This window comes from Neoroseomonas soli, assembly GCF_018129065.1.
Taxonomy (GTDB): domain Bacteria; phylum Pseudomonadota; class Alphaproteobacteria; order Acetobacterales; family Acetobacteraceae; genus Neoroseomonas; species Neoroseomonas soli.
The window spans coordinates 1-54,135 of the sequence record NZ_JAAEDM010000024.1 but is presented as its reverse complement, the minus strand read 5'-3'; the positions used below and the strand labels follow the sequence as shown (position 1 = coordinate 54,135).

Annotated in this window: 50 protein-coding genes, 1 tRNA gene and 1 pseudogene; 26 read left to right on the top strand and 26 right to left on the bottom strand. The window is 67.8% G+C overall.

The annotated features are described in order from the left end of the window. The first annotated feature begins 190 nt into the window (after positions 1-190). Together GXW76_RS11210 and yddG are read left to right on the top strand one after the other, a co-directional pair. The gene (locus GXW76_RS11210; protein ID WP_211862108.1) at positions 191-1,210 is read left to right on the top strand and encodes a Hint domain-containing protein; all 1,020 of its coding nucleotides are present in this window, start codon (positions 191-193) and stop codon (positions 1,208-1,210) included. Positions 1,211-2,190: 980 nt separating this feature from the next. Beyond that, the gene (gene yddG, locus GXW76_RS11205) at positions 2,191-3,033 is read left to right on the top strand and encodes an aromatic amino acid exporter YddG (RefSeq protein WP_246514118.1); all 843 of its coding nucleotides are present in this window, start codon (positions 2,191-2,193) and stop codon (positions 3,031-3,033) included. 174 nt (positions 3,034-3,207) lie between these two features. Here the strand turns inward: yddG and GXW76_RS11200 are convergent, their stop codons facing one another. From GXW76_RS11200 to GXW76_RS11190, 3 genes are all read right to left on the bottom strand, one after another. Continuing rightward, entirely contained in the window at positions 3,208-3,891 is a 684-nt protein-coding gene (locus GXW76_RS11200; RefSeq protein ID WP_211862106.1) for an ABC transporter ATP-binding protein, read from the bottom strand. Positions 3,892-3,982: 91 nt separating this feature from the next. Further along, positions 3,983-5,227, bottom strand: coding sequence for an ABC transporter permease (locus tag GXW76_RS11195; RefSeq protein ID WP_211862105.1), 1,245 nt, complete (start codon positions 5,225-5,227; stop codon positions 3,983-3,985). 28 nt (positions 5,228-5,255) lie between these two features. Continuing rightward, a complete protein-coding gene (locus GXW76_RS11190; RefSeq protein WP_211862104.1) occupies positions 5,256-6,248 on the bottom strand; it encodes an efflux RND transporter periplasmic adaptor subunit in 993 nt (330 codons plus the stop codon). Positions 6,249-6,366: 118 nt separating this feature from the next. On the opposite strand from GXW76_RS11190, the gene GXW76_RS11185 reads away from it, so the two are divergent. Continuing rightward, positions 6,367-6,441 (top strand) — tRNA-Thr (locus GXW76_RS11185). A gap of 1,403 nt (positions 6,442-7,844) precedes the next feature. On the opposite strand, the gene GXW76_RS11180 is transcribed toward GXW76_RS11185, so the two are convergent. From GXW76_RS11180 to GXW76_RS11160, 5 genes are all read right to left on the bottom strand, one after another. Then, positions 7,845-10,409, bottom strand: coding sequence for an AAA family ATPase (locus GXW76_RS11180; RefSeq protein WP_211862103.1), 2,565 nt, complete (start codon positions 10,407-10,409; stop codon positions 7,845-7,847). Between the two features lie 138 nt (positions 10,410-10,547). Beyond that, positions 10,548-11,282, bottom strand: coding sequence for an FtsH/Yme1/Tma family ATP-dependent metallopeptidase (locus tag GXW76_RS11175; protein WP_211862102.1), 735 nt, complete (start codon positions 11,280-11,282; stop codon positions 10,548-10,550). Then, positions 11,279-11,491: a helix-turn-helix transcriptional regulator gene (locus GXW76_RS26260; protein WP_211862101.1), complete on the bottom strand. Its 213-nt coding sequence runs from the start codon at positions 11,489-11,491 to the stop codon at positions 11,279-11,281. The genes GXW76_RS11175 and GXW76_RS26260 overlap by 4 nt, the downstream gene beginning before the upstream one ends. Positions 11,492-11,564: 73 nt before the next feature. Next, entirely contained in the window at positions 11,565-11,888 is a 324-nt protein-coding gene (locus tag GXW76_RS11165) for a hypothetical protein (RefSeq protein WP_211862100.1), read from the bottom strand. A 79-nt stretch (positions 11,889-11,967) separates the two neighbouring features. After that, positions 11,968-13,134, bottom strand: coding sequence for a tyrosine-type recombinase/integrase (locus GXW76_RS11160; RefSeq protein WP_211862099.1), 1,167 nt, complete (start codon positions 13,132-13,134; stop codon positions 11,968-11,970). A gap of 348 nt (positions 13,135-13,482) precedes the next feature. On the opposite strand from GXW76_RS11160, the gene GXW76_RS11155 reads away from it, so the two are divergent. The 3 genes from GXW76_RS11155 (at position 13,483) to GXW76_RS11145 (ending at position 15,798) form a co-directional block, all read left to right on the top strand. Continuing rightward, positions 13,483-14,481: a DNA-methyltransferase gene (locus GXW76_RS11155; protein ID WP_211862098.1), complete on the top strand. Its 999-nt coding sequence runs from the start codon at positions 13,483-13,485 to the stop codon at positions 14,479-14,481. Between the two features lie 8 nt (positions 14,482-14,489). Then, positions 14,490-15,197 (top strand): hypothetical protein, encoded by a 708-nt coding sequence (locus GXW76_RS11150; RefSeq protein WP_211842579.1) that lies wholly within the window; start codon positions 14,490-14,492, stop codon positions 15,195-15,197. Between the two features lie 244 nt (positions 15,198-15,441). After that, positions 15,442-15,798, top strand: coding sequence for a hypothetical protein (locus tag GXW76_RS11145; RefSeq protein ID WP_211862097.1), 357 nt, complete (start codon positions 15,442-15,444; stop codon positions 15,796-15,798). Positions 15,799-15,871: 73 nt separating this feature from the next. Here the strand turns inward: GXW76_RS11145 and GXW76_RS11140 are convergent, their stop codons facing one another. The 7 genes from GXW76_RS11140 to GXW76_RS25695 all read right to left on the bottom strand — a co-directional run bounded on the left by GXW76_RS11140 (position 15,872) and on the right by GXW76_RS25695 (position 19,675). Continuing rightward, positions 15,872-16,099: a hypothetical protein gene (locus GXW76_RS11140; protein ID WP_211862096.1), complete on the bottom strand. Its 228-nt coding sequence runs from the start codon at positions 16,097-16,099 to the stop codon at positions 15,872-15,874. Positions 16,100-16,284: 185 nt separating this feature from the next. Further along, positions 16,285-16,803, bottom strand: coding sequence for a hypothetical protein (locus tag GXW76_RS11135; protein WP_211862095.1), 519 nt, complete (start codon positions 16,801-16,803; stop codon positions 16,285-16,287). Then, entirely contained in the window at positions 16,764-17,228 is a 465-nt protein-coding gene (locus tag GXW76_RS11130) for a hypothetical protein (RefSeq protein ID WP_211862094.1), read from the bottom strand. Before GXW76_RS11130 ends, GXW76_RS11135 begins: the two co-directional genes overlap by 40 nt. 143 nt (positions 17,229-17,371) lie before the next feature. Further along, positions 17,372-17,560: a hypothetical protein gene (locus GXW76_RS11125; protein ID WP_211862093.1), complete on the bottom strand. Its 189-nt coding sequence runs from the start codon at positions 17,558-17,560 to the stop codon at positions 17,372-17,374. Positions 17,561-17,625: 65 nt separating this feature from the next. After that, positions 17,626-18,324, bottom strand: coding sequence for a type I restriction endonuclease (locus GXW76_RS11120; RefSeq protein ID WP_272876056.1), 699 nt, complete (start codon positions 18,322-18,324; stop codon positions 17,626-17,628). A gap of 51 nt (positions 18,325-18,375) precedes the next feature. Then, positions 18,376-19,529, bottom strand: a protein-coding gene (locus GXW76_RS11115; protein WP_211862092.1) for an IS3 family transposase whose coding sequence is annotated in 2 segments (ribosomal slippage) — positions 18,376-19,262 and positions 19,262-19,529 — 1,155 coding nt in all. Because the reading frame shifts where the segments join, the coding sequence is not laid out codon by codon here. Between the two features lie 50 nt (positions 19,530-19,579). Next, on the bottom strand, positions 19,580-19,675 hold the full coding sequence (locus tag GXW76_RS25695) for a type I restriction-modification system subunit M N-terminal domain-containing protein (RefSeq protein WP_246514117.1): 96 nt from the start codon (positions 19,673-19,675) through the stop codon (positions 19,580-19,582). A 270-nt stretch (positions 19,676-19,945) separates the two neighbouring features. Here GXW76_RS25695 and GXW76_RS11110 point away from each other — a divergent pair, with 270 nt between their 5' ends. Both GXW76_RS11110 and GXW76_RS11105 read left to right on the top strand, forming a co-directional pair. Continuing rightward, positions 19,946-22,267, top strand: coding sequence for an AAA family ATPase (locus tag GXW76_RS11110; protein WP_211862091.1), 2,322 nt, complete (start codon positions 19,946-19,948; stop codon positions 22,265-22,267). Then, complete coding sequence (locus tag GXW76_RS11105) at positions 22,264-24,147, top strand: UvrD-helicase domain-containing protein (RefSeq protein WP_211862090.1); 1,884 nt, start codon at positions 22,264-22,266, stop codon at positions 24,145-24,147. Before GXW76_RS11110 ends, GXW76_RS11105 begins: the two co-directional genes overlap by 4 nt. Before the next feature lie 308 nt (positions 24,148-24,455). Here the strand turns inward: GXW76_RS11105 and GXW76_RS11100 are convergent, their stop codons facing one another. The 5 genes from GXW76_RS11100 to GXW76_RS11080 all read right to left on the bottom strand — a co-directional run bounded on the left by GXW76_RS11100 (position 24,456) and on the right by GXW76_RS11080 (position 29,752). Next, positions 24,456-24,965 carry a flavin reductase family protein gene (locus GXW76_RS11100; RefSeq protein WP_211862089.1) on the bottom strand — a complete coding sequence of 170 codons (510 nt, stop codon included), beginning with the start codon at positions 24,963-24,965 and terminating at the stop codon, positions 24,456-24,458. Beyond that, on the bottom strand, positions 24,962-25,693 hold the full coding sequence (locus GXW76_RS11095; RefSeq protein ID WP_211862088.1) for a 3,4-dihydroxy-2-butanone-4-phosphate synthase: 732 nt from the start codon (positions 25,691-25,693) through the stop codon (positions 24,962-24,964). Before GXW76_RS11095 ends, GXW76_RS11100 begins: the two co-directional genes overlap by 4 nt. Positions 25,694-25,799: 106 nt before the next feature. Continuing rightward, positions 25,800-26,963: an ABC transporter substrate-binding protein gene (locus GXW76_RS11090; protein ID WP_246514116.1), complete on the bottom strand. Its 1,164-nt coding sequence runs from the start codon at positions 26,961-26,963 to the stop codon at positions 25,800-25,802. 92 nt (positions 26,964-27,055) lie between these two features. Continuing rightward, entirely contained in the window at positions 27,056-28,471 is a 1,416-nt protein-coding gene (locus GXW76_RS11085; RefSeq protein ID WP_211862086.1) for an LLM class flavin-dependent oxidoreductase, read from the bottom strand. Between the two features lie 39 nt (positions 28,472-28,510). Continuing rightward, positions 28,511-29,752 carry an MFS transporter gene (locus GXW76_RS11080; protein ID WP_338150940.1) on the bottom strand — a complete coding sequence of 414 codons (1,242 nt, stop codon included), beginning with the start codon at positions 29,750-29,752 and terminating at the stop codon, positions 28,511-28,513. A 214-nt stretch (positions 29,753-29,966) separates the two neighbouring features. On the opposite strand from GXW76_RS11080, the gene GXW76_RS11075 reads away from it, so the two are divergent. The 11 genes and pseudogenes from GXW76_RS11075 to GXW76_RS25690 form a co-directional block, all read left to right on the top strand. Continuing rightward, positions 29,967-30,851 (top strand): LysR family transcriptional regulator, encoded by an 885-nt coding sequence (locus GXW76_RS11075; protein WP_211862084.1) that lies wholly within the window; start codon positions 29,967-29,969, stop codon positions 30,849-30,851. Positions 30,852-30,969: 118 nt separating this feature from the next. After that, positions 30,970-31,902: a LysR substrate-binding domain-containing protein gene (locus GXW76_RS11070; protein ID WP_211862083.1), complete on the top strand. Its 933-nt coding sequence runs from the start codon at positions 30,970-30,972 to the stop codon at positions 31,900-31,902. A 69-nt stretch (positions 31,903-31,971) separates the two neighbouring features. Continuing rightward, on the top strand, positions 31,972-33,303 hold the full coding sequence (locus tag GXW76_RS11065; RefSeq protein ID WP_211862082.1) for an NAD(P)/FAD-dependent oxidoreductase: 1,332 nt from the start codon (positions 31,972-31,974) through the stop codon (positions 33,301-33,303). Beyond that, complete coding sequence (locus tag GXW76_RS11060; RefSeq protein WP_211862081.1) at positions 33,303-34,439, top strand: M24 family metallopeptidase; 1,137 nt, start codon at positions 33,303-33,305, stop codon at positions 34,437-34,439. Before GXW76_RS11065 ends, GXW76_RS11060 begins: the two co-directional genes overlap by 1 nt. Before the next feature lie 14 nt (positions 34,440-34,453). Then, positions 34,454-34,831, top strand: coding sequence for a RidA family protein (locus GXW76_RS11055; protein ID WP_211862080.1), 378 nt, complete (start codon positions 34,454-34,456; stop codon positions 34,829-34,831). Continuing rightward, positions 34,831-36,075, top strand: a complete 1,245-nt coding sequence (locus tag GXW76_RS11050; protein WP_211862079.1) for an NAD(P)/FAD-dependent oxidoreductase — start codon at positions 34,831-34,833, stop codon at positions 36,073-36,075. The genes GXW76_RS11055 and GXW76_RS11050 overlap by 1 nt, the downstream gene beginning before the upstream one ends. A 44-nt stretch (positions 36,076-36,119) precedes the next feature. Then, entirely contained in the window at positions 36,120-37,178 is a 1,059-nt protein-coding gene (locus tag GXW76_RS11045) for an ABC transporter substrate-binding protein (protein WP_211862078.1), read from the top strand. Beyond that, positions 37,175-38,236: an ABC transporter ATP-binding protein gene (locus GXW76_RS11040; RefSeq protein ID WP_211862077.1), complete on the top strand. Its 1,062-nt coding sequence runs from the start codon at positions 37,175-37,177 to the stop codon at positions 38,234-38,236. The genes GXW76_RS11045 and GXW76_RS11040 overlap by 4 nt, the downstream gene beginning before the upstream one ends. Positions 38,237-38,239: 3 nt before the next feature. Continuing rightward, on the top strand, positions 38,240-39,082 hold the full coding sequence (locus GXW76_RS11035; RefSeq protein WP_211862076.1) for an ABC transporter permease: 843 nt from the start codon (positions 38,240-38,242) through the stop codon (positions 39,080-39,082). Then, the gene (locus tag GXW76_RS11030; RefSeq protein WP_211862075.1) at positions 39,082-39,888 is read left to right on the top strand and encodes an ABC transporter permease; all 807 of its coding nucleotides are present in this window, start codon (positions 39,082-39,084) and stop codon (positions 39,886-39,888) included. The genes GXW76_RS11035 and GXW76_RS11030 overlap by 1 nt, the downstream gene beginning before the upstream one ends. Positions 39,889-39,958: 70 nt before the next feature. Then, positions 39,959-40,291, top strand: a pseudogene (locus GXW76_RS25690) (transposase); the annotation flags it as partial. Between the two features lie 62 nt (positions 40,292-40,353). Here GXW76_RS25690 and GXW76_RS11020 read toward each other — a convergent pair. Together GXW76_RS11020 and GXW76_RS25985 are read right to left on the bottom strand one after the other, a co-directional pair. Continuing rightward, a complete protein-coding gene (locus tag GXW76_RS11020) occupies positions 40,354-40,635 on the bottom strand; it encodes a hypothetical protein (protein ID WP_211862073.1) in 282 nt (93 codons plus the stop codon). 67 nt (positions 40,636-40,702) lie between these two features. Then, positions 40,703-41,146 (bottom strand): tyrosine-type recombinase/integrase, encoded by a 444-nt coding sequence (locus GXW76_RS25985; RefSeq protein WP_211862072.1) that lies wholly within the window; start codon positions 41,144-41,146, stop codon positions 40,703-40,705. A 386-nt stretch (positions 41,147-41,532) separates the two neighbouring features. On the opposite strand from GXW76_RS25985, the gene GXW76_RS11010 reads away from it, so the two are divergent. The 5 genes from GXW76_RS11010 to GXW76_RS10990 all read left to right on the top strand — a co-directional run bounded on the left by GXW76_RS11010 (position 41,533) and on the right by GXW76_RS10990 (position 49,364). Continuing rightward, on the top strand, positions 41,533-42,174 hold the full coding sequence (locus GXW76_RS11010) for an HD domain-containing protein (protein WP_211862071.1): 642 nt from the start codon (positions 41,533-41,535) through the stop codon (positions 42,172-42,174). Positions 42,175-42,841: 667 nt separating this feature from the next. Next, the gene (locus GXW76_RS11005; protein WP_211862070.1) at positions 42,842-43,204 is read left to right on the top strand and encodes a hypothetical protein; all 363 of its coding nucleotides are present in this window, start codon (positions 42,842-42,844) and stop codon (positions 43,202-43,204) included. A gap of 60 nt (positions 43,205-43,264) precedes the next feature. Continuing rightward, entirely contained in the window at positions 43,265-45,352 is a 2,088-nt protein-coding gene (locus GXW76_RS11000; RefSeq protein ID WP_211862069.1) for a tetratricopeptide repeat protein, read from the top strand. Positions 45,353-45,775: 423 nt separating this feature from the next. Beyond that, on the top strand, positions 45,776-48,052 hold the full coding sequence (locus GXW76_RS10995; RefSeq protein WP_211862068.1) for a glycosyltransferase: 2,277 nt from the start codon (positions 45,776-45,778) through the stop codon (positions 48,050-48,052). Between the two features lie 70 nt (positions 48,053-48,122). Next, complete coding sequence (locus tag GXW76_RS10990; protein ID WP_211862067.1) at positions 48,123-49,364, top strand: glycosyltransferase; 1,242 nt, start codon at positions 48,123-48,125, stop codon at positions 49,362-49,364. Positions 49,365-49,505: 141 nt separating this feature from the next. On the opposite strand, the gene GXW76_RS10985 is transcribed toward GXW76_RS10990, so the two are convergent. Further along, positions 49,506-50,480: a Bug family tripartite tricarboxylate transporter substrate binding protein gene (locus GXW76_RS10985; RefSeq protein WP_211862066.1), complete on the bottom strand. Its 975-nt coding sequence runs from the start codon at positions 50,478-50,480 to the stop codon at positions 49,506-49,508. Between the two features lie 97 nt (positions 50,481-50,577). Then, complete coding sequence (locus tag GXW76_RS10980) at positions 50,578-51,084, bottom strand: hypothetical protein (protein WP_211862065.1); 507 nt, start codon at positions 51,082-51,084, stop codon at positions 50,578-50,580. 166 nt (positions 51,085-51,250) lie between these two features. Between GXW76_RS10980 and GXW76_RS10975 the strand changes: the two genes are divergently transcribed. Continuing rightward, the gene (locus tag GXW76_RS10975; protein ID WP_211862064.1) at positions 51,251-51,625 is read left to right on the top strand and encodes a sodium-dependent bicarbonate transport family permease; all 375 of its coding nucleotides are present in this window, start codon (positions 51,251-51,253) and stop codon (positions 51,623-51,625) included. Here the strand turns inward: GXW76_RS10975 and GXW76_RS10970 are convergent. Both GXW76_RS10970 and GXW76_RS10965 read right to left on the bottom strand, forming a co-directional pair. Beyond that, a complete protein-coding gene (locus tag GXW76_RS10970) occupies positions 51,616-52,251 on the bottom strand; it encodes a CoA pyrophosphatase (protein WP_211862063.1) in 636 nt (211 codons plus the stop codon). The two genes, GXW76_RS10975 and GXW76_RS10970, sit on opposite strands and share 10 nt — an antisense overlap. 49 nt (positions 52,252-52,300) lie before the next feature. Then, positions 52,301-52,888 carry a DUF1285 domain-containing protein gene (locus GXW76_RS10965; RefSeq protein ID WP_246514113.1) on the bottom strand — a complete coding sequence of 196 codons (588 nt, stop codon included), beginning with the start codon at positions 52,886-52,888 and terminating at the stop codon, positions 52,301-52,303. 104 nt (positions 52,889-52,992) lie between these two features. Between GXW76_RS10965 and GXW76_RS10960 the strand changes: the two genes are divergently transcribed. Beyond that, positions 52,993-53,997 carry an AAA family ATPase gene (locus tag GXW76_RS10960; RefSeq protein ID WP_211862061.1) on the top strand — a complete coding sequence of 335 codons (1,005 nt, stop codon included), beginning with the start codon at positions 52,993-52,995 and terminating at the stop codon, positions 53,995-53,997. Positions 53,998-54,135: the final 138 nt, after the last annotated feature.

The following is a 54,135-nucleotide window of genomic DNA, read 5'->3' as shown; positions in this document are numbered from 1 at the left end:
CCCCGCCGCGAAGGGCGGCCGGGGCCGAGGTCGAGGCGGCCACCGGCCGCTTCCGTCGCACCAATCAGAATCGCAGCGGGTCCTCTCCCGCGACGCCATCGCGCGTCGCGGGCGCCCGCCCGTGTCCTGTCCGCGTCCCGCAACCCTTGCCGGCTGCAGGGCCGGCACCTGATCGACCAAGGAGAACACCATGTCCGGTACTTCGGGGAATGACAGCATCGTCGGCGGCAACCAGAGCCAGACGATCATCGGCGGCCTGGGGAGCGACACGCTCTTCGGCGGCAACAGCAGCGACTTCATCACCGGCGGCGTCAGCGTCGCTGGCGCCGGCGGCACAGTCTACTACGCCGACGACGGCGGCACGCGCGACTACATCAGCACGCTGAACGCCGGAGACACCGTCTTCGCCTTCGCCAATGACGTGGTCCAGGGCGGCAACGGCAGCGATACCCTCTACATCCCGACGGGCTACACCCTCTCCGGCTCGGCGTCCTTCACCGTCCCGACGAGCACCGGCGGGACCGAGTCCAAGGTCTTCCAGATTTGGTCCAACGGCACCGACACGATCGCCGCCGCCGGCTTCGAGACGACCAACAACAACTATGTCTGCTTCGCCCAGGGCACGATGATCGCCACGGCGCGCGGCGAGGTGGCGGTTGAGAATCTCAAGGTCGGCGACCTCGTCGTCTCCGCGCATGGCGGCGCCGCTCTTCAGCCGGTGGTTTGGCTCGGCCACACCCGCGCCAACGTCGCCCGCCATCCGGAGCGCACGAAGGCTGCGCCGATCCTGATCCAGGCCGGCGCACTTGCCGATGGCGTGCCGCACCGTGACCTGCGCGTCTCGCCCGAGCACGCGATGTTCCTCGACGGCCGCCTGGTGCCGGCGAAGCACCTGGTGAACGGCAGCACCATCATCCAGGAACTGTGGTGCCCCGAGGTGACCTACTGGCACGTCGAACTGCCCGCTCACGGGCTGCTGATCGCCGAGGGCGCGGCTTCCGAGTCCTACTTCGACGACGGCAACCGGAAGCAGTTCGACAACTACGGCGTCACCACGCTGTTCAAGGACTTCGCCAGCGAGCGCAGCAACGGCCGCTATGCCGAGAACGCCTGCTATCCGCTGCTGGAAGATGGCGAGGCGCTCGATCGCATCCGCGCACGCCTCGCGGCCCGCGCCGCGACGGAGACGGAGGCGCGCCGCTCCGCCTGATCTGGCCGCGGAACGTGAGATTCCCGCGGCGGGTCCCGGCCGGGACCCGCCGGGCATCGCTCCGAACGAGAGTGCCCCGCCGTCGCACGGCAGGGCGCCGCCGCCGCAATCGCGGGGCCAGACGCTTCCGCAGACCAGCCGGCGGCGCCGGGATGTGCCCGCCGGCCTTCCAGCCGACGGGCGGCTCAGGTCAAATACGCCGCGCGGCGCGGAACCGCATCGCTTCACACATGTCGTGCAGCGCCCGAGAGCGGTTTCCCGACCGGCGGAAGCCGCTCTCGTCATGTTTGGGCAAGCACCTTCATGCCAACGGCCGCTTCCAGCCGCAGGCGACCGGCTCCGGGGCATGGACTCCTGGAGAACCGGCATGGCCTGGTGGCGCAGGAACACCTCTGCCACGCCACCGGCCGGGCCGAGCGCGAGGCGGCGCTGGTGCCGATCGATCGGCAACCGGGCGGCACCACATCGGGGGCTGGCCGCGGCCACGATCCGCAAGCATGTGTCGAAGCCCCGAGCGCGCGCGGCATGGCCTCGCACATCGCCCGCGACGTCCTCGCAAACAGGCCGCACCATTCCGCCGCGCCGGACGCGCTGACGAGGACCGAAGTCTATCGGAGCCACCAACGCATCCGAACGCGGATCAAGGAAGTGTCCGGCCGGATCAGGCAATCGGCTGGTTTGCGCCAGGCCAGGCACCGCGAGATCAGGCAGGTCAGTGCGGTGTCTTCACCGGCGGTCACCGCATGCAATCCGGGCCGACCGCCCAAACTGCCAGGACAGCCCGCCCGAACCGTCGCCATGCCCTCGGATGGCACCAGTCCCGCGCCTGGCCAGACACAGACAGGGTTCTCACCGCCGCACCAAACACGCCAGCCAGCACAACGCCGGGCGTTCTGCAGCAGCATGCTATGAGGGCCGCCGCTTTCGGAACGGCACCGAAGGCACGTCGCATCTCTCTCGCAGGATCCCAACCCCGCGCCATGTCCACCGCCACCATCGCCGGGTCCGGCGCCCTCGTGCTCTGGGCCTTCCTGGCTCTGCTCGCGCGCATGGCGGCGGGCGTGCCGCCGCTGCAACTCACCGCGCTCGGATTCGCGGTGGGCGGGGCGCTGGCGCTTGCCGTCGTGGCCGCGCGCGGGCGGCTCGGGCTGCTGCGGCAGGGCGGGGTCGCCTGGGCGCACGGCGTGGGCGGGCTGTTCGGCTACCACGCGCTCTACTTCGCCGCGCTGGCCTTCGCGCCCGCGGTGGAGGCGAATCTGCTCAACTACCTCTGGCCGCTGCTGATCGTGCTTCTTTCCGCACCGATCCTGGGGCTGCACCTGGGGCCGCAGCGGCTGGCGGGGGTGGGGCTCGGCTTCGCGGGCTGCGTGCTGCTGGTCGGCGCCGGAGCATCCTTTCCCGCCGGCGCCGCATTCGGCTTCGCCTGTGCCGTGGGCTGCGCGGTGGTCTGGGCGGTCTATTCGGTGACGTCGAAGCGCATGGCGGCCGTGCCGACAGAGGCACTGGCGGGCTTCTGCCTGGCCACGGCGCTGCTCGCGGGCGCGGCGCACCTGGCCTTCGAGACGACGGTCATCCCCGATATACGGCAATGGACAGCGGTGGCCCTGCTCGGTGCCGGGCCGCTCGGCGCCGCCTTCTTCCTGTGGGACGAGGGGATGAAGCGGGGCGACCCGCGGCTGCTCGGCACGCTGGCCTATGCCGTGCCGGTCGCTTCCACGCTGCTGCTGCTGGCCGGGGGCGAGGGCGTGCTCGACTGGCGAACCGGCGCGGCCGCCTTGCTGGTGGTGGGCGGCGGGATCCTCGCGGCGACGGCGCGGGGCTGAGGTTTCCCCGCCGCGCCTTCCTCGACCGCATGGCGGCGAAGGCCCGAGGACATCGCCGCCACACGAGAAGCCGGATGCAGCAGCGAGAGCACATTCATCACCGGCCGGATCCCGAACCTGGGCGGCGGCTTCGCTTCCCCCGGCGCCACCTACGACCCGGCGGAAGGGGCCTCGTCACGCACGCTCGTCGCTGACGATCCGTCCGTCCACCAGATGGATGCGCCGGGTGGCGCGGTGGGCGAGGTCCGCATCATGCGTGACGACCACCACGGCGCGCCCTTCCTGCTGCGCCAGGCGCGCGAAGATGTCGAAGACAGCGGCGGCGTTCTTCGTGTCGAGATTGCCCGTCGGCTCGTCGGCCAGCAGCAGTGCCGGATCGTTCGCCAGCGCGCGGGCGATGGCGACGCGCTGGCGCATGCCGCCCGAGAGTTGCTCGGGCAGCTTCGCCGCCGCATCCGCCAGGCTGAGGGCGTCCAGCAGCGCCATTGCGCGTTCCCGCGCCGCCGGCGGCTTCAGCACGGCCCGGCGGCGGATCGGGATGAGCACGTTGTCGAGCGCCGAGAACTCCGGCAGCAGGAAGTGGAACTGGAAGACGAAGCCGACCCGCGCGAGGCGCAGCGCCGCAAGATCCTGCGGTGGCAGGTCGGCGGTGTCGCGGCCTTCGAGGATGACGCGCCCGACGCTCGGCCGGTCGAGCAGCCCGAGCAGGTAGAGCAGCGAGGACTTCCCGGAGCCCGAGGGCCCGGTGATGGCGACGAACTCGCCGGCCTCGATCGAGAGGCTGATGTCGCTGACCAGCGTGACGCCTTCGGAAAGCCGCTTGGTGACGCCGTCCACAACGAGCAGCGGCGCCGTCACCCGCCGGACACCCCGCGACACCCCCCACCACCAGCCCCCCAAAACCAGAAAAAGGAGGGGGATCGGGGGAGTTCTCTCCCCCGACCTTTCCTCACGCCGCCCCCCGCACGATCTGCACCGGATCGAGCCTCGCCGCCCGCCGCGCCGGGATCACCGCCGCAAACGCTGCCGAGGCGACGGCGAAGAACGACGCCACGGCGAAGATCCGCCAGTCCCGTGCCAGCAGGAAGCGGTCGTTGCCCGCCGGGGTTTCGGTATGGAAGCGCACCTGGGCGAGTGCCTCGATCATCAACTGCCCCAGCAGGCAGCCGAGCACCGCGCCGAGAAGCCCGGCGATGACGCCCTGCACGAGAAACAGGCGCTGGATGTCCCCTTCCGTGAAGCCGAGCGATTTCAGGATGGCGATGTCGCGCGTCTTCTCGAACACCACGGTCGAGATGATGTTGTAGATGCCGAATGCGGCCACCAGCAGGATCGCGCCGGTCACGCTGTACATGATGGCATTTTGGATGACGAAGACCGTCAGGATGTTGCGGTTCTGCTCTTCCCAGGATTCCGTGCGGTCGCCGAAGCGGGCCTCGATCTGGCGGGCGAGCGGTTCGGCCTGGGTCACGTCCGCGAGCCGCAGCAGGATCTGGTTCACCACGTTGGGCCGGTCCTGCAGCACCTGGTTGACCTTGAGCAGCGCATAGCCCGTCGATTGGTCGAGGGCGACCAGCCCGGTATGGAAGATGCCGACGATCTTCATCTGCAGCGTGACGCCGCGCGGGGAGACGGCGATGACCGTATCCCCGAGCTGCACGCCGAGGCGCTGTGCGAGCGTATCGCCGATGATCAGCCCATTGGCCGCGGAGCGCAGTTCCTCCAGGCTGCCCTGGATGATGTCCTTCGCGAGGTTGGCGACGCGCCGGTAGCGCACGGGATCGATGCCGGTGACGGTGATGGTCACGTCCCGCGCGCCGTAGCGCAGCAGCGCCGGCCCGGTGAGGATCGGCGCCGCCGCCGCGCCGGGAATGGCCTCGAGGATGGCAAGCTTGTCGCCAGCCGAACGGATGCCCCGCACGCGGTCCACCGGCTTCACCCCGTTCACCGAGACGGCGCCGTCCGGCACCGCGATGACCGCGGCCTGCGGCGTGGGCGTGCGCGTTTCGTCCTTGATGACGATGTGCGGCTGCACGTCGATGACCTGCTGGATGAAGTAGGTCTGGAAGCCGCGCATCAGCGAGGCGATGGCGACGAAGAAGGCGACGCCGAGCGCCACCCCGAGCACGCTGACCAGCGTCTGCCGCCGGCGGCGGGACAGCATGCCGCGGGCGAGGTCGAGGATCAGGTCCATGCCGTCGCCTCCGCCCGGTCTGCCGGCGTCATGGCCGGAGCCGGATCGCCTGGCCGGAGGCGAGGCCGGCCGGCGGGTCCAACACCACCGCCTCCCCGCGCGCGACGCCGCGCAGGACCTCGACCGCGCGGGCACCCTGCACGCCGAGTTCGACGGGGCGGGATTCCACCGTTTCCTGCCGCACGACGAAGACGCGGCCGTCGCGCACCGCGGCGGGCGGGACCAGCACGGCGTCGTCCGTCTCGCGCAGGACGATGTTGGCCTCCACCGTCATGCCGATCATCAGCGGCGTGTCGTCGGGTAGGGCCAGGCGCACGCGGTAGGCCTTGCGGGTCGCGTCGCCCTTGGGGGTGATCTGGCCGACCGTCGCGGGAAGCACGCGGCCGGGGAAGGCATCGGCGCGCAGCAGCGCGCGCTGGCCTTCGCGGACCTGGGCGATGTCCTCCTCGTCCACTTCCGCCGTCACGCGGAGGGGGCGCGGTTCCCCGATCCAGAACAGAGCGGCGGGGGTGTCCACCACCTCCCCAACCTCGACGTCGCGGCGCAGGACCATGCCGTCGGAGGGGGCACGGACGACGTAGTCGTCGAGGCGGCGCTGCGTCGCCTCGGCCACGGCGCGGACGGCGCGGGCTTCGGATTCCGCACGGTCGAGGGCGGAGCGGGAGGCGACGTCGCGGGTGACCAGGGCGCGGATGCGGGCCAGTTCCTCCTGCGCGAAGCGGGCGCGGGCCTCGGCTTCCTCGGCCCGGTGCTGGGCTTCCCGGCTGTCGAGCCGGGCCATGGGCTGGCCTTCGGTCACGCGCTGGCCTTCCTCGACCAGGACCTCGGTGATCCGGGCACGGACGGCGGGGCCGACCTTGGCCCAGTGGACAGGCTCGACGCTGCCGGTGGCATAGACGGCGCGCAGCGCGGGGCCGGAGGCGGCGAAGGCAATGGCGACCGCGGGCGGCAATGCCCACCACGCCCAGGCGCCGGCGGCCCCGAGGGCGGTAAGGGTGATCAGGAGGATGCGGCCGCGCATTGTTCGGCATCGAATAGCACGGGAGGGGCAGGATGGGGACGAAACCCGGTTGCGGGGGGGCCGCGCGACGGGTAGAAGGCGCCGCCCGGGCCGCGCAAGAGCTTGCGCGACGGCAGGGGCCGGCATAGCTCAGTGGTAGAGCAACTGATTCGTAATCAGTAGGTCCGCGGTTCAAATCCGCGTGCCGGCACCAGCACAATCAAAGCCTTACAGGCCCAACCGATGCCTATCAGCCCCTAGGGTCGGATTTTTGGTGCCATATTGGTGCCAGGGTTGGCCTGCTGCGGACGTTCGGGCCACCCGGATCGGGCCTACGGTGCGCACGTCAGGGGTGCCGGACGCTCCGCCACGGACACATGCTGGCTAATGCCTGCCCGCCAGAGGCCGACAGTGGCAAATGCCACCAGACCCCCCAGCCGGCTCGCAGCACCCCTAATGGACCCGTGAGGGTAGGCGGGGAGACGGACAGCGGCCTCTACTATGCCGGCCGAGAAAGCATTCTTTTTCATGAGAATGGGCGACAGGGGGATTCGCTACCACCAGGGGTCGGGCGAAATACGTGTCGCTCACTGAATTTTCGCGGGTATCATTTCAGATCGATTTCGAACTATTTACCTGTATCTCCGAGCGAACTACCCCCATATGGAAGTAGACATTAATCATTATTCCCATCTATTTCTTCATCAAGAGACTCTAATAAATCACATATTTCATAATTTATTGCAGAGAGATCAAAAAGAATTTCGCTTGATAAAGACTTTATCGTATCTGACGGACGCCATAACTTGTCATTTGTAATCATTAGTTGCAGCATGTTATTTCTGCATTTGTTAATCTTTCTTCCCCACTCTCTCAACTTTCTGGCTTTGTCACTATCGGATCGATTCTCTTCAAACTGGCTATTATAAACCATTTTTCCTCCCCAATCCTCCATATTAATTAATCGCTATGTCGGTGGCTTCTGCGGACAATCCTGATTCCTTGCGTTATCGAAGCTGCTCCCTGCTCCAGGTGCGCGATCCTCTCTGGCAAGGGACCAATACGCTCGGAATCCCTCGCCAGCCCGCCACCGCCGATCCCTGACGAACCCCAGCTTACGTAGCGCCTCCCCCAACTCGCCAGGGTGGCAGTGCCCCCGCCACCGGCCACGCAAGGAGGTCTGAAGCTGCGCCAGGGACAGGCCCTCGTGCTGCACCTCAATGGGGATGCTGGTGAGCAGGCGGGCGAGGCGGACCTCCAGGGGCGTCAGGCGCTCGCGCGCGGCCGCTTCAAGGCCCCGCTGCCTTTCGGCTTCCTGTGCGTGCTCAGCCTCCACCGCGACGGCGAGGCCCGCCAGATACGCACTCATCGTCGCTCCTGCTGTGACCGGGCGGCACCATCATAAGCGAGCAGGCTCCCGGCGCTGCAAGAGAAACAACAGACGCGGACAACGTGGTGATGAAGCCGGCCGTGGTGGACCATCAGACGATCAGTAGACGATCAGATGCCAGTGAGATTGTCCATCGCCCGGGGCTTCGGCCCTGGGGTGGGCGTGGACGACCACCAGGGGGGTATTAGGGGGGTGATCGTCCACAGCCCAACAAATTTCCCGGGCATTCAATCTGTGTTCGCGGAGACCACAAACGCGCCGGGAGGAGGCTCTCCAGCCCAGGGCGTCGCATGCCATGCGGCATAGAGCCCCTTCACGGGTCGGGTGCCACCTTGCGGCTTCTTCGCCCGCGTACTCCGCTCCACTATCCACCCTCGCACCGCTGCGCGGGCGACCGCCGCTGCAGCCATGGAACTCTCCTGGTGCTCCCCCATGTTTCGCCCGCCCCAACCCGGCCGCAGCACGTCGGCTATCGGCTTGGCGAACAGCCGGCCTCCCTTTCGAGCGGTGGCGGGGCTGAAAGGTGCCGCCGCCCCCTGCTCGTCCCGCGTGCCGCTGGCAATCCGCGCCACGACGGCGCGCAGGGTGCTCAGGTCAAACTCGTGCCCCGTGGCCACGGGCTCCCAGGGTTGCACCGTCTGCACAGTGTCGCCTTCGGGATAGTTAGGCGTCCCGTTGTTGATCGGAACGCCCTCCAGCCGCACCCAGCGCCGCGCGCCGGCAGGGGCAAGGTTTACCTTCGCGTCATTGATCGAGACATGGCGCCACGCATCCCATGGCAGCACGCCATAGGTCTGGCACTCAGCGGGTGTCATCCGCACAAGCCGCAGGCCCACACGCGCCTTGTTGATAATGGACGCCGCACCCATCGCGGCCTCTGCGTCGGTATCGTCCCGTGCACCCTTTCGCTCATGGTGCAGCACGAGCATCGCGACCCTCAGGCGGCTCGCCATCTCTTGCAGCTTGCCCATGACCGCGGTCATGCAGCCATTGTCGTTGACTCCCGCCGGGCAGAAACCAAGCAGCGGGTCCATCACCACAAGGTCCGGCTTGTGCTGCTGTATCAGCCAATCCAAGCGGGCCATCCCCGACGCATCTACTTCCTTCCTGCTGCCCTGATCTCTGTTGAAGCGCAGCCCATCGGGATGCAGCCGGGCTATATCGTCCATGCCGAACATCACCAGCCGGTCACCGAATGCGGCATTGTGGTGCACCTCGGCGGCGATGGTGCGGCGGCACATCTCGTCGCTGTCGTCGTCCTGCGAAAGAAACAGCACCTTACGATTGCTGCCGTACACCTTGCTGCCGAGCATGGGCTTTGTCGCAAGCGACAACGCCATGGCGACCGCTAGCGCGCTCTTGCCGTAGCTGCCCGGGGCGACCAGCACCGATACATGGCCGATCAGCAAGTCAGTCCCATGGAGCCACTGCCGAGGCGGTGGCGGTGACCGTCGTGCCGGGGCTACGGAGCCCGCTGAGGCGATTTCGTCGCCTGGACCACACTCTCTCACCTTGGCAGCGTCAGCGGGTTCCCGCATGACGCCAACGGCCTGTGGGGGGCACCACCGTCCATCCTCTCCGCGCACCCACGAGCGGTCGGGCATCCACGATCCGTCCGGCGCTTGCGCGAGCGGCGGCGCCTCACCACGCTGCACAAGCAGTTCGTAGCCATTGGGCTCCCACTCCATGTTGCCCAGGGCGCGGCGCACGCGCATGACCAGTGCCCCCGGCCCGGTCGCAGTGGGCGGCGAGCGGCGATAGTGCCGCCACCGCGCCTCGCAAGTGCCCGAAGCGCCGTGATCCGGGTTGCGTGCCGACCACGTCTCCCAAGAGTTCAGGCCGTATCCCCGGCCTCCCGACGCGGCGTAGGTGGCCATGCCGACTGAGTTCCACGAATTCCAGTCCGTGCGGTCGTTGGGGAGGGCGGTGAGAGTGGCTTCAAGTTCCGCCTCATGCATCAACTCGCCGTCCCAATCGTCTGGCTCATGCGTCGGAGCCTTCACGTCAGGAACAGCAAGCATCGCGGCCGATGCGCCGGGCCTGAACCTCCATAGCCGCTCATTCAGCGGATCGGGCACGCCATCAAACACCGGGTTGGACGTGTAGATGGGTTGCGTCGCCGTCCAGATGCTGGCGTCGCACTGCACGCACGCACTCTCGGCCCAAGCCTTCAACTGGTAGTCCGCCAACGGTCGGTCGAGCATGCAGAACACGCGGACGCGCGCTAGCCCGTCCTTGCCGGGAAGACCTGCACTCGATGTCGCCTGCACGATGACATCGGTTTCGTTCAGCGGTGATGGCAGATACTCCGCCGCGATCCACCGTGCTGCCCGCTCGGGCTCGGCGCTGAAGCTCCATCCCTCTGGCAATGCGACCTTGTCGATGTCCAAGGCCAAGATGCGCGACGGCTTCTGCTTCAGCGTCGGCTCGGCACCATCGGCCTGCCTGGCCTTCAGGCGCCGCCCCTTCTCGACAAGCGGCCGTGCGTATGGAAGCAGGAACTCATGACGCTCATGCAGTTGCTGTTGGAGCAGTGACCACAGCGCGTCCATGTCGGGCACTTGCACCGTCCGATAGGTGAAAATGCGCCCGGCATCGTAGTCGCTGGTACGATCGGCACGGATGATCTTGTGCGCACGATGCCCCGGCTTCGCCCTGGCAATGGTCACCGTGTCCGGGTCATGGTCATCACGCTCTGTCCAGGTTGGCAGCGGCAACGCGAATAGCCGCTCGGTATCGTCGTCATCGTCGTTCGCACTGAACGCAGTCACGACATCGGCAAGTGAATCCATGGCGGTGGCTCCAGGTGTCGGGCCACAGCACGAAGCGGGTGCGATTCAACGCGAAGCACGCTATAGGGATGGAGGTCAGAACTTCCCATTATCGCGTGCCGCGCCGCTGCATGTCGCTACGTGCGGCGGCGTGTGCGGTTAGGGAATCCGGTCCGGGATGCTTGCAGCGGCTTCGCCCCACCATGGCGGTGGATCGACTGGCAGCCGGTTCATCGTTGGCATTCCCGCCGTGCGCATTGCGTCCACTATGTCGCTCGATGAGTACCGCGGCAGGCCCTGCAATAGCGGCATCACTTCGTGTGCGAGCAATCGTCCGCGCGTCGTCAGCCGGTCAGCAACCGCTTGGCGCTCGCGATGCGCGGAACCGAGCATCGCGTGAAGTACCTGCGCCGCGGCGAAGCGAACCACTGGCGCGATGCGCTCCATGTCGGGCACCTTGCTCGCGTTTGGTGCTATGCTCGCCGCTACGGCCGCATTGAGGTACCCGAAGGCGAGGGACATCTCATGCTGGTCCAGTGCGGCGTTCAGTTTCGTCGCGCGCGTGATGTCGTCAATGCGCTCGGCGAGTGGCCCGGCAGCAGTGATCAGCCCAAGCATCAATGCCCCGTGTGGCGTTAGCGCGCGGCCCTTTCCTGGCACGAACCACTCGGGCGGCTCATGCCACACGGCATGACCCGCGGCACCCCGACCACTACGGAAGGTGATGTACTTGATGGGGGCGCCGAGCATGACGGCCACGGCTGCATGCCCGGCTTCGTGCGCAGCGACCGCCTTCTGCGGGACGCGCACGTAAGCGAGGGGCTTGCCTGGGAAAGCGGGCGGCAGCGCCACGATGCGGCGCACAGGCGCAACGGCAACGGCGCGGTCGGTCATGCCGCGCGATCCCTCCGCTTCTTCGCGGCGAGCCACGCGAGCACCTCGGCCTCATCCCACACTGTCACGGCGGGGGAGAGGCGGAATGGCCTGGGAAAGGTCGGGTCGGCTGCAACCCAACGCCAGATCGTGGAGCGTGAAGCGCCCGTCAGGGCACAGACGCCGGGTAGACGGATAGCCCGGCCGGGAACCGGAAGGTTCTGAACCATTGCGCTGCCTCATGAATTACGCTGAGGCCGCATGTGGCACGTATTTTCGCTGGCACCCTTCCAGCGGGCCGATTTAGCCGTCGCGGAAATACTTTCGCACCGTGCGCTCCATTAGCGGGTTGCCGTCCGCCGTTTCCAGGGACGCGATCACCTTCGCTGTGCCGCGCTTACCCCAGAAGTCCGGGTACTTCGCCTTCAACTCGGCAATCCGAACGGTGCGCTCTTGCGCGCGCGCCCTTCCGGATGCCTGGGTCAGTTCTTGCAGTGCATGCGCGTCCAGACATGGACACTCACCAGCCTGAACCAGATACGAGGGGGCGCGTTCCCAAGCTTCCGCTGGCTTATGCTTTTCTAGGTTGCCCTCGGCCCCCGGCCAGCCAACCAGGTGGGTGGGCATGGGGCCTACGTTCTTCTTCCACCAGCGCTGCTTTTGCCGCCGACGCTGGCTCTTCGTCAGCTTCCTCGCCGAGGCCATGTTACGCACCCCGCATATGAATGATCTCGGCGCCACCTCGAACAATGCGCCCCACTTCATCGGCCAACCGCTCCACCGCTCTACGGGCCTCGTCGTCAAAGCGGTGGCGTTCGTAGCTTGCGGCACCATCGCGGGGTGCAGCATGGCCCGTCACCCGCTGTCGGACCTCGCGTGCGATACCCACTCTCTGCATCAAGGTGATTGCTGTGCGGCGGCAGTCGTGCCCGTACCATCCGGCCGTACCGGTCAGCTTGAGCACTTCCTCCATTCCGTTGCTGCGGCCGTTGTACGGCTTCTCGCCCTTGCTACCCACGCCGAACAGATACGGTCCCCAGCCTTCGGGGCGTTCCCTTATCTCTCGTCCAACGATCTCGGCCGCGGCCGCGGATAGCGGCACAACATGGGTGCGCCCCTGCTTCATGGTCGCCGCCGGTATGGTCCATGTGCGCGCGGCAAGGTCGATCTCGCTTACGCGCATCTTGCACACTTCGCCGCCGCGCTGCCCGGTCAGCAGCATCAGTTGCAGCATGGTGCCCCAGATGGAGCCGTGCAGCTTCATCAGCGCCGCAATCTCAACGTCCGTCAGGACACGCTCGCGGGCAGCGACAGGCTTGGGCGGGCGGATATCGCGGCAAGGGTTATGGTCGATCAGATCGCGATCCTGGCACCAGCGCAGGAAGTGCGAGACGTAGGAGAACACCTTGCGCCGCGCGGCGGGCTTCCGCGCATAGTCGTCCAGCAGCCGGGCGACATCTGCCCTCGCGATGCTGCCGATGGGGCGCTTCCTCCACCCTTCTAGAGCCTGCCCGAGCGTGGACCGCTTATCGGCCACAGTCCGTGGCCGATTGTCCGTCAGGGTGCCGAGGTATTGCTCCAACAACTCCGCGACGAACCGCTGCTGCGCCTGGGCGGCCTCCTGCCGCACGTGGCGGGGATCAATGCCCTGCGCGCAGAGGCGGCTGTGCGCCTCGCGGATTTCTCGCGCGGCCCTGAGCGATAGCGTCGGATAGCGCCCGAGCCCGATGGCAATGCGTTGATTGGTGCCGCGCACGCGGCCGACGAACCGAACACCGGCCTTGCCCTCGGCGAAGAACCGGAACTCCAAGCCGCCTTCGCGCATGATCGCGCCATCCCCGGCCTTACGTAGCGCCGCGTCAGTCAGCGTCATCGGCTACCTCCCCGACTGGTGGTGCCATTATGGTGCCACCCTGAGAGGGATTCAATGGGACGCGCAGAGACTCGATGGCCACTAACCAACTGACAATACGTTGTAATTTGTCGAGCGGTCCCTGCACGACGCGCGAATGCGGATGGGGCGCAAGGATTCGTAATCAGTAGGTCCGCGGTTCAAATCCGCGTGCCGGCACCAGGTTTTCCCAGGGTTACAGCGGTTTCGAGGCCCAGGGACGGGGGCCAGGGACGGTCGCAGGGACGGTGACGTCCCCGCCGCGCCGCCGGGCTTGCCGTGACCACGCTCGGCCGTGCTAGTCCGGTGGTCCATGCGGGGGAGCGGGCGATGGCCGGTGAGATAGTGCATCTGCGCGGCGAGTCCTTCGAGCTCCCCACGGCCGACAACACGCCCGAGGCGCTGAAGGTCCTCCGCGCCGCCAACGAGCGGTTCCGACAGGTGCCCTGGCCCGCCCCCTTCGACCGGACCACCCACCGCGTTGAGCAGGGCGACGCGCGCGACCTCTCGCGGCTGCCCGACCAATCCGTCCACCTTGTTGTGACGTCGCCGCCGTACTGGACCCTGAAGGAGTATCCGCACAGCGCCGCGCAGCTAGGCGCCGTCGCAGACTACGAGAAGTTTCTCGACGAGCTCGACCGCGTATGGGCCGAGTGCAATCGCGTGCTGGTGCCCGGAGGGCGCGTGTGTTGCGTGGTGGGCGACGTCTGCATCCCGCGCAGGCTGGCGGGCCGGCATCTTGTCATGCCGCTGCACGCAGACATTCAGGTGCGCGCGCGCGGCGTCGGCCTGGACGTGCTGACACCGATCCTCTGGCACAAGATTGCGAACGGCGTGACCGAGGCGGAGGGCAATGGGGCGGGCTTCTACGGAAAGCCCTACCAGCCGGGCGCCGTGGTCAAGAACGATATCGAGTACATCCTGTTCATGCGGAAGGGCGGCGAGTATCGGAAGGTCAGCCCGCTTCAGAAGGCGCTCTCCATCCTGACGAAGGAGGAGATGCAGCATTGGTGGCGAAGCATCTGGACGGATATTCGAGGGGCTTCCACTCGGGCCGGACATCCTGCACCCTACCCGGCGGCGCTGGCTGAGCGCCTGATTCGCATGTTCTCCTTCGCGGGCGACACGGTGTTGGACCCCTTCGCGGGCACCGGGAGCACGGCGGTCGCGGCGGTCGCTGCGGGGCGCCACTCGGTCAGCATTGAGATCGACCCAGGCTATGTGCGCATGGCGCGAGAGAACGTCGAGCGGGCGACTGGCTTGAAGCGTGAGACCGGCGCGACCGTCGCGGAGCTCGAAGCCCCGAGAGGGAAGCGCGCAACCGCCTGAGGTGTGGGTTGGCGTTCCGACTTCTCGACGCGTTCCAGGGCCTTTTCGACGGCAAGGCGTATCTGCATCGCAACTCGACGCTGGGCGACCACGTCGCGATGCACCTGTTCGAGGACGTGCACGCGACCGGGCTCTCGCCCAAGTTCAACGCACGCGTTGCGGCGGGCGCCGCTGTCATGAACTCCGCCAACACTCAGCAGGGCATCCGCGCGCGGCGTGGGGATGGAACACTTGGCCAGATCGTGCCCGGTGCCCAGGCGCGGGCCGATGCGGGCTATATCGTGCAGCGCGGGCCGGTGGCGACGATTGAGATCGGCGTCGAGGTCAAGATTCTGCACAAGGCGATGATCAAGCAGATTGATCGGGTGATCTCGGACCTGACCGGCCAAGCCGCGACCTTCCGAAAGCGTGGCGGGCGGCCGATCTGCGTCGGCGTCGTGGGCATTAATCGGGCGCTGCACACGACTTCCTACGAGGGCGAGCGACCGTTCCCGACAGACGGGCGAAAGCACAAACATCCGATCGCCGAAGCCGACGAAGCGGAGCGCCGCCTGCTCACGCTCGCGGCGCACGCATTCGATGAGTTCATCATCTTGAGGTACGCCGCGACGAACGAGCCGCCGTTCGCCTTCACCTGGGCTAACGCCAAGGCCACTGCCCTGGACTACGGTGCAGCGCTGGCGCGGATTGCGCGGGAGTATGACGCGCGTTTCTGATGGCGCGCGTGCATCGTGGAAACAGGTAGACACGCCGGGCCGCCATGTGCTGCAAGGATCGCGCTCGGCAGAGTCAGACCTTCGCCCGTGTCCAGTCGGGAGCCGAGCCGGTGGGCGACACAGCAAGCCCTTGATCCGCGTTGCAGGCCCAGGGCTAGGCCCGCCGGGCCGTGTGGACCCTGCGGACCGTCAGCGATCCAACACAACCGCCCAGGGGCGGGCGATCCTGACGGGTGACCAAATCATGAGTGACTACGACACCGACGCTGCCGTCATCGGTTCCGCGCGCGAATTGGCGGAGCTTGAGTGGCGCGAGTTCTGCCGGAGCAACGTACCCGATGTCGATGATCTCTTGGCCGCGCTTGAGCACTTCGAAGTATTTGAAGAAAGCGTGGGTCTCGACGACTGCTGGTCTACCATCGTCGCTCACTTCGCGATGCTCGCACGAATTGCCATTGAGGAGAACTGGGAGACGTTCAACCTCAACCCAGGCCAGATGGCCTTTCTCGCGCAGAGCCTTGCGTACATGTGCAACAACCTTCTCGACGACGATACTCGGCGCCAAATGGCAGAGAGGCTGATGCCGAGGGCGGTGCACTAGACCTGCAAACGCAAGAAGGGCGCCCCGGCCATCGCCGGGGCGCCCTTTCTGCTTGCGGCGGCGGGCGGCGCGGTCAGCGCGGGAAGCGCACCTTGAAGGCGCCATCGCCGAGGCTCTCGACGGCGCCGCCGTCGCGGCGCACCTGATCCAGCGCGTTGCGCACCTGCTTCTCAAGGCAGCCGAACGCGGCGGCGGCGTCGGCGACAACGAGGCGGCGCCCCTTGGCGTAGTTGGTGCGCAGCCACTCCTTCAGCCCAGCGGCGCGGGCGGGCTCGGCAGGGCGGCGGGTCTTGGCGGTCATCTCGGTTCTCCGTTCTTCTCGCTGCGAACTCGCAACGAAGACCCGAACGGTCTCCGCCTGCCTGTAGGAAGACAAGCCTGTACTGTCGCGCCCGGCCCAGGGGTCGGGGCGGGTGGACGCCCATCTCCGCCCACCCGCCCCTGCACACGCCGCGCGCCATGGGGCAACGCGCGGCGCGCGTCTCGTCAGGTCGAGGCGCCGACCCGGCGCAGCGCCGCCACCTTCTCGCCCGCGTGGGCGCGGACGCTGTCCTTCCGGCGCGAGACGTCCGCGACGCGCTTCAGCAGCGCCGAACCGACCGCCTCGACCTGCACCAGCGTCCGCTCGGCCGCGCGCGCCTGGTCCCAGTCCCTCGGTGCCACCGCCCGCGCGGCGACCTCGCGCACCAGCGTGACCGTCTTCTCGTCCACGCCAGAGAGGTAGGGCGGCGCCGTGATCACCGAGCCGATGGTGTCCACGTCACCCGCCTGCGCCGCCGCCTGTAGGAAGGACAGGCGCTCGCCAGCCTTCAGCGATTTCACATGCGCCCTGATCTCGGCGGCGAGGCCGGGGCCGACCCTCGGCAACAGCGCCTCCTTCACGCGCGTCTCCAGCGCCGTGATGGTGCGCAGGATGGAGGCGCGGCGCGCGTCGATCACCTTCGCCGCGCGCGCCGCCGCGTTGTTCACCGCCTCCACGAACTCCTCCTCGTGCGACGTGAACACGCGCAGGCGACCGGTGCCGCCATGCGCGCGCGGTCCACCGAGCGAGACAGGAAGGACTTGAGATGCTCAACCGCGCCGCTGCGCATGCCCTTGAGCCGTTCCACCAGCCCCGCGTCATGCAGCGGCGCGGCCAGCCGCCAGAAGGCCCAGAGGCCCCGGCCGCTGTCCACGATCAGCGAGGGCGGCGGCAGGGTCGTGGGGCGCGCGGTGGTGAGCAGCGCGAGCATGCGTTCGCGCTCCTTAGTCACTTCTTCGCCAGCGCGCGGGTCGAGGTCCACCCAAAGCACTTCGGCGCCGCGCATCTGCTCCTTCGTCGGCTGACCGGCCACGCCCTCCTCCGGCAGGCCGACAAGGGTGTAGGTGTCGCGTTCGCCGAGGCCGTCGGCCCAGGCGCGCAGCGCGGCCTCCTCCCCTGGGCCGAACACGGCGCTCCTCCGGCCAGGCGTCTTGCAGGTGTCGAGCACCCAAGGCCCATCCGGCCGAAGCCAACGAAGAAAGGCGAGGAGCTCGTCGGCGTCGGGTGCGACGTGCGAGGCGGGCGCGCGAAGGCTCTCGGGAAGCGCGTCCATCACGCCGCCCTCCCCTTCGAGGCCCATTCGTGCAGCGCGACCTGATCGGCCAAGGCCGGGTCCTGCCAGGGCCGTTCACCCAGTCGGCGCGCGAAGAAGGGTTCAAGCGGCGGTGGGCAGTCGCCGCGCGCGCCGAAGCACGCGACCCGGTCTTCATCGAGGAACACGAAGCCGAAGATCGGCGCCACGAGGTTCGGCTCAGGCCGGAGCCGAACCCAGGTCGTGGAGGCCGAGAGGCGACCCTGGTTGCAGATCAGCAGAGACGCGAGGCGCAGCGCGTGACGCTGCACGTCCGGGCCGAGGCGCGCGACGGCGGAGGCGACGCGCGGCGGCGGCGCTGTACCCGTACCGACACCACCAGCACCGTGTCGAACAGCTTGCTGTTGGCCGCGTCATGCAGGTCGGCGAGGAAATGCGCCGTCCAGGCAATGGAGTTGGTCTTCCCCGAGCCGGCCGAGTGCTCGATCAGGTACTTCCCGCCCGGCCCATCCTTCAGCACCTCGGCCACCAACTTCCGCGAGGCGTCCAGCTGGTGGAAGCGCGGGAAGATCCAGCCGGCGAGCCGTTTCTTGTCGTCCTTCACCGGCACCAGGTAGCGGCCGAGGATCTCGAGCCAGCTGTCCCGCTGCCAGACCTCCTCCCACAGATAGGCCGTGGGGGCGCCGTTCGGGTTGGGCGGGTTGCCCGCGCCGAAATCATGGCCGCGGTTGAAGGGCAGGAACTTGCTGTCGGCTCCAGCGAGGCGCGTGCACATCTGCGCCTCGCTGTTGCTCAGCGCGAAATGCACCAGCGCGCCGCCGGGGAAGGACAGCAGGGGCTCGGCCAGGTTCTTGCCGGGCGCCCTGGGCAGGCGGTCGAAGCGGTACTGGTCCACCGCATCCTGCACGGACTGGGTGTAGTCCGACTTCAACTCCGCCGTGGCGACCGGGATTCCGTTGAGGAAGAGCACCAGATCGAGGCTCTGTTCGCTGACCAGCCCCCATCAAGTGGTCCGGGTGGGATTTTAATGGGCCACCGCCATCTGACCGGCTCCTGAGCCGGTCGGGCTCATCGCTGCGGGCAGGATCTCCGGGGCTGGCGGCCGGTAGCCCAGCGCGGAATGCGGCCGTACCCGGTTGTAGTGCCGGCGCCATTCCTCGATCAGCACCTGGGCTTCCCTGAGCGTGTTGAACACCTCGCCGTTCAGCAGCTCATCGCGCATCTTCCCGTTGAAGGATTCGACGTACCCGTTCTCCCACGGGCTTGCCTTCTCGATGTAGGCGGTGCGTGCGCCCACGCTGGCGATCCACGCCTTCACGGCCTCGGCGATGAACTCCGGCCCCTGGTCCGAGCGGATATGCGTGGGCGTCCCCTGCGTGAGGAACAGGTCCGCCAGCACGTCGATCACGTCCGACGAGGTCAGCCTCCGCCCCACGCGGATCGCCAACGCCTCACGCGTGAACTCGTCCACAACGCACAGCATCCGGAACTTCCGGCCATCTCGGGTCCGATCCTCGACGAAGTCGTAGGCCCAGACGTGGTTCGGCCGCTCCGGCCGCAGCCGAATGCAGGAGCCATCCGCCAGCCACAGCCTGCCGCGTTTCGGCTGCCGCTGGGGCACCTTCAGCCCCTCCCGACGCCAGATCCGCTCCACCCGCTTGCGGTTCACCGTCCAGCCGGCGTCCCGCAGCAAGGCCGTGATCCGGCGATAGCCGTACCGACCATAGCGCTTCGCCAACTCGATGATGTCGGCCGTCAGTCGTGCCTCATCCTCCGCCCCGCGCGGCACCTTCCGCTGCGTCGAGCGGTGCTGCCCCGGCACCGCGCAGGCCCTGCGCTCGGAGATCCCGATCTCGCGCACCACATGCTCGACGCAGGTCCGACGCCGCGCGGGGCTCACCATTTTCCCGACGCGGCTTCCTTCAGGATGACCTTCTCGAGCGTGAGGTCCGACACCGCCTTGCGCAGCCGCGCGTTCTCGCGCTCGAGTTCCCTCAGCCGCTTCACCTGGTCCAGCTTCAGGCCGCCGAACTCCGTCCGCCAGCGATAGTAGGTCGGCTCCGTCACGCCGATCGCACGCACCGCATCGCCCACCGTCTTCCCCTGGCCGATCATCACCTCCGCCTGCCGCAGCTTCGCTACGATCTCCTCAGGCGTGTGCGCCTTCTTCCGCCCCATTCCCGAACCTCCCATCACTGCCGCCGGACTACATTTCCGGCGGACCGCTTCTAGGGGGTCAGGTCATATTCGGAGGGCTTGTAGTCACCGCGGAGGAGGTCGGCGACGGACCAGATGAGGGCGGAGAGGGATTGAGTCTGGCTCATGCAGCGAGCCTATACCAGGACTGGTGATAGTGAACTGGTCCCGGCAGGCTCCGCGGCTCTTGGCCGTCTCCTGCCATACCGGTTTCAGGAATTATGCTCGGCTTAGCGGACCTTGGGCAGAAGGCCAGGCGGGCGCCAAGCAATTGACCATTTGGAACAACCGTCTAAATTCTCGGCTAGAAGCAGCCCTCTAATCAATTTTAATCGTCATTGCGCGGCAAGCATGCGGAGGGGCTGAAGTAATCAAGGTGCCTGCTCCGGGAGAACAACGTGCTTATCAAGTTTGTCGAGATTGCGAACTTTCGTAAGCTGCTATCGGTACGCATCGACCTCGCTGAGAAGCAGACTCTGTTCGTCGGCGCCAACAACAGCGGCAAAAGCTCGGCAATGCTCGCATTGCGGCGTTTCCTCGTACCGCGGCGCTGCCCGTTTGAGGTTCATGACGTTACGCTGTGTCATTGGCCGGCGATCGATCGGATCGGCCAGAGCTGGATCGATGCGAAGCGGGCCGATGAAGTAGTCGAACTCACGCTTCAGCCGTGGCTGCCGCTGCTACCCGCGCTCGATCTCTGGCTCGACGTGGACGCCGGGGAGATGCACCACGTTCGCGACCTGATTCCGACGCTCGATTGGGAAGGCGGTCTGCTCGGGGTGCGGCTCCGCTACGAGCCGACCAATCTCGGCGACCTCTACAAGGATTTCCTGGCCGCGGTCGCCGATGCCGAGGCGTTGCGCGCTGCCGCGACGCAGACGCACGCCGAGAAGATGGCGGCCGAGGGTCAGGAGATGCCCGAGCCCAAGCTCACGCTATGGCCGTCGACGCTGGTCGATTTCTTGAGCCGGCGGCTGGCCAAGAGTTTCACCATCCGCGCGTTCACCCTCGATCCCGCGCAGCTCCAGGCTCCGCTCAATGGCCAGGCGCGCCCGCAATCGCTGCCCGCCGCTTCGCTCAGCCTCGAGGGCGAACCGCTAAAGGGGCTGGTGCGCATCCACGATATTCCGGCGCAGCGCGGGTTCGGCGAGGAAGCGCCACGCGACGATGACGAGGATGCGCCGGCCGGATCGCCCGGCAGTCGGCTCTCCGATCAGCTGCGCAGCTATTATTCCAAGCACCTCGATCCGACCAAGGGACCGGACGTCAAGGATTTGGGGGCGTTGCAGGCGATCGAAGCGGCGCAGGACGCGTTCGATCAGAAGCTCACCGAGAGCTTTGAAGCGGCGTTCAGCGAAGTCGAGGACATGGGCTATCCCGGCGTCACTGACCCCAAGCCGAAGGTGTCGACACGGCTCAAGGCGATCGACGGCCTCAATCACTCCTCGGCGGTGACCTTCGTGGTCGACGTGACGCCGGCGGAGGGCGAAGCTGCGGTGCCGGTGCTGCGCCTGCCCGAGAACAACAATGGGCTCGGCTATCAGAACCTCATCTCAATGATCTTCCGGCTGATGAGCTTCCGGGATTCGTGGATGCGTGTCGGCAAGGCCGCGAGCACCAATCCCGCCGCCGTGATCGAGCCGCTGCACCTCGTCCTCGTCGAGGAGCCCGAGGCGCACCTCCATGCGCAGGTCCAGCAGGTGTTCATCAACAAGGCCTATGAGGTGCTTCGCGCCCATCCCGACCTCAAAGGCACCAAGCTGCGGTGCACTCAACTCGTTGTCAGCACGCATTCGAGCCATGTCGCGCATGAGGTATCGTTCGAATGCCTGCGCTACTTCCGGCGCCTGCCCGCCGGCATGGTGTCGCGGATACCGGTCTCTACGGTGATCAACCTCTCGGAGGTGTTCGGCGCGGGCAATGAGACGGCCCGGTTCGTGACGCGCTACCTGCGCGCGCAACACGCCGACCTGTTCTTCGCGGATGCCGCCGTCCTGGTCGAAGGGCCCGCGGAACGCATGATCGTGCCGAACTTCATCCGCCACAAATTCGAGGCGCTCAGCAAGAGCTACATCACTCTGCTCGAGATTGGCGGCAGCCATGCCCATCGCCTTCGCCCGCTGATCGACCATCTCGGCCTGCTGACGCTGATCATCACCGATCTCGACAGCCAAGTGGCCGGCACAACCACGTCGGCGCTACCCACGCCGGGTGCCGGGCAGACCACCAACAACACGACACTGCGGCAATGGGTGCCGGCGCAAGCCGACGTCGACGCGCTATGGGGAGCGACGCCGGCGGATCGAACGCTCGAACCCGCGGGCGACCCGCTGTTCGCGGTGCGCGCCGCCTATCAGCTGCCGGTCGAGGTGACGCTTCCGGGCGCCGCCGCGAGCGAGACGGCCTATCCTTACACGTTCGAGGATGCGCTCGCATTTGACAACCTCGCCTTCTTCGCCACGCTTCCGGGCTCGGGGCTGGTCGCCAAGTTCCGCGACGCGATCGCGGCAGGCGGCGGCGCGGCCGCGGTCGGCGCGGCGATGTTCGAGGCCCTCAAGACCGGCAAGAAGGCCGAGTTCGCGCTTGACGTGCTTGATGCCGAGACGTTCGAAACCCTGACGGTGCCGCGCTACATAGCGGAAGGGCTGACCTGGCTGCAGGAGCGGCTCAAGAAGAAGCAGATCGAGATCTTGCCGGCGATTGAGGGAGCGGCGGCATGACCGGCGAGAACGCCGACGATATGATTGATGCGGCGGCGGACGAGACCATTCGCGAATGCCTCGATCTCGCCGCGCCGCGCAGCTTCTTCCTCTACGCCGGCGCCGGCTCGGGCAAGACCCGGTCTCTGGTCCAGTCAGTACGCGACCTGTGCGAGCGCCAGGGCCGCCGGCTAACGCTGACCGGCCAGAAGATCGCGATCATCACCTATACCAAGGCCGCCCGCGACGAGATCGTGCAGCGGCTCGAATTCGATCCGCGGGTCGACGTTTCTACCATCCACGCCTTCGCCTGGTCGCTGATCGGCGGCTATGACGCCGACATCCGCAAGTGGCTCGACGCGAACCTACTCGCCGAGATTGCCGAGCTTGAGGAGAAGCAGGCGAAAGGCCGGGCGGGCAAGGCGGCGCTCGAGCGTGCGCAGTCGATCGAGAGCAAGACCCGGCGCCGCGAAGGTCTCCGCGAGATTCCGCGGTTCATCTACAGCCCGACCGGAGACAATCGCACGTGCGATTCGCTCAATCACGCCGAGGTTATCGCTATGACCGCGGCGTTCCTCAACGCGAAGCCGGGCCTGCGCCGGCTCCTGATCGCCCGCTATCCGATCCTGTTGATCGACGAGAGCCAGGATACCGCGAGGCGCCTCATGGACGCGCTGCTCGACGTCCAGGCGGCTTTCCCGGCGCAGTTCTGCCTGGGGCTATTCGGCGACACCATGCAGCGCATCTACGCCGATGGTAAGGTCGGCCTCGCCGAGGCGATCCCCGAAGCCTGGGCGAGGCCGCGCAAGGCAATGAACCATCGCTGCCCCAAGCGTGTGATCGCGCTCATCAACAAGATCCGCGCCGATGATGACAAACAGGAGCAACAGCCGCGCAGCGACTCGCCCGAAGGGACTGTCCGGCTCTTCCTCGCGCCTGAGACCGTCGCCAACAAGAGGGATGTCGAAGCGGCCGCTGCGACGAGAATGGCCGAGCTGACCGGCGATGAGGCTTGGCTCCCCGGCCGTAACGGGGTGAAGACGCTCGCGCTCGAGCATCTGATGTCTGCGCGCCGGTTCGGGTTCGAACATTTTTTCGGGCCGCTCTATGCCTATGAGCCGATGCGTACGGGGCTGCTCGACGGCACGGGCCGCGGTCTCGGCTTCTTCACCCGCGAGCTGCTCCCGCTCGCAATCGCGCTGGCGGCGGGCGACCGTTTCGCGATCGCGGCGGCGATCCGCCAGACCTCGCCGCTGCTCGATCGGCAGCGGCTGGCGGCAGCCGGGGAGAAGCAGCAGGAGGAGCTGGCACGCGCGAAGGCCGCGTGCGACGGGCTCAAGTCGCTGCTGCTGGCCGAGAACCCGCCGACCCTGCGCGCCGTACTGCGCTACGTGGCGGCGACCGAGCTGTTCGTCATTCCTGACGTGCTGCAACCGTTCGTCCCCGAGGTGCCTACGGATGCGGCGGCTGCGGAGCTGGAGGAAGACGCGAGCACCGAAGCGGGTGCTTGGCGTCGGGCGCTCGACGCGCCATTCCCCGAGATCGAGAAATATGATCGCTATGTCCGCGGCGTGTCGCAGTTCGATACCCATCAGGGTGTGAAGGGTCGCGAGTTTCCGCGCGTGATGGTGGTGATCAGCGACGACGAAGCGCGCGGCTTCCTGTTCAGCTACGGCAAGCTCATGGGGACCAAGGACAAGACCAAGACCGACCTCGAAAATGAGGCAGCGGGCGACGACACCAGCATCGACCGCACCCGTCGCCTTTTCTACGTGACCTGCAGTCGTGCCGAGGGGAGCCTCGCCATCGTTTATTATTCCGACAATCCCGGCCTGGCGAGCACCGCCCTCCTCGAGCGTGGCTGGTTTACCGACGACGAGATTGAGGTTATTGCCGCCTGAAAGGTCGATTGCGGACCCCGCCAAACGTAACCGCATGATCTCAATGCACCTAACAGACGGCGGCTTTCAGGATCAGGCCAAGCGGAAGTGAATGACTACGTTGGGCGCAGACCTTCGGTCGGTGACCTTGGGCGGGTCCCGCTTGGGTGAAGCACGGCGAATGGACATCGATCGTCTCGAGCAGCCCTGCGCAGGCGTCGCGGATGCGTTGGCGTTCCTCGCTGGCCTTGACCAGGCGCGCTGGCGGTGAGTTCGCCGCACGCGCGAGCTGCGGCGCTGCTCTTGCGCAGTTCGCGCGCAACGGCCCGTCAACGCAACTCCCAAAACTGCCGTCCAAAATGGACCAGGGGTTCGCCGCTGGGTACCTCGACGCCGATCACGTCGCCAACGACGATGCGATGATCGCCCCCTGGGTGGACGGCGGAGACCAGGCACTCTGCGAACCCGATCGCTCCGGTGATGAGCGCCAGGCCCGATTCCAGGATGCGGTGCTCGATACCCGCGAACTTATCGGGTCCGCGGCCAGCGAAGCGGAGCGCGATGTCACGCTGATCCTGGCCGAGGATATTGACGCAGAACCGCCGGCTCTCCATCAGCGGCTCCAGCGATGTTGAACGAGCATCGATGCAGATGATGAGTTGGAGCGGATCGAGTGACAGTGACGTTACTGCGCTCATGGTGAGCCCGAACGGCCGGCCTTCCGCGTCAATCGTCGTCACCACGGCAACGCCGGTCGCCCAATGACCGGCCAGGGAGCGGAATGCCGCCGGGTCGCACGGAGCCAGCCGAGGTCTCGCTTTGAACTGCGTTTCGCTCATGCTGCGTGCTCCCCGGAGGCTGCACTTCGCACCGTGCCGGATGTGGGGCCAAGTGGGAACACGAGCCCGCTGCTCGTCCAGCGGATCACCGGTAAGCCGTTCCGCTCCGCCAGCGCCAGGCAATGCCCGGACGATGCCGCGCAGCCTTCCTCGTCGAGGATGTCGCACCACGCGGCCGAACGGAAGCGACGTCCATCCTGGAGCCGCTCAACAATCATGTGCGCGATGTCCGGAAGCGGCGCGTCGTTGCCAGCAACGGGCCGCACCAGCATCGGCATGATATGGCCCGGAGTGACGAGGTCGGGTGCGCTCACGCCAGGGGCGCCGATCGTGCGCAGCGTGAGCGCTCGGTCTGCCGCCGAGATCCCGGTCCCGTCGCAGCATGCTGCCTCGACTGACACGAGAAATCCTCGCCCAATGCCTCGGTCGATCGGCCGCGCGCCGAGGCTGAGGCCCAGTCGCAGGGCGCTCTCCGCATCCAGCGTCGCGGAGACGATCCCGCGGCAATGCGTGGCCATGAAGTTGGCGAGGGATGGCATGGCAAGCCCGGCGACCGCGAAGGCAATACCGTGAATCCCGCTCGCATGCGCATTGCTTCGCACCAGGATGGCCGCGCGGCCCGCCAGCAGACGCGATTCCAATTCGCGGGGAATGTCGGATGATCCGCCTGCATCGCAATGTGCCGTGTCACGCGCAGCAACCACATCGTAGTTCGGATAGCCGTGCATGGCACTCCCCTCCGGGTATCCGCGGCGCGTCATTCGGTATTGCATGCGCGCCGCTCATGAGGCGATGCGAGAGGGCCGGCCGGCGGCCGACCCTCCGCAACTCCCTTCAAGGAACCAACGCGCATCCACCACCCGCGAGAGGGCGGAACGCCTCCTCCGCGGGAATGGTGGCGGCAACCTTCATCAGGTCCCACCCACCACGGCTTTCCGCCGGCGCCTTCACCTCGAGCAGATACGCGTCGTGGATCTTGCGCCCGTCGGGGCGGATGCGCCCGACACCGTGCACGTCGTCATCCGTCGGCATCGCCTTCATGCGCGCCACCGTCGCCGCGCCGTCGGCCTTCGCTGCGGCGACGCCCATATCCGCGGCCGCCTTCAGGTAGTGCAGCGTGTCGGAGTAAACGCCCGCCGATGCCGAACTCGGCCAATTGTGCGCGGTCTTGGAGCGGATTCGATCCATGAAGGCGCGCGTCCGCTGATTGGCGTCCCAATAGAAGCTCTCGACCAGCAGAACACCCTTCATCGCATCGAGGCCGAGGCGATGCACCTCGGTCGCGTACATCAGCAGCGTCACCGGCCGCATCCTGCGGTCGACGCCGAATTCGCGCATCTGCTTGATGGTATTGTAGGTGTCCGCGCCGGTCTGCGAGAGAGCCAGGACCTGCGCCCCCGAAGACTGCGCCTGCAGCAGATAGGCGGAGAAGTCGGTCGTCGCGGGAAACGGGTAGAAGATGCGACCGGAGACACGCCCGCCACCGGTGGTCACGAAAGCGGAGGCGTCACGCACCATGGCGTGCCCGAAGGCATAGTCGGCACCGAGAAAGAACCAGTTCCTCCCGTTCTGCCCCATCACCGCCGCCGTCGAGGCCTTGGCAAGCATGTAGGTATCGTAGGACCAATGGATTGTGTTGGGACTGCATTGCGCCCCCGTCAAGTCCGACGTGGCGGCACCGACAACCAGCATGACCTTGTTCTTGGCGCGCGCCACGCTGTTGACGGCAAGCGCTGTTGTGGAGGTGGAGACGTCCACCAGGCAATCCACGCCATCCTCGTCGAACCACCGCCGCGCGATGCCGGATGCGACGTCGGCCTTGTTCTGGTGGTCGGCGATGAGGACTTCCACGTCGATGCCACGTTCCGCAGCGCCGAAATCCTGGATCGCCTGGCGGCAGCAGGCCATGGAGGGCTCGCTGTTGTCCTTGTTCGGCCCCGACAGGTCGGTGATGATCCCGAGCTTGATCTTCGGGCGCGCCGACTGCGCGCGGCTCATGGCCGGCCAGCCCGAAGCCACGGCCGCGGCACCCATCAGGCTACGACGTGAAAACGACATTCTTCCTCCGATGATGGCTTTTATTTCCTGGACTACCGCAGTGCCGCAACCGGCTCAGGGAGGATGTCCCCCGTGACCGCTTCCGCGCCGCGGCGATAGCGTGCGGCCGGGTGCGGCGCGCGCAACCTCGGGCCCGAGCCGAACAGCTTCTCGCGCAGCGAGCCGGGTGAATAGTCGCGCTTGTAGATCCCGCGCCGCTGGAGCTCCGGCACGACGAGATCGACGAAATCGACGAAGGTCTCCGGCATGACCTGATACGTCAGATTGAAGCCATCGAGATCGGTCTCGCGGATCCAGGCTTCGAGCTCGTCAGCCACGCGCCCCGGGGAGCCGACGATGACCGGGCTGGCCCCGCCGATGCCGATGAAGTCCGCCACCTCGCCGACCGTCCAGATCCGGTCAGGGTCCGCGATGGTGAAGCGGTCGATCGCCGAATGGACCGCGTCGTTCCGGATGTGGCGAACCACGTCCTCGGACTTGCAGCCGGAGAAGTCGATCCCGGTCCAGCCGGACATGAGGACGAGGGCGCCCTCGTGGCTGACATAGGACTTGTAGTCCTCCAGCCGGCGCAGCGCGGCCTCGTCGGTTTCGCCGACGATCACCGTCATCATGCCGAAGACGAGGACATCGGCGGGATCGCGCCCCTGGGCCGCCACCTGCTTGCGCAGCCGCGCTATGGTGGGCCCCACGATCTGCCGGGATGGCGCGCCCACGAAGACGCATTCGGAATGCCCGGCCGCGAAGGCCTGGCCCTTGGAGGACGAGCCCGCCTGGTAGAGCACCGGCGTTCGCTGCGGCGACGGCTCCGAGAGGTGGATGCCCTCGACGTCGAAGTATGTGCCGTGATGCGCGACGCGGTGGACCTTCGAAGGATCCGTGTAGATGCCGGAGGCGCGGTCCCGCCGCACGGCGTCATCCTCCCAGCTGCCTTCCCAGAGCTTGTAGACGACCTCCATGTATTCCTCGGCGATCTCGTAGCGCGTGTCGTGCGCGACCTGCCGCGCCTGGCCCATGGCTTTGGCGGCGCTGTCGAGATAGCCGGTGACGATGTTCCACCCGATGCGCCCGTTGGTCAGATGGTCCAGCGTCGACATGCGGCGAGCGAATGGATACGGCGGCTCGTAGGAAAGGGTGCAGGTGACGCCGAAGCCGAGATGCTCGGTCACAGCCGCCATCGCGGGAATGATCAGCGTCGGATCGTTCACCGGCACCTGCACACCATTGCGCAGCGCCGCATCCGGGCTGGACCCGTAGACATCGTAGACGCCCATGACATCCGCGAGGAAGATGCCGTCGAACTTCCCGCGCTCCAGGGTCCGCGCCAGATCCGTCCAGTAGGCGAGCGAGGTGTAGTTCGAGGACGTGTCCCGCGGGTGCCGCCACAGCCCCGGCGACTGATGGCCGACGCAGTTCATGTCGAATGCGTTGAGCCGAATCTGCTTCGTCATCGGATGGATGCTCCTCCAGTGTCGTCTGAGCTAGGCACGCTAGGCATTCTGGTTCGCCGTCACGCCGTGGGGCTCCGCGGCCATGGCGCGCAGGCGCGCAATGGCGATGATTCCCATGGCCGGCCCCGGGACGAGCAGGAGCGGCACCCAGCGCCACGATCCGAGCCATTCGGCCGCAAGCGGCAGCAGCCAGATGGACAGCCCGGTCAGCGCAAAGCCGAGGCCGAGTTGGATGGTAAGCGCGGTGCCGACGAAGCGCGGATCGCCATGCTCGGTCACCATGGCCGAGAACTGGGCGGAGTCCGCGATGACCGAACCGCCCCAGACGAGCCCGACGGCGACGAAGAGGCAGAGCGGACCATCGAAGGTGAAGCCGACCAGGGCCGCGCACCCGCCCGAAATCGCCATGGCTCCGATGGTGACGGCCGGACGGCCCAGCCGGTCGGCCAGGTAGCCGGACAGGACGCATGCGGGCGCGCCTGCCGCGATGATGGCAAAGGTCAGCAAGGCAGCCGCCTGCGATCCGCCAACCGCCACGTCCAGCCGCATGCGGACGAGAATGAGCAGCCACGCCCACATCGCGTAGAGTTCCCACATGTGCCCGAGATAGCCGCCGGTCGCGAGGCGGAACGGCCGATTGGACAGGACCATGCGGAGATCCCGCGCACGGAACGCCGTCGTCGGAAACGGATGGGGACCGTTGCGAAGGCAAGCCATGGCTATCGCCGCGCCGGCGAGGGTCGAGATCGTCGTGGCGCGGATCGCGTCGCGCCAATGGAGATCGAGCGAAGCATCGATGAGGTGCGGCAACGCCGAGCCGAGCGTCAGCGCGCCGATGGCCGTGCCGAGCGCCAGGCCACGGCCCTGGCGAAACCAGGTCGAAAGCAGCTTGAGCGCGGGCGGGTAGACACCGGCGAGGAAGACGCCCGTCAGGATGCGGCAGGGTATCGCCAGCATGGCATCCTGCGCGAGGAGCAGCGCGGCATTGCTGGCTGCGGCCCCCACTGCGCTGACCGCCATCAGGCAGTTCGGCGCCACCCGGTCCGAGAGGCCCGTCAGGGCCGAAGCAAGCGCCCCGAGCACGAAGCCGACCTGGACCGAGATGGTCAGCCACGCCGCGACCGACGCGGACAGGCCCCACTCGACGCGAAGCTGCGGCAGCACCGCCGTCGCCGAGAACCAGGTCGCAAGCGACAGCACCAGGCACAGGGAGACCCCTGCCAACGCGCCGAAGCTGCGCAATGCCGCCTGCTGGCTACCCGCACGCACATCCGACGCCACTGGGGTCAAGACGCCTCCGCCGCGCCCGTCAAGGCGTTGCGGTCGCAACTGCGGAATGGCGCTCTGGGTCGTGCCGTCGGGCCGGGCATGGTCTCGTTCCTGGACGCCACATGCTTGCGTGTCGCCACACTCGCAGACAAACGAATATATTTTGGGCATCTCCTATCGTTTTTTTCGATAGATTGGTCCTCCGCACCCAGGGCGAAGGTTGGCCATGAACATCAAGCAGCTTGAGGCCTTCCTCGCGATCGCACGGCACGGAAGCTTCGCCGAGGCCGCCGAGAGGCTGAACCTCACGCAATCCACCGTCTCCGTCCGGATGAAAGAACTGGAGCAGGGCCTGGGGGTCGTGCTCTTCGATCGGTCCAGGCGCCAGGTCCAGTTGACGCCGAAGGGGCGGGAATTGCTGGACTACGCGGACAGGGCGATCTCGCTGCAGCGGGAGATCCGCCTGCACGTCGGCTCTCCCGAGGCGATATCGGGTGTCGTGCGCATCGGCGTCGCGGAACTGATTGCCGTCACCTGGCTACCGCGCTTCGCCGCCATGGTGCGGGAGCGCCATCCGGGCCTCGTCCTGGAGTTCGAGGTGGCGATGAACCCATCCATGCTGAGCGGGGTTCGATCCGGCGACCTCGATGTCGCGCTTGTCATCAGCACGGATTCCGCCGGCGATCTCAGGACGCGCGATCTCGGGAGCGTGCCTTTCGCCTGGATGGCGGGCGCAAGCTTCGATCTGCCCGACCGGATCGTCACGATCGATGATCTCCGGCGATGGCCCATCATCTACCAGGGGACCGACTCGTTCATGAGGCAATTGGTCAGCAGGCTCCTGCACCTCAGCGGCAGGAGCCAGCGGACCGGCACCTCCTGCAACAGCCTGGCAGCGCTGGCATCCCTGACCATCGCCGGCATCGGCGTCAGCCTTATGCCGCTGGAGACATCGGAGCGGGATATCAAGGAAGGCCGCCTCCGCATTCTTCCAATGAAACCGCCACGCATCGACGTAGGCTATGCCGCCGTATGCACGGAGGCGGCGAGTTCGCCAGCCGTGAACGTCTTGATGGATCTGGCCATGGAGGCGAGCACCTTCCGCCATTGATCCTCGCCGCGCCCGAAAGGCATTGTCGGGAAGGGGCAGGCGCGGCGGGCAGAAGCTGCAGCGCAGAGCAGGATAGGTATTGACGACCCGAGGAAATCCCCGAAACGCTTCTGATGTCATGCCCATAAAGTCGCTGGAGTTCCGCCACCTCGAGGCATTCCGAGCCATCATGCGCACCGGTACCGTGACGGGCGCGGGGGCGATGCTTGGCGTGTCCCAGCCAGCCGTTAGCCGCCTTCTGGCGCAGACGGAGAAGCTGGCGGGATTCCCTCTATTCGAGCGCGTGCGCGGCCGGCTCGTGCCAACCGCCACCGCCCAGGCGCTTCACGAGGAGACGGAACGCATCTTCACGGGCATCGAGGAGGTGAGCGCGCTCGCTGCGCGGCTGCGCGCGCAATCTCCCCGCCGGATTGTCATCGGTTCCCTTCCGACCCTGACGCTGTCTCTGCTGCCGAGCGCCGTGGCCGCATGGCGGGCAGCCGGGCGCCGCGAGACGCTATCGATCCATTCGCGCGCCGCAGGAGCGGTGGTCGGCCTTGTCACATCCCGTCAAGCAGACCTTGGCATCGCGAGTGGCGTGCCCCGCATCCCAGGCCTGCGCGCCAACCTACTGATCCGCACCCGTGCTTGGTGCGTGATGCATGCGGGCCACCGTCTTGCCAAGAAGACAGTCGTCCATGCCGCGGACCTGAATGGCGAGGCCTTCATCGCGCTCTCGCGTGAGGAGGGACGCCAGGCGCTGATCGAAGAGGCCGTGCGCGGAAGTGGTGCGCAACTCGCAGAGACGGTCGAATGCCGCATGACTGCGGGCGCCGTCGCGATGGCGGTGGCGGGCGTCGGTATCACCATTGCCGATGCTTTCGCGGTCGACGGCTACCTTGATCGCGGGCTGGTCCTGAGGCCCTTCGAGCCGGCCGTGACCTTCGACTACCGGCTGATTTGGCTCGAGGAGATCCGCGACGATTTCGGTCGCGCTGCGCTGGCGCAAAGCATGCGCAGCGCAGCGCGCGTATTGGTCGAACGCGTCAACGCATCAGCGGCTGCGCGATAAGCACCACGGCCATTGCATAACCGTTTGGTATGAGACAGTCCCGGCGTCGTGGGGCAGCCTTACTGTCGCATGAGTGAAACATCTGGCCCCTTCGCCCCCGGCTTCGTCGAGCGCCCCTATTGGTGGGAGGCGGCGCCCCCGACCCTCGCCGAGATCCCGCTGCCGGACACCGCCGAGGTCGCGATCATCGGCGGCGGCATCGCCGGCCTCGCCACCGCGCTCGAACTCGGCCGCAACGGCATCAAGGCGCTGGTGATCGACCGCGAGCCGATCGGCTGGGGTGCGTCCTCGCGCAATGGCGGCGCGCTGAGCGGCGCGGGCAGCCTCGGCAAGGTGCGATCCGACCTGGTCGAGGCCTTCGGCGCGAAGTTCGTCTCGGAACTCGCCGCCGAAGGCGAACAGGCCTTCGAGGATTTCGAGGCACTGGTCCAGCGTGAGCAACTGGACTGCCAGTACGTCCGCTGTGGCCGCTTCGTCGGCGCCCATGCGCCCAAGGCGATGGAAGGGCTGAAGCGCCGAGCCGAGATGATCAACGCGACCGGCAGCGAGGAAGCCTTCCTGGTGCCGCGCGAGCGCGTGCACGAGGAGATCGCGACCGACCGCTACTACGGCGGCATGCAATTGCTTCGCGCCGCGTCGCTGGATCCGGCGAAGTATGTGCGCTCCCTGGCGCAGGCGGCCGAGCGCGCGGGCGCGACCCTGGTCAGTGGCGTCGAGTTCCGCGGGCAGCATCGGAAAGCCGACGGTTCCTTCCTGGTCGAGACCAGCCGCGGCCCGATCCGTGCGCGCCACCTGATGATGGCGACCAATGGCTACACCGGCGCGGCGGCGCCCTGGCACCGGCGCCGATTGATCCCGGTTGCGAGCTACATGATCGCCACCGAGCAGATCGGTGAAGAGCGTGTTCGCGCCGTCCTGCCGAAGCTGCGCGTCTATGGCGACACCAAGAAGATCCTCTACTACTTCCGCCCCTCGCCGGATTACACGCGCGTGCTCTTCGGCGGTCGCGCGAGTTTCGTCGATGGCGACACGCGGCGTTCCGCGGCGACGCTTCACCGCTTCATGACCGACCTGATGCCCGACCTCGCGGACGTGCGGCTGACGCATTCCTGGAAGGGCAATGTCGCCTTCGCCTTCGACATGATGCCGCACGTCGGCGTGCATGACGGCATCCACTACGCCATGGCCTGCAACGGCAGCGGCGTCGTGACTATGACGCATTTCGGGCGCGTCGCGGCGCAGCAGATCATGGGCGGCGGCAACAGTGTCTCGGCCTTCACCCGTCTGAAGTTCCCCACTAAGCCCTTCTACAACGGCACTCCCTGGTTCATGCCGATTGTCGGCACGGCCTATCAGCTGCGCGACCGGTTGGATGGCTGGCACGTGAAGGGACGCCGCTGATGGGCCGGCACCCCTATTTCACGCACACCGAGTTCGAGGTGCGCCTGGCGCGTCTGAAGGCGCGCATGGCGGCCGCGCAGGTGGATGTCGCACTGTTCGACGAGATCGAGGCGATGACCTGGATCTCCGGCTTCGGCAGTTCGGCCAATCGTTGGCGTTGCGTCGCCATCCCGATGTCGGCCAAGCCGTTCTTCCTGATCCGCGCCCTGGACGCCTCGGTTTGCCGCGAGCGCAGCTGGATCGAGGACGTGCCGACCTATCGCGACTGGGAGGACCCGATGCCGGTCCTCGCCCGCACCTTGGCGGCGCGGGGTCTCGCCAGCGCGCGCATCGGCCTCGACTTCGAGAGCTACGGCATGTCCGTCCGGCGCTTCGCCGCGATGAAGACGGCGCTGCCGGATGCCACCTTTATCGACATCGGCGCGGTGATCGCGGAACTGCGGCTGATCAAGTCCCCTGCGGAGATCGAGCTGCTGCGACGCGCCGCGCGCATCGCCGACCAGGCGCTTCTCAATGCCGCCGAGGTCTGTCGCCCCGGCGGCACGCAGCGCGAGGCGGCCAAGGTCGCGCAGATGACCTTCGTCGAAATGGGTGGCGATCCATATCGCCCCGGCCCGATCACAGCCGGGCGCGGCTGGGACTTCCTGCACGGGCATCTCGGCGATGAGCCGCTCGCTAAGGGCGATGTGGTGCACATCGAACTGACCCCGCGTATCCACGGATACAGTTCCCGCGTGATGCGCTGCGTCGTGCTCGGTGAGCCGGAGCCGGAACGCCTGCGCGCCGCCGCGATCCTCGCAGAGTTGCAGGACCGCCAGATCGCGACGATGAAGCCGGGCACCCGCGCAACGGATGTCGATGCCATCCTGCGCGACGGCGTGATCGCCGCCGGGCTTCGCAGCACCTATGACAACATCACCGCCTATACGCTCGGCCTCTATGGCGATGCGGGGCCGCGCACCAGCGATTTCACCCGCATCTTCCATCCCGGGGCGGAGTGGGAACTGGAGGCCGGCATGGTGTTCCACGTCTATGCCTCGGCCGGCGGCGCGGCGCTGAGCGAATCCGTCCTCGTCACCGAGAATGGTCCCGAATTGCTGACCGGGCTGCCGCGCGGCCTGCTCGTCAACGCCTGAGAGGAAGCTGCATCATGTTCGAAGTCGTCGATACCGGAATCGTCCGGTCGAAGGGTCCCATCAGTGGCACCGTCCGCAAGGGCAATCTGATCTTGACCGCCCAGATCCCGAAGGATCCGGTCACCGGTGTGATTGTGTCCGGCGACATCGAGACGCAGACGCGCCGGACCCTCGCGAACCTGAAGATGGCAATCGAGGCCGCCGGCGGCACGCTCGCCGACGTCATGATGGTGCAGATCTTCCTGATCGATCCGGCCGATGCCGCCGGCATGAACCGCGTCTATGCCGAAACCTTCGCCGAGCCCTATCCCTGCCGCGCGACCGTCGTGGCGAAGGAACTGCTGGCGCCAGGTATGCGTATCGAGATCATCGCCCAGGCCCATCTCGGCTGATGGCTGCGCCGAGCGTCATCGTCCTCGGTGCCGGGGTCGCCGGGCTGTCGGCGGCGCTGCCGCTCGCGCGTGCGGGCTGCGCGGTGACGGTCATCGATCCGCTGCCGCCCGCGGGCGGGGCATCCTTCGGCAATGCCGGTCTGCTCAGCCCGGAGACGGTGGTGCCGATCGCGCTGCCGGGCATGCTGCGCAAGGTGCCGGGCTGGTTGCGCGATCCGCTGGGACCGCTGGTGGTGCGGCCATCCTATCTGCCGAAGGCCACGCCCTGGCTGCTGCGGTGGATCCGCGCGGGTCGCATGGATCGCGTCCTCGCAGTATCCGACGCGATGCGTGCGCTGCATCGGCCGTCCCTGCATGTCTGGCGCGACCTGCTGGGGTCTGCGGGCTATGCTGATCTGGTGCGGCAGGCCGGTCAGGTGCAGGTCTGGGACGAGACGACGGAGACGCCGACAGCGGCCGTCGAACGCCTGCTGCGCGAACGGCATGGCATCGAGACACAGCTTCTCGGCGCGGATGAGCTTCGGCAGATGTATCCGGGCATCGCCCGCCACGTCTCGCGCGGGTTGTTTGTGCCCGGCAACGGGCATCTCGTGAACCCGGCACGCGCCGTACGCCAGGTCGCCGAGAATCTGCTGGCGGAGGGGGGCACCATCCTCGCCGAGCGGGCGATGAAGCTGATCCCCCGCGAGGGCAGTCGCTGGATGGTGATGACCAACATCGGCAACCATGAGGCAGATCACATCGTCGTCGCCGGCGGTGCCTGGTCGCGGTCGCTGCTCGACCCGCTCGGTCTTCGCGTGCCGCTCGAGACGGAGCGCGGCTATCATCTGATGCTGCCCGAGCCGGGTGTCGCGCCTTCGCCGCCGCTCCTCTACAAGTCGCGCGGCTTCGGCGTGACGATGATGGAAGACGGGCTGCGCGTCGCGGGCACGGTTGAGATCGCCGGCCTGGATGCCGCGCCCGACGAGCGCCGCGCCGAGGTGCTGCTGCGCCAGCTCCGCGCCCTGTTCCCTGACGTCCAGGCAGGCACGCCGAAGCTCTGGATGGGCTTCCGGCCATCCCTGCCGGACAGCCTGCCCGTGCTAGGTCCGGTGGCGCAGCATCCCGGCCTGCATCTCTGCTTCGGTCACAGCCATTTCGGCATGACCGGCGGACCGACGGGCGGCAAGCTCGTTGCCGATCTCATCCTCGGCACGAAGCCGGCCTTCGATCCGGCACCCTACAACGTGACGCGCTTCGCATGAGCGCACCATCGGCACCAACCACAACCCGAGGAGAGGGCTTCCGCATGTCCGGGAAGAGCATACGCATTTCGCGCCGCCTGCTGGTCGCAACTGCGCTCGCCGCACCTGTGCTGCAAAGCCGCGTGGCCCGTGCCAGCGGAGAGGTCATCGTGCGCACGCCAGGCGGTGTCTACGACGACATCATGCGGCGCCACGTCTATGACCCCTTCACGCGTGAGACGGGCATCACCGTGCGCCCGGTGGCCGCGACCACAGCCAAGCTCTTCGCCATGTTCCGCGCAAACAATGTCGAGCTGGACCTGATCGATACCGGCAACGGGCAGCTCATCACGCTCGAGCGCATGGGTGCGCTGGCGCCGATCGCCTATGACAGCTGGCGTTGGAGCAAGCCGGAAGACATCACGCCGGAGCTGCGCAAGCGCACCCAGGTCGCGAACTTCGTGTATTGTACGGTCCTCGCCTACAACAAGGAAACCTTCGCCAACGGACATCCGAATTCCTGGGCTGAATTCTGGGATGCCGGGCGCTTCCCTGGCCCGCGGATGCTCGCGGACATGGCGGCAGGCTCGCCGAACCTTGAGTTCGCGCTGCTCGCGGACAGCGTGCCGAAAAACCAAATCTATCCAATCGACATCGATCGCGCATTGCGCTCGCTCTCGCGTATCCGCCCGCATATCCGGCGCTTCTGGGATACCGGCGCGCTCTCGGCACAGATGCTTTCCGACCGTGAGGTCGTGCTGGGTTCGATCTGGAACGGCCGGCTACAGACGCTGATCGATCGCAATGCGCCGCTTGCATATACCTGGAACGAGCACATGATCCAGGTGCAGGCGCTTGGCATCTTCAAGGACGCCGCGAATGTCGCGGGTGCGCAGCGCTTGATCGACTTCATGATGCAGCCGCACGTGCAGGCCGGCTACGCGAAGGAACTCATCTACGGCCCGACCAACGAAAAGGCCTTCTCCCTGCTCTCCCCCGAGGAGATCGCGCGCATGCCTGGCGGTGAGCGCTCCCGCCAGACGGGCTTTTATCAGGACGTGAGTTGGTGGGAGGATAATCGCGACCGGGTGAACCGCGCTTGGTCCCGCTGGGTCATGCGGTGAGCGACGGTTCTGTCGCCCTCGAGGGCGTGACCAAGCGCTACGGGTCGGAGACGGTTGTGGCGGGCATTTCGCTCGCCATTCCCGCCGGCGAATTCTTCACGCTGCTCGGGCCTTCGGGCAGCGGCAAGACGACGACGCTGTCGATGCTCGCTGGCTTTGTCATGGCCGACGAGGGTCGCGTGCTGATGGGTGGGCGCGACATGACGCGCGTGCCTCCGCGCGGCCGTGGCCTTGGTATGGTCTTCCAGAACTACGCGATCTTTCCGCATCTGACAGTGGCGGAAAACGTCGCCTTCCCACTGAGCGTGAAGGGAACGTCGAAATCGGAGATCGCCGCGCGAGTCGCCGAGGCACTCGCAATGGTCAAGCTCACCGGTTTCGAGACGCGCTACCAGCGCCAGCTTTCCGGCGGGCAGCAGCAGCGCGTTGCGCTGGCGCGGGCCATTGTCGCGCATCCGCGCGTGGTGCTGATGGACGAACCGCTGGGTGCCCTCGACAAGAACCTTCGCTACCACATGCAGGTAGAGATCAAGGACATCCAGCGACGCCTGGGGATGACGGTCATCTACGTCACGCACGACCAGGAGGAGGCGCTGACGATGTCCGACCGCATCGCCATCATGGAGCGCGGTCGCATCGCGCAGATGGGCCCGCCACGAGAGGTCTACGAGAAGCCGCAGTCCAGCTTCGTCGCGAGCTTCCTGGGCGAGGCGAACCTGCTGCGCGTGCGTCGCGACGGGCCCGCCGTACGCGGGCCCGGTGGGTCGGTGCTCGTCGCCGCAGAGGGCGGCCTGAGCGCTGCCGAGGGCCTCGCCTTCGTCCGACCCGAGAAGGTGCGAGTCGAATCCGGCAGAGCGGAGCCGGCGCCGAACCGCCTCACGGGGAAGGTGCTGCATGCCTCCTTCCTCGGCAACATCGTACGCTACGAGATTGACGCTGGGGATGGCGCGACCCTGCTTTGCGACGCAGCGAACGCTGCTGGGGTCGAACCGCATCGGCCCGGCGACATCGTAACGATGATCTGGCGGCCCGAAGACAGCCGCTTCCTGGCCGCCTGACCCATGCCGCTCGGACGCCTCCCCGCCTGGCTGCTGCTGGCGCCGGCCCTGCTTCTGCTGATCGGTGTATTTCTCGTCCCTATCGGGTGGTTTCTCGTCGCTTCCATTATGGAGCTCGGTACCCCGGCAGAGATCTGGGAGGAGGTGGACGCCGTACTGTTCTCCGGCGCGGTTGCCGGGGCGCTGATCAACACCAACTGGATCGGCCTCGTCGTCACGCTGCTGGTGCTGGTGATCGGCTATCCGGTCTCCTACGCGCTGTCGCGCGCCAAGGGGGTGGCCTTCACGCTGATCCTGCTCTGCATCGTGCTCCCCTACTTCACCAGTACCATCGTGCGGACCTATGCCTGGATGGTGCTGTTGGGGCGGAACGGGCTGATCAACCAGGTGCTGCTGGGCACGGGACTCATCAGCGAGCCGCTGAACCTCCTCTACAACCGCACGGGCGTCGTTATCGGCATGACCTATGTCCTGCTGCCCTACATGGTGTTGACGCTTTACGCGGCGATGAAGGCGGTGGACATGCGCTTGCTGCAGGCGGCAGAAGGGATGGGTGCGACGCCGCTGCAGGTCTTCCTGCGCGTCTTCGCGCCTCTCACGCTGCATGGCGTCATCGCCGGAGTGCTGATCACCTTCATCCTGGCAATCGGCTTCTTTGTCACGCCCGCGCTGATGGGCGGGCCCAGTGACATCATGATCGCCATGCTAATCGAGCGGGAGGTCGAGCTGACCCAGAACTGGCCGGCTGCAGCCATCATGACCGTCGTACTGCTGACGGTGACGCTGATCCTCTACGGCCTCTACAGCCGTTTCTCCGGGGCACTGGAAGGGGGGGCGAAGCCGTGATGGGGCCCGTCCTGCGCACCACGCTGGTCCGCGCCGTCGTGGTGCTGCTGTGCTTCGGCCTGCTGGCGCCGATCGTGATCGTCGCCATCGCATCCTTCAGTGGCGACGGTTACCTGAAGTTCCCGCCCGAGAGCTTCTCGACGCGGTGGTACGAGCGCTTCCTCGGCGACGCGCGCTGGCGGTCGGCCATCCTGAACTCGCTGATGATCGGGGTGATGACCTCGATCCTGTCGACCGTGATCGGCTTCCTGGCGGCCTATGCGATGATGCGTGGCGAGTTCCGCTTCAAGCGGCTGCTGCTGTCACTCTTGCTTACCCCCGTGATCGTGCCGCATGTGGTGACGGCCGTCGCCGTCTACTTCCTATCGGCGCGGTTTGGGCTCGTCGGGGTGCGACCCTGGATCGCGGTGGCGCATACGGTTGTGGCACTGCCGGTGGTGCTGGTCATCCTGCAGTCTGCGCTACGCACGGTCGACCCGGCGCTCGAGCGCGCGGCGATGGTCTGCGGCTGCACGAGGTTCGGCGTCTTCCGCCGCGTGGTGTTGCCAATCGCACTGCCGGGCGTTGTTTCAGCGACGCTCTTCTCCTTTCTGACTTCCTTTGATGAATTGGTGATCTCCATCTTCCTCGCGGGCATCCGATCGGAGACATTGCCGGTGCGGATCTGGAACAGCCTTCTGCTTGAGGTTGAGCCGACCATCGCCGCTGTGAGCACGCTGCTGATCGCGGTCACAGTTCTGATCCTTGGGCTCGATGCGCTGATCCGTCGCATTCGAGAGGGCGGATCAGCGTTGCCGTCCTCATAGCAAAGCCGCGAGTGCACCGAAGCCACTCCGCGCAGTTCGTACTTGGCCCGGGCACAGGCAGTCGACGCCCATCGTGCGCGTCGAGATCATCTCCGGCATCCATCGACGCCGGCGCTATACTGCTGAGGAAAAAGGTCCGGCTGGTTGAGCAGACCATGCAGCCCGGCATGGCGGTTTCCGTTGTCGCCCGGCTGAACGGCGTCTCCCCAGCCTGCTATTCTGGTGGAGGCGGCGCATGGCCGAGGGCGGACAGGAGGCGGTCAGGGCCGACGAGAAGGTCGTCCCGATCAGACGCGTGCGGGAACTCGAGAACCGCGTCCGCGAGCTCGGGCGCCTGCTCGGCTCCAAGGCCATGGAGTCCGAGATCCTGCGCGAGTCCCTCGAGCAGGCCGTCCAAAAGAAGCACGCCTCGCGCTTGCCCTCGCCGCCACCGTGACCTTCTGGCTTCATCACCAAGCCCCGAGCCTAGTTCAGGCTGCGATTGCTCGGATCGATGATTCCCAAAAGGGCGTGTGCCGTTTGGATCAATGCGGAAGATGTGTCCACGATTGCTTCGTCCCGCACATCGCGCTCGGCAATGCCGTGGGCATCGCGGGGCGAATGCACAGTCTCGTCCGCGACCTGCGTGATCATCGAGAGACAGACACTGATGATCTCTTCGGGCGTGCAGCCGAGCTCCTTCAGCGCCCGGACGAGCCCCTCGGGCAGTTCCGGCCGGTCCGACGTCGTATCCTCAATGTCGTTCATGTCTTCGTGTTCCTCGATAGGTCCAACACTTCGGGTGCCGTGGAATTCATCATCGGGGGCGACAGTCTCAGGTGCACGTCAGCGTCCGCCGCAGACGCCGCCACATCGCCTGCGACGCCTCAGCACCCGAGCGGTCGTAGACCTCGTTGACCATCCGGGCGCCCTTGTGTGTCAGCGCGGCAGCGGCCAGGCCGAGGTTGGTCGGCGCCACCGACATCAGTGTCGTCGCCAGCGTGTGACGTACGAGCTGCGGGCGCAGTTCAATCCCGGCATGGCGCCCGATCCTCTGGAAGATCCCGTACATGGCGCACGGGCTGAGCGGGTCGCCCCCTCGGTTGATCCAGAGCCTGTCCGTCCGGGTCTTGCCCCGAAGCAGGACCGGCCTGTATTGCGCGACATAGGTGCGCAGATGCGCCGCGAGATGGGACGGCATCAGGCTGCTGATCGGCTTGCCGGCCTTGGTCTCCTCCGCCGGAATGTCGATCCGGTACGTGTCGCCCACTTCGACCACGTGGCGGTGCGGACAAGATAATGCCTGTCGCACATCACTCGACCGCCGCAAGGCGGGCTCGGCCGTTGACGCCGACGAAGGGCTTCGTTCGTCCGCTGAGCCGTAAAGCGCAGTGCGGTTGGAGCATGTCGGAGATGGAGGCTCGCAGTCTCCATGCATGCGTTGCACGGCTCGTCCTGCCGGACTGCATCGCGCGGCGGCTTCGGTCGGAGAGCCACGTCTCGCGCAAAATTTCGCGGTGACGCGGTCCGGCTCATCTACCGCCCAGGAACGAATGGTCCTGAACGTCCGGGCCATCATCTTCGCGGGGCGAGCACCGCGTCTTCGATGACATCGCGGCCCTGCGCGGGCTACACCCACGGCATGATGATCGCGTGCGGGCTCGAGTGCTCCCGGCAGAAGCATCGCTGCGGTCCTGCAAGGATGCGGAGGATGCCGGTGTGCTAGGCGCCGATCTCATCGCTGAGCTCCGGCATCGCTATGCGGAACCGCACCGAACCGTCCACACCTGGGATCGCGTCGGCGACCTGCTCCGGATGGCCGAAGATGTCGTGAACGGGATAGCGAGCCGATCGGCATTCATCCTCGCAATCCTCTTCCACAAGGCCGTGTTCGATCCGCGGTCCACGGACTCACCGATGCGTAGCGCGGCGCTGATGCGCGAGCGCGCGGGGATGACCTTTCCCGCCGATACGCTGGATCGCGCAGAGGCACTGGTCCTGACGATGGCTCGCCAGGAAATCCCGGAAACGGACGATCCCTCCCTGCGTGGCGATGCGGCGCTGCTCCTGGACTTCGATCGCGCGGTCCTCGGCAGCGATGAGAGGCGCTTCGCCGACTACGAAGCTGCGCGGCGTCAGGAGTTCGCCCATCTGCCAACCGAAAGGTATCGCATCGCGCGCGCCGCGGCGCTGCAAATGCTGCTCTGGAAGGATCGCATCTTCCTGACCGATCGCTTCTACCTGGAGCGGGAGAAGCGTGCGCGCCGCAACATCGAAGGCGCGATCGCCCAATTGGAGGCCACGTAGTCCAACGGATCACGTGGCCTCCAATTGGGCGATCGCATCATTGACGCGACCCCGCGGGCGGAGCCGGTCCGCGCCCCTCCGGCATTCAACCTCCCGCCGATCGATCGCCGTCACGCGTTCGCCTGGCCGATGCTGCGGGAGCGCTTCGCGCCTCCTTGTTGAGATCCGCCTGGCACACGCGTTCCAGGACCGCGACGGGTGACGCACGTCCTCGTCAGCCCCGCGAAGAAGCCGCGTGCCACGCCCAGCCGGTCGCTTCCGCGGTCTGCGCCACCGCTACCCCCTCGGAGCGGCGGCGCACGGTGCGCACCGCGTCCTCCCTGGGCCTCTCACACGGCGATGACGGCCCTGCGGTCCTCGCTGGAGAAGAGTTCCGGCGGATTGCGGATCACGTGAAGAAACGGGCCGGCACACGTCGCACATATTGAGCCGAACTCGGGCGCCGCCCATCTCCGCACCGCATTCGCGAATGGGCTCCGAGCGGGCTCGTCCCTCCCCTCGATCTTGAGGATTTCCGAAGCGCAGCGCCAGTGCCACCGTTTCCCGATTGCGCGCGCCAGGCGGCCTCGGTAATTTTCATGATCTTTGTTTATCGTGCGGTTTCTACATGAGCGACGCTTTCATTCGAATGACGTCGGGCGGCGTCCCCTCGGAAGGATTCGTGCAGGTGACGGGACAATTCCCGCAGGTCGATCTCGTCAACGACGCCGGTCCGGCGCCGCCGCCCCGCTTCGTGCAGCTTCGGTTCATGGAGGACGAGGCGCCGGCGCGTAGCTACGTCAATGACAGCGTGGAGACCGAGGCGCACGACGTCATCCCGGCCAATGGCGCGCCGGAGGAATCCTTTCGCGACACCATCGCGCGCACGGCGTTCGACAATGTCGCCAAGTTCCAGGCCCGCTCCCCCGAGGACAGGATCGCCGGAGAAATGGACCTGCCGCACGCGAGGCCCCGGCGCCAGGTCTCGGCCGCGACGCCGGAATCGCGGGGGCGCGCGCCGTTCGGCGCGGTCGCGGTGGCCGCCGCCTGACGCGGGTGGCGCGTTCAGCGTTACCTCGACCGGTTTGTGGACGCCCAGGCAACCTGTGTCGTGAATGACCCGGTGCAATTGTCGCTGGCCGCGGCGCGCCTTGCGCGTCGCGAAGGCCGCTTCACCGACGCCGTTGCGCTGTTCGACGACGTGCTGGCCCGTGACGTCGGGAGCCTGGCCGCGCGGATCGAGCGCGCCGCCACCCTGTCTCAGGCGCGGCGCTTCGAGGAGGCTGCCGCTGCCATCGCTGCCGTCCTGGCCGATGTGCCCGATCATGCCGGGGCACAGATGGAGGCGGGCTTCATCGCGCGAGGCCAGGGCCGCCACGAGGACGAACTCCGTCATTTCGAGGCCGCGGCCGCCACCGGCACCGCCGAACCGTGGCGCGCGCTGATCCAGGTTTCGCAGGCAGCGCGGACACTCGGGCGGATCGCGCGCGCCCTCGAGGCCGCACAGGAGGCGACCGAACGCGCGCCGGCCTCGGCACCGGCCTGGATGGCTCGCGCGCTGGCGGCCCGCGCGGTCGGCGACATCCCCGCCGAGCATGCCGCGCTTCGCCGCGCTGCCGAGGCCGATCCCACCAATTCGGCCCCGGTGATGGAACTCGCGCAGGCCGCCGTCAGGGCCGGTGACGGCCACGAGGCACTCGCGCTGCTCGATGAAGCCGAGCGTCGATCCCCGCGCCCCCCGCTGCTGGATGTCGCCCGCGGTCACGCCGCGCTGGCGGCAGGCAAGGAGGAGGAGGCGCTCAGGTCCTTCCGCCTCGGGGCCCGGCGCAACCCGGCTGCGATCGGGGCGGCGACCGGGCTGATCCACTGCCTTCTGCGACGCCACGCATATGCCAACGCGACCGAGGCGTTGGCACGGGCCTGTGCCCGGTTCGGAGACGCCCCCGAATTGGTGGCGCAGCGGGCCGCGCTGCTTCAGGCCCAGGGAAGGCTCGCCGAGGCGCTGCACGCGCTGCGCGCGTCCTATATGGAGGCCCCGGACAACCGCTTCCCGCAATGGGAGGCCTGGTTCCACATCGAACGGCAGCTTGGCACCGCGGAGGATCAGGCCGCCTGCATCCGCGCGGCGCGTCCCGCCACGGCCCCCGAACACGCAGCCGTCGCGCGGGCGCAGGCCCTTGCGGCGGAGGCGCAGTTCGAATGGACGAAAGCCCGGCAGGCCTACGACAGGGCGCTCGCGCTGGTGCCGGAGGACAGCACGGCACTCGACGGCCTCGCACGCGTCGCGGCGCTGCACCTGCAGGCCGAGCACGCCCTGGCATGGCTTCGGCGTCAGGCGACGGCCGAAGCGAAGCAGCGCGCGCGGGAGAAGCGGTCGCTGAACCCGAGCCAGACGACCACCGGCCAGATCGCGCTGGAATTCCGGTTGGACCGGGACGGCAGCGCCGCCCTGCGTGACGTGCTGCCGCTGCCGCCCGCGATGCGCATCGCACCGTTGTTCGATGCGGTGCGCGCCCTCCCGCAGTCCACCGCGCTGGCGCTCTGGCTCCTCATCACGCTGCGGCAGGCCGGCCGGCTGGATGCCCCGCCGGACGTCCATGGCCTGCCGGCGATCCCGCGGCGGCTGCTCCTGCTCCGTCCCCGCAATTCGCCGGCGGGCGCGAGCGAGGGCTGGCAGGCGATGAATCCCGGGCTCGAGGTGATGGAAATGGATGTCCGCGCCGCTACGGAATACCTCGCGGACCGGCATGGCGAAGAAGGACGGCGCGCCTGGCAGCGGACGCCGGAAGGTGGGGTGCGCGCGAATCTCGTCCGCCTCGCCTGGCTCGCCCATGGCGGCGGCTGGTCGATCGCGGCGGGCGGAAAGCCCGTCACGCCACTGGATCGGATCGCTGCGCCGGGCGCCGGCTTCGTCGCCAGTCAGGAAGCCTGGGGCGCACCGGGCGAGACGCTGCTCGGCGCGGCGCCAGGGAATACCGTGGCGGCCAGGGCCGCCGAACTGGCCGTGTCGGCCCTCGCCCGCGGCGATCGGGAACACCCGTGGCTGCGCTGCGGGCCGGGGCTGCTCGCGCGCGCCGTCGCCGCCACGCTCGCCGCCACCCCGAAGGAGATCGCGCGTCTCCGCCTCGTGCCCGAAGGCGAGGTCAACCGCGTGGTCCATTGCGACAGGCTGAGGGAGCGGAGCGCCGACGACTTCTAGAACAGATCCCGATCAGTTGGACTCATCTGACCGGGCGAGGGTGCTCGCAAGAACAAGGCCCTGGCGCGGTCTTCGTGAGCCCAGGCGAACGGACGCCGCTCCAGGCAGGGCGCGGCCACCGGCCCCGCTGAACACGACGCCACCCAACATGGCGGGGCGAGATGACCGGACCTCGCAAAGCGCTGATCGCGCCACTTGTCGATGACTTTGAACGTCTAGTAACAGAAGACACCGGGATGATAAGAAATTCACCCCCACGAAAGAGAAGCGCCACGGCCAGTTGGCGCGCCTGGTGACTTTTTCTGAACACATCGGAGCGGATCGCATGCCAGCCCGGGATCTTGTCGGCATTGCCAAGAACCGTCCGATCCGCGGACCGAAAGCATGACTGCAGCGGCGTTGCGGACGACGCAGACCGTGTGCATGCCCATCGAGATCGCATCCGGATCACGATGGATCATCGATTTCTCCCGGGTGGCGCTGCGGAACCTTCAGAGCCTGAACCTTTTCCGCGGCGATGATGTCCTCCTGCATGTGATCTATCGCCCCGAGACCCGCTCCTTCGTCCTGAATGATTGCCTGGATGGGAACTGGGGATCGGAATGCACGGTCGCCGCGCCTCGGGACGGCGGCCTCTCGCATGTCGCCTTTGAACTGCGCTTCCTCGCGACCGGATTGTCGGTCGCGGTCCGCGGTGGCGGGAGACTGGTCATCGAGGACCGCTTCGTCCTCAGTGGCGAGGTGGAAGCCAGCATGCCGCGAACCATCGCGCTCGCCCAACCCCTCCGTGCGGAGGAGGACGAGGTGCTGCCTTACCCCGCCATCCCTCGCGACGGCCCGTCCGGCCCGGCGCGTGACGCGTGCCCCGAGGATCGGACAGCAGTGGCAGCCGCATCGCCGGCAGGAGCGACCGCGGCACTGGCTGCCGTACAGCGCCCTGCGATCGGAATGTCGCTGTCCGGCGTGCTCGACGAATGCGCATTCAGCCCGGCCGTCGGCGGCTGGCTCGTCACGGGCTGGATGCCGGCGGAACTGCCGATCGACGGTGGTGGCAGGCTGGCGGCCGAGGTGAAGCCGGCTGAGGCCGCGACGGGGGACGAGATCATCATCGTCCAGTACCCCCGCGATGACATCCGCGAGGTCGGCCACGCCTTTGTCCTGCTCGTCCCCTGCGACGCGACCGACGCGCCACCGGTTCCGCCGCGGCAGATCGACCTCATGGTCTCTCCCGGGGTCGCGGTGCGGCTCACCCGGTCCCCGGGCTTTGCGATGCGCGACGAGGCCGGCATGCAACGGCTGGTGCGGGACGTGCTCACGACGGCGAACCGCGGCGCCGTCGAGCCGCTGCGCGCCAGGATCGAGCGGGCGAACTTCACGGGCGAGGACAGCTTCGCGAAGCTTGGAGTCCCCGCGCATGTCGAAGTGGACGAGGTGATCCCTGTCCGTCCCGGCGCCGCCCTCTTGTTCGGCTGGTGCCTCGACCCGCTCGGACTTGTGGAGTCGATCAGGCTCTGCTGCGGCGCGGCGACCTCCGCGCCTCTCGAGGACGCCTGGTTCCGCACCAACCGCCAGGACATCGTGGACGCCTTCGCCCGGCAGTATGGGGTGGTCCCGCACGACAGCGGCTTCATCGCCTGGGCCGACGCGCAGGTCGCTTGCGACCGCAGGCTGTTCCTCGAGATCCGCCTCACCGACGGGCGCAGGGGGCTGAAGCCGCTGCCGCAGCCGACGCGACGGGGCAGCGCCGCGCTGCGCCGCGTGCTCGGCGCTGCCAGCCTTCCCGGCCATGACCTCGACCGCATCTTCGACCGTGTGCTGGGCGCGCCACTGGCCGAACTCAACCGGCAGCGCCTGGCGCTGCCGCCACAGCCGCGGGAAGACCGCTTCGGCACCCTGCCCGCGGCGCCGCGCGTCAGCCTCGTGATCCCGCTCTATGGTCGGCTCGACTTCATGCGCTGCCAGCTCGCCATCTTCAGCGCGCAGCGCATGGCGTCGGATGAGATCATCTATGTGCTCGACCAGCCGGAGCGGACGGCGGAACTCGTGGCCATGGCGCACTCCGCCTTCGGCAGCCTCGGCATGCCGTTCCGCGTGCTCCTCCTGGGCGACAACCGCGGCTTCGGGCCTGCCAGCAACGCGGGGCTTGCCGCGGCACGGGGCCGCTACGTGATGTTCCTCAACTCCGACGTCTTCCCCGAGGAAGCGGACTGGCTCGACCGCCTGGTGGCCGACCTGGAATGCGACGCTTCGACCGGCATCGTCGGTCCGCTGCTGCTGTTCGCGGATGGCACCGTCCAGCATGCCGGCATGGAGCTCGAACCGGTGCAGGAACTCTCGGGCTGGCTGTTCCCTCGCCATCCGCTGAAGGGGCGCGTGCCGCCCGCCGGCGGGCCGCGGCTGCGTCACTGGCCCGCGGTCACCGGTGCGGCGATGCTGATGCGGCGTGACCTGGCGCTGGAACTCGGCGGCTTCGACCCCGATTTCGCGGTCGGCGATTTCGAGGATGCGGATCTCTGCCTGCGCGCGGCAGCCCTCGGGCTCCGCTGCACGGTGGACATGTCGGTGCGTGCCCGCCACCTGGAACGGCAGTCGCAGAATGCGGGATCGGCGGATTGGCGGCACAACACCACGCTGCTGAACGCCTGGACCTTCAATCGGCGGCTGCACCCGCCGCGGCCCACGACAGCGCATGGCGGCTGAACGCATGAGTCGGACGGGGCCTTTTCCACGCGCAGCCCCCCCGGCGCATCCGGCGCCGGGGGGGCTGCGCGTGCTCGTCTTCTCCCACCTCCATCCGGCGGTGTCGCGCGGCGGGGCGGAGATCGCCGCCTACCAGATGTACCGCGCGCTGCGGGCGATGCCGGGGGTCACGGCCTGGTTCGCGGCGGGGGCGGGCGCGCGGCTCCAGCCGCCGCTCGGCACTCATGTCTTCCAGCCTTTCGGCGCGGATGAATTCGTGCTCGGCAATGCCGGCTACGACAGCTGGCTGCACAGCGCGCAGGCGCCGCGCTTCGGGGAGGAACTGCGCGCCCTCGTTGCCGAACTGCGCCCGGACGTCGTGCACTTCCACCACTATTCGGGCCTGGGCGTGGAGGCGATGCTGCAGGTGAAGCAGGCCGCGCCGGCCGCGCGCATCGTGATGACGCTGCATGAGTACCTGGCGATCTGCCACCACTTCGGCCAGATGGTGACGCGCCCGAACCTCGATCTATGCAGCCGGGAAACGCCGCGGGACTGCGCGCGCTGCTTCCCGGAGCGCAGCGAGAACGACTTCTTCCTGCGCAAGATGTACCTGCAGCGCTTCCTGCGCCTGGTGGACCACTTCATCGCACCGAGCCGGTTCCTCGCCGACCGCTACATCGCCTGGGGCCTGCCGGCGGAACGCTTCAGCGTGATCGAGAATGGACAGCCGGAGCACGGCGCGCCGCCGGTGCCGATGCCGCCGCCGAAGCCGCTGGTGGTGGGGTTCTTCGGGCAGCTTTCGATGCTGAAGGGCGTGGGGCTGCTGCTGGACGCGGCGGAGGAGCTGCGCCGCCGCCCGCCCCGCGGCGGAAGGCTGCGGATCGAGATCTGGGGCGATGCGTCCAACCAGCCGCCGGAGCTGCGTGCCGAGGTGGAGCGGCGGCTGCAGGAAAGCCGGACGGTGGTGGGGTTCAATGGTCCCTACGAGAACTCGGAGGCGATCCGGCTGATGCAGCGCTGTCACGCGGTGCTGGTGCCGAGCATCTGGTGGGAGAATTCGCCCATGGTGATCCAGGAGGCCTTCGCGGCGCGGCGGCCGGTGATCTGCTCGGACATCGGGGGCATGGCGGAGAAGGTGCGGGACGGGGTGGATGGCTTCCACTTCCGCGCGCGGAGTGCGGCGGCGCTGGCGGAGTTGCTGCGGGGCCTGGCGGAGGAGCCGGAGAGGGTCCTGGAGGTGCAGGAAAGGATGGCGGGGGTATCAGGGATCGGAGCGACGCTCCGGGAGGTCCTCGCAAAATATCAAGGGATAGCCCTGCGAACTCCTTGAGCAGGACCGCTGCTCGTTCGACGCCGAGCTGCACGCAGGTTCAGCACCATGCCGGGCACGCACTTCCTTGGCGCGCCCGGCGCCGGCCTCACCGGCCTGCTCAGGAGCAGGAGCAAGGGGGAGGTTTCCCTCCCCTCCCGTCTACTCGACCCGGGCCCCGGAAACCCGCACGGCCTCCTGCCACATCGGCTTCTCGCGGTCGGCGCGTGCGGTCATCTCCTCCGGCGTGCTCCAGACCGCCTGCGCGCCCACGCGCAGGAAGCGGTCCTTCAGCGACTGTTCCCCGACGACGCGCCGCAGCGCCCCGTTCAGCCGGTCGACCGCGGCACGCGGCGTGCCCGCGGGGAAGACGAAGCCCTGCCAGGACGAGACGACGAAGTTCGGCACGCCCGCCTCGGCCATGGTCGGGATGTCCGGCATGGTCGGCCAGCGCTCGGCCGAGGTGATCGCCAGCGCCCGCATCCGCCCTTCCTGGATCACCGGCACGTAGGAAGCGAGGTTGTCCAGCGCGAAGTCGAGGTCGCCCGACAGCATCGCCGGGATGGTCTGCGCCGCGCCGCGGAAGGGCACATGCGTCCCTTCCACCCCGACGCGCGAGGCGAACAGCGCCCCGGAGAGATGCGGCGTCGTGCCCACGCCCGGCGAGCCGTAGGTGAAGCCACCGCGCTTCGCCTTCCCCCAGGCGATGAACTCCTGCAGCGTGCGGGACGGGTTGTGCTGGCTCGCCACGACGGCGACGTTCGGCAGGTCCCACGCCACGCCGACCGGCAACAGGTCCTTCGCCGGGTCGTAGGGCAGGCGCGCGTACAGATATGGGTTGATCGACAGGTGGCCGATCGAGGCGATGCCTATGGTGTAGCCGTCCGGCGTCGCCTTCGCGACCGCGTCCAGGCCGATGTTGCCACCCGCGCCGGCGCGGTTCTCGACCACGAGTGTCTGGCCAAGGATGGGCTGCAGCATCTCGCAGTAGATGCGCACCAGCACGTCGGTGGAACCGCCTGGCGGCCAGGGCACGATGACACGCACGGTGCGGGTCGGCCATCCGCCCTGGGCATGGACGGCTGGCGCGGCGAGCAGGCCGGCGCCGGCAGCAAGAAGGGTGCGGCGGGTGGTCATGGCGTTGTTTCTCCCGGTGTGGCGTTCCTTCCGGGATAACGCGCCCGGCGCCCCAAGACCAGTCGCGGCGGCCCGGCATGCGGGCCGCCGGCGCGCCTCAGCGGTCGCGCTTCGCCTGGGCGTTCTTCACGAACTGCGAGACGCGGCCGATCTCGCGCGGGTCGGTCCGCACGATGCGCTTGCGGCTCGGCTTGGCGTGCATGCCGAGCGAGGCGCTGTCGCCCCCGGTCGGATGGTGCGCCTTCGCCGCGTTCTTGCGCGCCAGCGCCCCGTGCAGTGCCGCGGCGTGCCAGGCGCGCCGCGCCTGCCCGTGCAGGGTGTCGAGCCGGGCATTCACCCGCTTCAGCGCAGCGGCATAGACCTGCTTGCGGCGCATCATCGCGGCATCGGACGGCGCGGCGGCGCGGGGTTCCGCCTTGCCGCGGCGGGCGCGGCGATTGGCGTGGGCCATGCCGCGCAGGCGGTTGCGCTGCTCGCGCAGCGACCGGGCCAGCGCCAGCGCCTCCGTCGCGTCGAGGGCAGTGAGGGCAGGGTAGTGGCTCTGCGCCACGACGGCGAAGTCGTCCCCCAGCAGGCGGCGTTCGGCGGCGATGTTGGTGGCCATGCGCGTCTCCTCGGTCCTGGGCCGGCCTGATCCGAGGCCGGCACGATGCACCCGCGGAACACTACCACGCCGACGCCGCGCGAACCCGCCTGGCCGATGGCCCTCGCGTCCCGCCACTTGGCCTCGCAGCCCGCCCGGCCTGCGACAGGATGGCCGTGTCACCCTGATGCTCGCAGGCCTGTTCCGCGGCGTGCCGATGATCGTCCAGTTCGAGATGGGCACGACTGCGGCGCGCCAACCGCGGGATCTGGCGGCGGCGGGGCGGTTCGTCGCCGCCGTCGCGGTGCTCCCGCCCATCCTGGGGGGTCCGGTGGGCGTGGCGTCCGGGCACGCGATCGGGTTGTCGCAGGGCGGCGCCTTCCTGCCGGGGGCGATCTGCGCCAGCGCCACCGGCATCGACGCGCCGGCGGCCTGCCGCGCGACGCTGCCGGAGGCGAGCCCGCGCACAGGCTTCACCGCCTCGCCCGGCGTGACCTTCCCCTTCAACCTGCTGTTCGGGCTGCCTCCGTACCGGAAGGTGCCGGAATGGCTCTACGCCTGATCGCGCAGCACGCCGGCCAAGGTCACCAGCATCGAGGCGGTGGCGCCCCAGATGTAGTGGCGCTCATGCGGCCAAACCCAGAATTCCCGCATGCGGCCGCGGAACTCCTGCCGCCGCCGTTCCGGCGCCGCGGGGTCGAGCAGGCTGGAGAGCGGATACTCGAAGGGCTCCTCGACCTCGCCGGGGTCGTGGCGGAGGTCGAAGGGCGGGCGCAGCAGCGCCACGACCGGCGTCACCAGGTATCCGGTGCCGGTCAGCAACGTCGGCAGCCGGCCGAGCACCTGCGGCAGGGCGCGGGCAAGGCCGACCTCCTCCTCCGCCTCGCGCAGCGCGGCTTCCTCGGGCGTCTCGCCCGCCTCCATCCGGCCGCCGGGGAAGGAAACCTGGCCCGCGTGGGAATTCAGCCGCGCGGAGCGCAGCGTCAGCAGCACGGTGGGCTGGGGGCGCACCACCAGCGGCACCAGCACCGCCGCCGGAACCGTCCGCCCGCCGGCGCGCGCCGCGCGGTCGAGGTCATCCTCCGGCGATGCGCGATCACGGGGAATCCTCGCCGGATCCGCGAGCCGCGCGCGCAGCGCCTGCGCGTCGAGGTGCAGCGAAGTCGGTGCCGTGCTGCCTGGCTGCATCCGCGTCACGCCTCCGGCCGCCCGGGCCCGCCTGGGGTCGGATGCTTGCTCAATCCGCCGCCATGTCCAGCGCCGGGGACTCGTCGATGGGGAAGAAGACCCCCTCGCTCCAGACACCCAGCACCTCGCGCCCGTCGATCGTCTCGGGCTGCGCCAGCGCCACCAGCTCGTAGAAGACCGCGCGGCTGATCCGCGCCTCGAGGCCCGGGCGCACCTGGATATAGGGCCGCGGCTCCCGGGTATGGGGGCAGAGCTGCACGCGGATCGGGTGCGCGGCATTCGCCGTCACCAGCTCGTCGAGGTTGGTGCGGAAGGTCAGGCATTGCTGGGGGTGGCCGCAGCCGCAGTCGCAGTCGCGCCAGAACAGCTCGATCGCCATGAAGGGGGCGTCCTCGACCTCGATCCGGCCACGTTCCGCCGGCGTCTCGAGCCAATAGGACCCGTCCTCGCCCCGCCGCAGCACCGAGGCGAAGAGGCAGACCAGCGGCTTCCGCTGGATCGGGCTGCCCCGGTAGTACCAGGTGCCGTCACGGCCGATGCGGATGGCATAGTCGCCGCATTCCATCTTCGCGCGCGCCAGCACGGCGCCCGCGGCGGGCATCGCGCAGCCAGTCTTTTCCATGCCGTGGAGCGTCATGCCCATCGTCGCCCTTGCACTCAGCGTGGCCGATGCGAACCTACTCGTATGTGGTGGCACCGGCCCGCGCGCCTCCGCCCCGTCATATAGGGAGCCCAGCCCGGATGAGTGAAGTGGCCGAGCCACAGGATCCCGCCGCCCTCGTCGCGGAGGTGGAGGCGCTCGGCACGCGCCTCGCCCGCGTGCGGGAGGCGGTGGGCCGCGTCATCTTCGGCCAGGACCTGGTCGTCGAGCGGGTGCTGATCACGCTGCTCTCGGGCGGCCATGTGCTGCTGGTGGGCGTTCCGGGCCTCGGCAAGACCAAGCTGGTGGACACGCTCGGCACCGTGCTCGGCCTCGATGCCCGCCGCGTCCAGTTCACCCCGGACCTGATGCCTGCCGACATCCTGGGTTCCGAGGTGCTGGAGGAGGACGCCCACGGCAAGCGCGCCTTCCGCTTCCTCAAGGGCCCGGTTTTCTGCCAGTTGCTGATGGCGGACGAGATCAACCGCGCCTCCCCCCGCACCCAGTCCGCGCTGCTCCAGGCCATGCAGGAACATCGCGTCGCCATCGGCGGGGAGATCCACACCCTGCCCGTGCCCTTCCACGTCCTCGCCACCCAGAATCCGATCGAGCAGGAAGGCACCTACCCGCTCCCCGAAGCCCAGCTCGACCGCTTCCTGCTGGAAATCGAGGTCGGCTACCCGGACGAGGACGCCGAGCGCGCCATGCTGCTGGCCACCACCGGCGCGCGCGAGGCCCGGCCCGCCCAGGCCATGACGGCAGCGGAACTGATCGCCGCCCAGGCCCTGATCCGCCGCATCCCGGTCGGCGAACAGGTGCTCGAGGCGATCCTGCGCCTGGTGCGCGGGGCACGACCGGAAACCACCATGCTCGAGGCCGTGCGCCAGAACCTCGCCTGGGGGCCCGGCCCCCGCGCGGCCCAGGCACTGATGCTCGCCACCCGCGCCCGCGCCCTGCTGGACGGGCGGCTCGCGCCCAGCGTGGACGACGTGATCGCCCTCGCCGAACCCGTGCTGCGGCACCGCATGGCCCTGACCTTCGCGGCCCGGGCGGACGGGGTGCGGCTGTCGGAGGTGATCGACACGCTGAAGGAGAGCGTGGGGTAGCGTGACGATGCGCGCAGCCTTGGAGAGGGGCGCCGCCCCTCTCCAAACCTCACCCCGCCAAAGGCCGAAAGGCCTTTGGGAACCAATTTTCATCGGGGTGGCGGGGGAGGGGGCATGTCGCGCCCGCGATGGCGCGAG

Bases quoted from the DNA above. Each gene is read 5' to 3' on its own strand.
- GXW76_RS10975 (WP_211862064.1), top strand. From the start codon at position 51,251: ATGCTCGCAGGCCTGTTCCGCGGCGTGCCGATGATCGTCCAGTTCGAG.
- GXW76_RS11165 (WP_211862100.1), bottom strand. From the start codon at position 11,888: ATGCCCACCCACCTGGTTGGCTGGCCGGGGGCCGAGGGCAACCTAGAA.
- GXW76_RS10985 (WP_211862066.1), bottom strand. From the start codon at position 50,480: ATGACCACCCGCCGCACCCTTCTTGCTGCCGGCGCCGGCCTGCTCGCC.
- GXW76_RS10980 (WP_211862065.1), bottom strand. From the start codon at position 51,084: ATGGCCACCAACATCGCCGCCGAACGCCGCCTGCTGGGGGACGACTTC.
- GXW76_RS11085 (WP_211862086.1), bottom strand. From the start codon at position 28,471: ATGACGAAGCAGATTCGGCTCAACGCATTCGACATGAACTGCGTCGGC.
- GXW76_RS25695 (WP_246514117.1), bottom strand. From the start codon at position 19,675: ATGAGCCAGACTCAATCCCTCTCCGCCCTCATCTGGTCCGTCGCCGAC.
- yddG (WP_246514118.1), top strand. From the start codon at position 2,191: ATGTCCACCGCCACCATCGCCGGGTCCGGCGCCCTCGTGCTCTGGGCC.
- GXW76_RS11175 (WP_211862102.1), bottom strand. From the start codon at position 11,282: ATGACCGACCGCGCCGTTGCCGTTGCGCCTGTGCGCCGCATCGTGGCG.
- GXW76_RS11060 (WP_211862081.1), top strand. From the start codon at position 33,303: ATGGGCCGGCACCCCTATTTCACGCACACCGAGTTCGAGGTGCGCCTG.
- GXW76_RS11050 (WP_211862079.1), top strand. From the start codon at position 34,831: ATGGCTGCGCCGAGCGTCATCGTCCTCGGTGCCGGGGTCGCCGGGCTG.
- GXW76_RS11035 (WP_211862076.1), top strand. From the start codon at position 38,240: ATGCCGCTCGGACGCCTCCCCGCCTGGCTGCTGCTGGCGCCGGCCCTG.
- GXW76_RS26260 (WP_211862101.1), bottom strand. From the start codon at position 11,491: ATGGTTCAGAACCTTCCGGTTCCCGGCCGGGCTATCCGTCTACCCGGC.
- GXW76_RS11180 (WP_211862103.1), bottom strand. From the start codon at position 10,409: ATGGATTCACTTGCCGATGTCGTGACTGCGTTCAGTGCGAACGACGAT.
- GXW76_RS11195 (WP_211862105.1), bottom strand. From the start codon at position 5,227: ATGGACCTGATCCTCGACCTCGCCCGCGGCATGCTGTCCCGCCGCCGG.
- GXW76_RS11065 (WP_211862082.1), top strand. From the start codon at position 31,972: ATGAGTGAAACATCTGGCCCCTTCGCCCCCGGCTTCGTCGAGCGCCCC.
- GXW76_RS11140 (WP_211862096.1), bottom strand. From the start codon at position 16,099: ATGACCGCCAAGACCCGCCGCCCTGCCGAGCCCGCCCGCGCCGCTGGG.
- GXW76_RS10970 (WP_211862063.1), bottom strand. From the start codon at position 52,251: ATGCAGCCAGGCAGCACGGCACCGACTTCGCTGCACCTCGACGCGCAG.
- GXW76_RS11055 (WP_211862080.1), top strand. From the start codon at position 34,454: ATGTTCGAAGTCGTCGATACCGGAATCGTCCGGTCGAAGGGTCCCATC.
- GXW76_RS11100 (WP_211862089.1), bottom strand. From the start codon at position 24,965: ATGAGCGAAACGCAGTTCAAAGCGAGACCTCGGCTGGCTCCGTGCGAC.
- GXW76_RS11045 (WP_211862078.1), top strand. From the start codon at position 36,120: ATGTCCGGGAAGAGCATACGCATTTCGCGCCGCCTGCTGGTCGCAACT.
- GXW76_RS11030 (WP_211862075.1), top strand. From the start codon at position 39,082: ATGGGGCCCGTCCTGCGCACCACGCTGGTCCGCGCCGTCGTGGTGCTG.
- GXW76_RS11070 (WP_211862083.1), top strand. From the start codon at position 30,970: ATGCCCATAAAGTCGCTGGAGTTCCGCCACCTCGAGGCATTCCGAGCC.
- GXW76_RS10965 (WP_246514113.1), bottom strand. From the start codon at position 52,888: ATGACGCTCCACGGCATGGAAAAGACTGGCTGCGCGATGCCCGCCGCG.
- GXW76_RS11075 (WP_211862084.1), top strand. From the start codon at position 29,967: ATGAACATCAAGCAGCTTGAGGCCTTCCTCGCGATCGCACGGCACGGA.
- GXW76_RS11095 (WP_211862088.1), bottom strand. From the start codon at position 25,693: ATGCACGGCTATCCGAACTACGATGTGGTTGCTGCGCGTGACACGGCA.
- GXW76_RS11190 (WP_211862104.1), bottom strand. From the start codon at position 6,248: ATGCGCGGCCGCATCCTCCTGATCACCCTTACCGCCCTCGGGGCCGCC.
- GXW76_RS11155 (WP_211862098.1), top strand. From the start codon at position 13,483: ATGGCCGGTGAGATAGTGCATCTGCGCGGCGAGTCCTTCGAGCTCCCC.
- GXW76_RS10995 (WP_211862068.1), top strand. From the start codon at position 45,776: ATGCCCATCGAGATCGCATCCGGATCACGATGGATCATCGATTTCTCC.
- GXW76_RS11020 (WP_211862073.1), bottom strand. From the start codon at position 40,635: ATGAACGACATTGAGGATACGACGTCGGACCGGCCGGAACTGCCCGAG.
- GXW76_RS10960 (WP_211862061.1), top strand. From the start codon at position 52,993: ATGAGTGAAGTGGCCGAGCCACAGGATCCCGCCGCCCTCGTCGCGGAG.
- GXW76_RS11145 (WP_211862097.1), top strand. From the start codon at position 15,442: ATGAGTGACTACGACACCGACGCTGCCGTCATCGGTTCCGCGCGCGAA.
- GXW76_RS11090 (WP_246514116.1), bottom strand. From the start codon at position 26,963: ATGAGCCGCGCGCAGTCGGCGCGCCCGAAGATCAAGCTCGGGATCATC.
- GXW76_RS11210 (WP_211862108.1), top strand. From the start codon at position 191: ATGTCCGGTACTTCGGGGAATGACAGCATCGTCGGCGGCAACCAGAGC.
- GXW76_RS11160 (WP_211862099.1), bottom strand. From the start codon at position 13,134: ATGACGCTGACTGACGCGGCGCTACGTAAGGCCGGGGATGGCGCGATC.
- GXW76_RS11105 (WP_211862090.1), top strand. From the start codon at position 22,264: ATGACCGGCGAGAACGCCGACGATATGATTGATGCGGCGGCGGACGAG.